55 protein-coding genes (1 of these 55 only partly in view) are annotated in these 57,671 nt (G+C 39.6%); 14 read left to right on the top strand and 41 right to left on the bottom strand.

Annotated features, from left to right (window positions below; translation table 11 throughout):
* Window positions 1-49 precede the first annotated feature (49 nt).
* The 8 genes from SATMO3_RS09345 to SATMO3_RS09310 form a co-directional block, all read right to left on the bottom strand.
* Window positions 50-181 (bottom strand): flagellin, encoded by a 132-nt coding sequence (locus SATMO3_RS09345; protein ID WP_371381696.1) that lies wholly within the window; start codon window positions 179-181, stop codon window positions 50-52.
* Between the two features lie 263 nt (window positions 182-444).
* Complete coding sequence (locus tag SATMO3_RS09340) at window positions 445-1,131, bottom strand: response regulator transcription factor (RefSeq protein ID WP_371380321.1); 687 nt, start codon at window positions 1,129-1,131, stop codon at window positions 445-447.
* Window positions 1,132-1,859: 728 nt separating this feature from the next.
* Entirely contained in the window at window positions 1,860-2,129 is a 270-nt protein-coding gene (locus SATMO3_RS09335; protein WP_371380320.1) for a hypothetical protein, read from the bottom strand.
* A gap of 455 nt (window positions 2,130-2,584) precedes the next feature.
* Window positions 2,585-3,028: a GNAT family N-acetyltransferase gene (locus tag SATMO3_RS09330; RefSeq protein ID WP_371380319.1), complete on the bottom strand. Its 444-nt coding sequence runs from the start codon at window positions 3,026-3,028 to the stop codon at window positions 2,585-2,587.
* Between the two features lie 367 nt (window positions 3,029-3,395).
* Window positions 3,396-3,971, bottom strand: a complete 576-nt coding sequence (locus SATMO3_RS09325) for a GrpB family protein (protein WP_371380318.1) — start codon at window positions 3,969-3,971, stop codon at window positions 3,396-3,398.
* A gap of 189 nt (window positions 3,972-4,160) precedes the next feature.
* Window positions 4,161-5,720, bottom strand: coding sequence for an ASKHA domain-containing protein (locus tag SATMO3_RS09320; protein ID WP_371380316.1), 1,560 nt, complete (start codon window positions 5,718-5,720; stop codon window positions 4,161-4,163).
* Window positions 5,721-6,049: 329 nt separating this feature from the next.
* Entirely contained in the window at window positions 6,050-6,157 is a 108-nt protein-coding gene (locus SATMO3_RS09315) for a nitroreductase family protein (protein ID WP_371381695.1), read from the bottom strand.
* A gap of 198 nt (window positions 6,158-6,355) precedes the next feature.
* Window positions 6,356-7,555 carry an acyltransferase gene (locus tag SATMO3_RS09310; RefSeq protein WP_371380314.1) on the bottom strand — a complete coding sequence of 400 codons (1,200 nt, stop codon included), beginning with the start codon at window positions 7,553-7,555 and terminating at the stop codon, window positions 6,356-6,358.
* A gap of 1,367 nt (window positions 7,556-8,922) precedes the next feature.
* On the opposite strand from SATMO3_RS09310, the gene fdhF reads away from it, so the two are divergent.
* Window positions 8,923-11,619 carry a formate dehydrogenase subunit alpha gene (gene fdhF / locus SATMO3_RS09305; RefSeq protein ID WP_371380312.1) on the top strand — a complete coding sequence of 899 codons (2,697 nt, stop codon included), beginning with the start codon at window positions 8,923-8,925 and terminating at the stop codon, window positions 11,617-11,619.
* Between the two features lie 188 nt (window positions 11,620-11,807).
* On the opposite strand, the gene SATMO3_RS09300 is transcribed toward fdhF, so the two are convergent.
* The 13 genes from SATMO3_RS09300 to SATMO3_RS09240 all read right to left on the bottom strand — a co-directional run bounded on the left by SATMO3_RS09300 (window position 11,808) and on the right by SATMO3_RS09240 (window position 25,235).
* Window positions 11,808-12,284, bottom strand: a complete 477-nt coding sequence (locus SATMO3_RS09300; protein WP_371380311.1) for an SAM-dependent methyltransferase — start codon at window positions 12,282-12,284, stop codon at window positions 11,808-11,810.
* Window positions 12,285-12,979: 695 nt separating this feature from the next.
* On the bottom strand, window positions 12,980-13,765 hold the full coding sequence (locus SATMO3_RS09295; RefSeq protein ID WP_371380309.1) for an amidohydrolase family protein: 786 nt from the start codon (window positions 13,763-13,765) through the stop codon (window positions 12,980-12,982).
* Window positions 13,766-13,778: 13 nt separating this feature from the next.
* Window positions 13,779-14,156, bottom strand: coding sequence for a MerR family transcriptional regulator (locus SATMO3_RS09290; RefSeq protein WP_371380308.1), 378 nt, complete (start codon window positions 14,154-14,156; stop codon window positions 13,779-13,781).
* 392 nt (window positions 14,157-14,548) lie between these two features.
* Complete coding sequence (locus tag SATMO3_RS09285; protein WP_371380307.1) at window positions 14,549-15,214, bottom strand: amino acid ABC transporter permease; 666 nt, start codon at window positions 15,212-15,214, stop codon at window positions 14,549-14,551.
* A gap of 28 nt (window positions 15,215-15,242) precedes the next feature.
* On the bottom strand, window positions 15,243-15,983 hold the full coding sequence (locus SATMO3_RS09280) for an amino acid ABC transporter ATP-binding protein (protein WP_371380305.1): 741 nt from the start codon (window positions 15,981-15,983) through the stop codon (window positions 15,243-15,245).
* Between the two features lie 167 nt (window positions 15,984-16,150).
* Window positions 16,151-16,981, bottom strand: coding sequence for a transporter substrate-binding domain-containing protein (locus tag SATMO3_RS09275; RefSeq protein WP_371380303.1), 831 nt, complete (start codon window positions 16,979-16,981; stop codon window positions 16,151-16,153).
* Window positions 16,982-17,127: 146 nt separating this feature from the next.
* A complete protein-coding gene (locus tag SATMO3_RS09270) occupies window positions 17,128-18,300 on the bottom strand; it encodes a M20 family metallopeptidase (RefSeq protein ID WP_371380301.1) in 1,173 nt (390 codons plus the stop codon).
* Window positions 18,301-18,813: 513 nt separating this feature from the next.
* Window positions 18,814-19,956, bottom strand: coding sequence for a hypothetical protein (locus SATMO3_RS09265; protein ID WP_371380300.1), 1,143 nt, complete (start codon window positions 19,954-19,956; stop codon window positions 18,814-18,816).
* Window positions 19,944-21,260: a F390 synthetase-related protein gene (locus SATMO3_RS09260; RefSeq protein ID WP_371380298.1), complete on the bottom strand. Its 1,317-nt coding sequence runs from the start codon at window positions 21,258-21,260 to the stop codon at window positions 19,944-19,946. The genes SATMO3_RS09265 and SATMO3_RS09260 overlap by 13 nt, the downstream gene beginning before the upstream one ends.
* Entirely contained in the window at window positions 21,247-22,089 is an 843-nt protein-coding gene (locus SATMO3_RS09255) for an MBL fold metallo-hydrolase (RefSeq protein WP_371381694.1), read from the bottom strand. The genes SATMO3_RS09260 and SATMO3_RS09255 overlap by 14 nt, the downstream gene beginning before the upstream one ends.
* Window positions 22,089-23,072: an NAD-dependent epimerase/dehydratase family protein gene (locus SATMO3_RS09250; protein WP_371380296.1), complete on the bottom strand. Its 984-nt coding sequence runs from the start codon at window positions 23,070-23,072 to the stop codon at window positions 22,089-22,091. Before SATMO3_RS09250 ends, SATMO3_RS09255 begins: the two co-directional genes overlap by 1 nt.
* Window positions 23,069-24,250, bottom strand: a complete 1,182-nt coding sequence (locus SATMO3_RS09245; protein ID WP_371380294.1) for an ATP-grasp domain-containing protein — start codon at window positions 24,248-24,250, stop codon at window positions 23,069-23,071. Before SATMO3_RS09245 ends, SATMO3_RS09250 begins: the two co-directional genes overlap by 4 nt.
* Window positions 24,240-25,235: a beta-ketoacyl-ACP synthase III gene (locus SATMO3_RS09240; RefSeq protein WP_371380292.1), complete on the bottom strand. Its 996-nt coding sequence runs from the start codon at window positions 25,233-25,235 to the stop codon at window positions 24,240-24,242. The genes SATMO3_RS09245 and SATMO3_RS09240 overlap by 11 nt, the downstream gene beginning before the upstream one ends.
* Window positions 25,236-25,967: 732 nt before the next feature.
* Between SATMO3_RS09240 and SATMO3_RS09235 the strand changes: the two genes are divergently transcribed.
* The 3 genes from SATMO3_RS09235 to SATMO3_RS09225 are packed head-to-tail and all read left to right on the top strand — an operon-like array spanning window position 25,968 to window position 28,107.
* Window positions 25,968-26,423: a MarR family winged helix-turn-helix transcriptional regulator gene (locus tag SATMO3_RS09235; RefSeq protein WP_371380290.1), complete on the top strand. Its 456-nt coding sequence runs from the start codon at window positions 25,968-25,970 to the stop codon at window positions 26,421-26,423.
* A complete protein-coding gene (locus SATMO3_RS09230) occupies window positions 26,424-27,629 on the top strand; it encodes an MFS transporter (protein WP_371380288.1) in 1,206 nt (401 codons plus the stop codon).
* A 40-nt stretch (window positions 27,630-27,669) separates the two neighbouring features.
* Window positions 27,670-28,107: a universal stress protein gene (locus SATMO3_RS09225; RefSeq protein WP_371380286.1), complete on the top strand. Its 438-nt coding sequence runs from the start codon at window positions 27,670-27,672 to the stop codon at window positions 28,105-28,107.
* Between the two features lie 249 nt (window positions 28,108-28,356).
* Here SATMO3_RS09225 and SATMO3_RS09220 read toward each other — a convergent pair whose 3' ends face one another.
* From SATMO3_RS09220 to SATMO3_RS09205, 4 genes are all read right to left on the bottom strand, one after another.
* Window positions 28,357-29,511, bottom strand: coding sequence for an MFS transporter (locus SATMO3_RS09220; RefSeq protein ID WP_371380284.1), 1,155 nt, complete (start codon window positions 29,509-29,511; stop codon window positions 28,357-28,359).
* Between the two features lie 542 nt (window positions 29,512-30,053).
* Window positions 30,054-31,235, bottom strand: coding sequence for a M20 family metallopeptidase (locus tag SATMO3_RS09215; protein WP_371380282.1), 1,182 nt, complete (start codon window positions 31,233-31,235; stop codon window positions 30,054-30,056).
* 27 nt (window positions 31,236-31,262) lie between these two features.
* On the bottom strand, window positions 31,263-32,567 hold the full coding sequence (locus SATMO3_RS09210) for a CitMHS family transporter (RefSeq protein ID WP_371380280.1): 1,305 nt from the start codon (window positions 32,565-32,567) through the stop codon (window positions 31,263-31,265).
* 89 nt (window positions 32,568-32,656) lie between these two features.
* Window positions 32,657-33,442 carry a creatininase family protein gene (locus SATMO3_RS09205; protein ID WP_371380278.1) on the bottom strand — a complete coding sequence of 262 codons (786 nt, stop codon included), beginning with the start codon at window positions 33,440-33,442 and terminating at the stop codon, window positions 32,657-32,659.
* 189 nt (window positions 33,443-33,631) lie between these two features.
* Here SATMO3_RS09205 and SATMO3_RS09200 point away from each other — a divergent pair, with 189 nt between their 5' ends.
* Entirely contained in the window at window positions 33,632-34,375 is a 744-nt protein-coding gene (locus tag SATMO3_RS09200) for a GntR family transcriptional regulator (RefSeq protein ID WP_371380276.1), read from the top strand.
* Window positions 34,376-34,521: 146 nt separating this feature from the next.
* On the opposite strand, the gene SATMO3_RS09195 is transcribed toward SATMO3_RS09200, so the two are convergent.
* The gene (locus tag SATMO3_RS09195) at window positions 34,522-34,983 is read right to left on the bottom strand and encodes a hypothetical protein (protein ID WP_371380274.1); all 462 of its coding nucleotides are present in this window, start codon (window positions 34,981-34,983) and stop codon (window positions 34,522-34,524) included.
* 342 nt (window positions 34,984-35,325) lie between these two features.
* Here SATMO3_RS09195 and SATMO3_RS09190 point away from each other — a divergent pair, with 342 nt between their 5' ends.
* Window positions 35,326-35,667 carry a winged helix-turn-helix transcriptional regulator gene (locus SATMO3_RS09190; RefSeq protein WP_371380272.1) on the top strand — a complete coding sequence of 114 codons (342 nt, stop codon included), beginning with the start codon at window positions 35,326-35,328 and terminating at the stop codon, window positions 35,665-35,667.
* A gap of 38 nt (window positions 35,668-35,705) precedes the next feature.
* On the opposite strand, the gene SATMO3_RS09185 is transcribed toward SATMO3_RS09190, so the two are convergent.
* Both SATMO3_RS09185 and SATMO3_RS09180 read right to left on the bottom strand, forming a co-directional pair.
* Window positions 35,706-36,332 (bottom strand): NAD(P)-dependent oxidoreductase, encoded by a 627-nt coding sequence (locus SATMO3_RS09185; RefSeq protein ID WP_371380270.1) that lies wholly within the window; start codon window positions 36,330-36,332, stop codon window positions 35,706-35,708.
* Window positions 36,333-36,368: 36 nt separating this feature from the next.
* Window positions 36,369-36,833: an ester cyclase gene (locus SATMO3_RS09180; protein ID WP_371380268.1), complete on the bottom strand. Its 465-nt coding sequence runs from the start codon at window positions 36,831-36,833 to the stop codon at window positions 36,369-36,371.
* 399 nt (window positions 36,834-37,232) lie between these two features.
* Here SATMO3_RS09180 and SATMO3_RS09175 point away from each other — a divergent pair, with 399 nt between their 5' ends.
* Complete coding sequence (locus tag SATMO3_RS09175) at window positions 37,233-38,471, top strand: Bcr/CflA family efflux MFS transporter (protein WP_371380266.1); 1,239 nt, start codon at window positions 37,233-37,235, stop codon at window positions 38,469-38,471.
* A 114-nt stretch (window positions 38,472-38,585) separates the two neighbouring features.
* On the opposite strand, the gene SATMO3_RS09170 is transcribed toward SATMO3_RS09175, so the two are convergent.
* The 3 genes from SATMO3_RS09170 to SATMO3_RS09160 all read right to left on the bottom strand — a co-directional run bounded on the left by SATMO3_RS09170 (window position 38,586) and on the right by SATMO3_RS09160 (window position 41,357).
* Window positions 38,586-39,149, bottom strand: a complete 564-nt coding sequence (locus tag SATMO3_RS09170) for a GNAT family N-acetyltransferase (protein WP_371380264.1) — start codon at window positions 39,147-39,149, stop codon at window positions 38,586-38,588.
* A 324-nt stretch (window positions 39,150-39,473) separates the two neighbouring features.
* Window positions 39,474-40,220, bottom strand: a complete 747-nt coding sequence (locus tag SATMO3_RS09165; protein WP_371380263.1) for a glycosyltransferase — start codon at window positions 40,218-40,220, stop codon at window positions 39,474-39,476.
* A gap of 777 nt (window positions 40,221-40,997) precedes the next feature.
* Complete coding sequence (locus SATMO3_RS09160) at window positions 40,998-41,357, bottom strand: winged helix-turn-helix transcriptional regulator (RefSeq protein ID WP_371380262.1); 360 nt, start codon at window positions 41,355-41,357, stop codon at window positions 40,998-41,000.
* Between the two features lie 105 nt (window positions 41,358-41,462).
* Here SATMO3_RS09160 and SATMO3_RS09155 point away from each other — a divergent pair, with 105 nt between their 5' ends.
* On the top strand, window positions 41,463-41,999 hold the full coding sequence (locus SATMO3_RS09155; protein ID WP_371381693.1) for a flavin reductase family protein: 537 nt from the start codon (window positions 41,463-41,465) through the stop codon (window positions 41,997-41,999).
* Window positions 42,000-42,345: 346 nt separating this feature from the next.
* Here the strand turns inward: SATMO3_RS09155 and SATMO3_RS09150 are convergent, their stop codons facing one another.
* Both SATMO3_RS09150 and SATMO3_RS09145 read right to left on the bottom strand, forming a co-directional pair.
* Window positions 42,346-42,768 carry a flavodoxin family protein gene (locus tag SATMO3_RS09150; protein WP_371380261.1) on the bottom strand — a complete coding sequence of 141 codons (423 nt, stop codon included), beginning with the start codon at window positions 42,766-42,768 and terminating at the stop codon, window positions 42,346-42,348.
* Between the two features lie 133 nt (window positions 42,769-42,901).
* Window positions 42,902-43,699 (bottom strand): nitroreductase family protein, encoded by a 798-nt coding sequence (locus SATMO3_RS09145; protein WP_371380260.1) that lies wholly within the window; start codon window positions 43,697-43,699, stop codon window positions 42,902-42,904.
* A 174-nt stretch (window positions 43,700-43,873) separates the two neighbouring features.
* Here SATMO3_RS09145 and SATMO3_RS09140 point away from each other — a divergent pair, with 174 nt between their 5' ends.
* Window positions 43,874-44,431, top strand: coding sequence for a TetR/AcrR family transcriptional regulator (locus SATMO3_RS09140; protein WP_371380259.1), 558 nt, complete (start codon window positions 43,874-43,876; stop codon window positions 44,429-44,431).
* 235 nt (window positions 44,432-44,666) lie between these two features.
* On the opposite strand, the gene SATMO3_RS09135 is transcribed toward SATMO3_RS09140, so the two are convergent.
* The 3 genes from SATMO3_RS09135 to SATMO3_RS09125 all read right to left on the bottom strand — a co-directional run bounded on the left by SATMO3_RS09135 (window position 44,667) and on the right by SATMO3_RS09125 (window position 48,005).
* Window positions 44,667-46,100: a diguanylate cyclase gene (locus SATMO3_RS09135; protein WP_371380258.1), complete on the bottom strand. Its 1,434-nt coding sequence runs from the start codon at window positions 46,098-46,100 to the stop codon at window positions 44,667-44,669.
* Between the two features lie 531 nt (window positions 46,101-46,631).
* The gene (locus SATMO3_RS09130; RefSeq protein WP_371380256.1) at window positions 46,632-47,384 is read right to left on the bottom strand and encodes an AAA family ATPase; all 753 of its coding nucleotides are present in this window, start codon (window positions 47,382-47,384) and stop codon (window positions 46,632-46,634) included.
* A 66-nt stretch (window positions 47,385-47,450) separates the two neighbouring features.
* Entirely contained in the window at window positions 47,451-48,005 is a 555-nt protein-coding gene (locus SATMO3_RS09125) for a bifunctional transcriptional activator/DNA repair enzyme AdaA (protein ID WP_371380254.1), read from the bottom strand.
* A gap of 475 nt (window positions 48,006-48,480) precedes the next feature.
* Between SATMO3_RS09125 and SATMO3_RS09120 the strand changes: the two genes are divergently transcribed.
* Entirely contained in the window at window positions 48,481-50,298 is a 1,818-nt protein-coding gene (locus SATMO3_RS09120) for a YcaO-like family protein (RefSeq protein ID WP_371380252.1), read from the top strand.
* A gap of 161 nt (window positions 50,299-50,459) precedes the next feature.
* Here SATMO3_RS09120 and SATMO3_RS09115 read toward each other — a convergent pair whose 3' ends face one another.
* The gene (locus SATMO3_RS09115; protein ID WP_371380250.1) at window positions 50,460-50,729 is read right to left on the bottom strand and encodes a hypothetical protein; all 270 of its coding nucleotides are present in this window, start codon (window positions 50,727-50,729) and stop codon (window positions 50,460-50,462) included.
* 377 nt (window positions 50,730-51,106) lie between these two features.
* Window positions 51,107-51,610, bottom strand: a complete 504-nt coding sequence (locus SATMO3_RS09110; protein WP_371380248.1) for a GNAT family N-acetyltransferase — start codon at window positions 51,608-51,610, stop codon at window positions 51,107-51,109.
* Between the two features lie 365 nt (window positions 51,611-51,975).
* Here SATMO3_RS09110 and SATMO3_RS09105 point away from each other — a divergent pair, with 365 nt between their 5' ends.
* Both SATMO3_RS09105 and murI read left to right on the top strand, forming a co-directional pair.
* The gene (locus SATMO3_RS09105) at window positions 51,976-52,446 is read left to right on the top strand and encodes a QueT transporter family protein (RefSeq protein WP_371380245.1); all 471 of its coding nucleotides are present in this window, start codon (window positions 51,976-51,978) and stop codon (window positions 52,444-52,446) included.
* A gap of 256 nt (window positions 52,447-52,702) precedes the next feature.
* On the top strand, window positions 52,703-53,476 hold the full coding sequence (gene murI, locus SATMO3_RS09100) for a glutamate racemase (protein ID WP_371380243.1): 774 nt from the start codon (window positions 52,703-52,705) through the stop codon (window positions 53,474-53,476).
* A gap of 344 nt (window positions 53,477-53,820) precedes the next feature.
* Here murI and SATMO3_RS09095 read toward each other — a convergent pair whose 3' ends face one another.
* Entirely contained in the window at window positions 53,821-54,621 is an 801-nt protein-coding gene (locus tag SATMO3_RS09095) for an EFR1 family ferrodoxin (RefSeq protein ID WP_371380241.1), read from the bottom strand.
* A 201-nt stretch (window positions 54,622-54,822) separates the two neighbouring features.
* Between SATMO3_RS09095 and SATMO3_RS09090 the strand changes: the two genes are divergently transcribed.
* Window positions 54,823-55,149: a DUF1648 domain-containing protein gene (locus SATMO3_RS09090; RefSeq protein WP_371380239.1), complete on the top strand. Its 327-nt coding sequence runs from the start codon at window positions 54,823-54,825 to the stop codon at window positions 55,147-55,149.
* A 334-nt stretch (window positions 55,150-55,483) separates the two neighbouring features.
* On the opposite strand, the gene SATMO3_RS09085 is transcribed toward SATMO3_RS09090, so the two are convergent.
* Window positions 55,484-56,404, bottom strand: a complete 921-nt coding sequence (locus SATMO3_RS09085) for a DUF6612 family protein (RefSeq protein WP_371380237.1) — start codon at window positions 56,402-56,404, stop codon at window positions 55,484-55,486.
* A 277-nt stretch (window positions 56,405-56,681) separates the two neighbouring features.
* On the opposite strand from SATMO3_RS09085, the gene SATMO3_RS09080 reads away from it, so the two are divergent.
* Window positions 56,682-57,260: a DJ-1/PfpI family protein gene (locus SATMO3_RS09080; RefSeq protein WP_371380235.1), complete on the top strand. Its 579-nt coding sequence runs from the start codon at window positions 56,682-56,684 to the stop codon at window positions 57,258-57,260.
* 107 nt (window positions 57,261-57,367) lie between these two features.
* Here SATMO3_RS09080 and ileS read toward each other — a convergent pair whose 3' ends face one another.
* Window positions 57,368-57,671, bottom strand: partial view of an isoleucine--tRNA ligase gene (gene ileS, locus SATMO3_RS09075; protein ID WP_371380234.1) — the end only. The gene runs 2,798 nt beyond the window's last position; 304 of the gene's 3,102 nt are visible here — the last part of the coding sequence; its start codon lies beyond the right edge, outside the window — the gene reads right to left on this strand; its stop codon occupies window positions 57,368-57,370.

The raw sequence follows: 57,671 nt of genomic DNA, 5'->3' as shown, positions 1-57,671 counted from the left end.
TTTCAACTAAGGTTATCGCCCTTGGTTTGTTTATTCAGTTATGACGCGATTACGACAGGAGTTTCAGTACTTGCTGCGGCTGTTGGTTGGCCTGCGTCAACATCGCCTGCACCGCCTGTTGCAGCACAAAAGTCTTTTTCTGATAGCTGGCCATTTCCGCTACCGTATCCACGTGGCGGATACGCGATTCAAATAAATATCAGCCTTGGGTTAACGTAACCCGAGGCTGACTCACCCGTAATCAAGGGACTGCTGCACTAGAAATTTAGTGTAGCAGCTTTTTTGTTTGTAAACACAAAACAATCTGAAAAATTTTCTTACCGCAGACAGAAGAAACCGTGCTGCCGCCAACGACTATTAGTATCGTTAATGCGACAGCCCCTCTTCGTCTAAAATCCAAACAGCTATTGAGCCTACGCGTTCACTGACTGTTAGTTAATCGGTTCAATTATTAGCAGATTCCATCGTAGAATTTGCCTCTAACGAATAACCGATTCCTCGTATCGTTCTTAAATTAAAATTTTTAATCTTCTTACGTAAATAATGCACATAAAGGTTAACCGCAGCAATATCAGTATCAGCAAAAAAGCCCCATAATTTCTCAGCGATCTGTTCTTTCGTCACTACTTTTTCTGAATTAGACATGAATAATTCGAGTAATAATGCTTCTTTTAAAGTCAGTCTCGTAACACTGTTCCCCTCAGTAATTTGAAGCTTCCGAGGATTGAATTTCAGATTGCCTACCACCAATTCATTTTTAACCATTTCTGTGTTCTTACGGCGAACCAAGGCTTGTACCCTGGCAAGCAGCTCCTCAATAGCAAAAGGTATGCCCAAATAATCGTCCGCGCCAAGATTTAGTCCTTCTGCCCGTGCCTGCGGAGAGTCCTTCCCCGAAAGAATAAGAACCGGAGTATTGTATCCCGAACCACGGAATTCTTTAAGAAAGGATAATCCATCCATCTCGGGAAGCGTACGATTCAGTATTATAATGTCATAGGTGCCTGTACAAGCCATTTCAAATCCATTTTTACCATTTAGTGCACTATCCACCAAATATCCGTTCTTTCTCAGTAATCCTGAGAGTGCACTCATCAGTCTGGTTTCTCTCTCTACTAGTAGCAGTTTCAATTAATTCCATCCCTCAAGCTCCACCTCCATGTGTATAATTTTCCTTCCGTGTTATCTCTTCTGTTGGACTACGCAGTTAAACCTCCGATCCTTAGCCACATACAGTAACAGCAAATCCTTATTTCAAAATAAATAATTGCCAAAATTCATTTTAGTCCATATACGCTCAATATGTAGATTTTTTAATCATTTGCCTCAGATACTTATATAACCGGAAATAATAGTAGGACAGTTTCTAATATTATGATCAGCCCTTTTATTAGGGTTCATAAAAGATATAATATCATAATTTTCTAGTCCTCCTTAATAAAATATATTCTTCTTTGTTTTTCTATTTATAATATCGTAATCCAAGTTCAGATGACGCTTTATTAAATTATTTGAAATTTATTTAGTTTTGTAATGCTATTGTTTTTTATTAAAAACGCTTATATCACTAAATTCAACCAAAGCACAACATACTCACCAGTCAGTATAGAATAAGTTGCCACACAAATCCAAACACAGGAAGTGAGTATGTTGCCAATATCAGGTTCACCCAGATGCCTCAACAATCCATTATTCATTACAACCTTACCTGCAGCGATACCACCCTAATTTTGAAAATATGCCCTACCCTACAAATAGTATCATATAATTTCACTAACGGCATTATTATCCATTTACAAATATTATTCTAATAAACCTTTATGCAAAGTCATTAAACAACACTGACTTTTGCGGCTTGTTCATTCTCGCACAATACAAAAATCCTCGTATACAGCTACCGCTTTATTAAGATTATCTATAGCAGTTTGCATATTTCCTTCATACTCAGCTGTTTGTGCCCCTGCATATTTTACGAAATATTTTTTCTCGCCAGCTTGCACACCGGGCGAGATATTCCCGGAATCTTGCTGATCAAACACACAGAAAACATTTCCGATTTCTTTCAGCCATAAGCAACTCTGTGTCCTTCTTAACGCAAAGGACACATTATCCATATTAATTGTTACCATAGATTGTTACCCTCCATAGATTATTTGATGACTAACCCGTTCTATATTATGACTAGAGCCTTAGCTATATTATTGATAGCTAAGGCTCCATTTTGATAATTTACTTATTTTTCCTTTAAGCTTGTTACTTTAACGAACATGGCACCTTTGCCATATCAAAATGGAACTCCTTGATTTTACTGGCTTCATAGGTGTTTTCATCCCTTTGACTATTATTCAGGCTGTTACTGCCAGGAGGAAAGTCTCTTCTAAATAGTGCCCTAAAATTATCCTTATCGTTTAGTCTTATCAGAACTGGATTTTCACACCTTGATGCCTTTCCGAAAAATACTGCATGGCGTTCCTGGACGTGTCACGGGGACGGGGTTGTTGACATCCTATTAATGCTTCTCTAACACTCTAACTGGAATATGGGGAAAGAAAATAAATTGTTGGGCTTTAATAATCTTCATATTTTATAATTCTTTTTTAAGATAAATCATATCCACAAGCTGGACGCCGCATTCGAAAATAGGGTGATCATAATTGTCCGTAAAGAAATTCTTGACCCGGTGAGATTGTATAAATCCGCAAGACATATAAAACGAAATAGTGACAGGGCTTTCCCCAGTGCCAACAAACATAACCTGATATTTTCCTTTATAATAGTCAGAAATATAGTTTACAAGATATTTACCGTAACCTTGACCCTGATATTGTCTATAAGTGGCTATATTTTTTAGTTCGCAAATACCATTAGGTTCACATACTACCACACAGATACTCTTTAAGTCACCATCATATAGAGCAAACATATCCCCGTGGTCTAAGTACCTATCAATCATGTCTTCTTGTTCATCTGCCAATAATAGTAAATCAAGAACTTGTTTCTTATCAATTTCAATCTTTTTAATTTCCATTCTAACCTCACCCATGTAATTCACCAATTACCTGGGACACAGGGACAGGTTCATCGTCTCTATTATATCCGGCCAATTACGCTTTTTGATCTTCCCCCATGTCCCGCAGACGGCATTATTGACACTATTTTTCCCTGTTTTTTATTTTCCGGCTGAAACTACGAAACTCCTGCCAAATTCATACAAAATTTAGCAGGAGTTTCTCTTTTATAAAAGTCAATCCTATTCCTCATTTTCGTGCGCTACACTTTACGGCAAAACTGGCTCCACTGGCGCGGCGGTTATCGGAAGTTTTGCGGGCTGCGCGCCCCGCACCCCCGACCTCCTCCAAAGAACGGATTAGGGCGTCTACTGCTTGAAAGGCGAATTAGTGTTCAGGTGGCAAATAACGTCCTGCAAATTCCAATTTAGCCTTTTGAGATTGTTCCATGACAAAATCCGACTTTGCATAGGTATAGGCATCACGGTCATGTTCGAATCGCTCTTTAAGCCCCAGCTTCAACGCCTCGTATTGCCGTGCAACATTAGGGTATTGTCGCAGATAGTCTCTAAAATAAAGTTCGTTCCAATCTCCCAACGGTTTCACATGAAGATGGTATACCTTTTCTGCAAAGCCGTTGGGCGTATATCCTTTTCCCAGATCAAGCGTTCTTTGTTTATCATCTTTTTGCATTAGAATCCAATCATCGTTCTGCAACAGCTGAGCAATGTCATTCACAGCATAGTCTTTAGGTAATTCCAATAGAATATCAATGGTTGGTTTCGCAATAAGTCCTTCAACTGACGTGCTTCCTATATGATTGATACGACAAATATCGTAGTCATGCAGGATGTGAAGTAGCCGCTGCTTTTCCTCGGCGTACCACGATTGATAATTTGGGTTATGGTCTTTAAGAATAATAGGATAAAGCTGCCACAATTCTTCTAAACTCATTTCTTTCATGCCATCGCCTCTTAATTTGTCTTTTATCCCAAAAACCTATTAATTAAAGGGACACGGGGACAGGTTCATTGTCCCATTCGTTTGCGTCTATACTCTATCTATTACACTTTTTGATATTCCTGTAACCCTTGCTAATTATAAAGATCTATTAGTTGCCAGTTAGGGATTGTCCTGTCGATGGAAAGACGATTAACGGGAACTACTTTCCAAGTATTTACGGCTCTTGATCTTTTCAATGACCGTGGGATATAATGAAAAATCCGTGTGGGGCAAAAATTTGGCCGCTAACATTTTATTCAGAAAATCCGGTGCCTCAGCTAAGGAAAGATAGATTATACTGCTAATTAGATCTTCTACAACCAATAATTGATCTGCATCTTTTAACAACTTGCAGGCTCCTTTTATAGAGCCATTTCCTAGCTGAACAAACCTTTCTCTGGGCAGGTCGGGATATAACCCAATGGTAATTCCTGACTCAATACTTATGTAGGTCCCAAAGGCTCCGGCCAGATATACCCGTTGAATCTTATCCGGTGTAATACCCAATGTATCCACTAAAAACGCTACCATGGTGTTCGCTGCCGCTTTTGTATCCATAAATCTTAAAATATCAGCCTGACTGAATATTAAATCTTCATTTAAGGCTGACTCGTACTCCCATGCGTAAACAATGACATATTCTCCGTCCCGCATAAGGATTCTCTCTGATCTGCCGGGAATAAACCGACCCGAGTAATCAATCCAGCCTTCCAGCAACATTTCAGCAAGAAGGTCAACAATCCCTGAACCGCATATACCCACTGGCTTTGCATTCTCTATTGTAGTAATCTTCAACTGATTTTGAACAATCTGCACCGAATCTACCGCCCCTGCTTTCGCCCGCATTCCCTGCTTGCTGATACCGCCTTCCAAGGCAGGTCCTGCCGCACCCGCAGCTGAAATCAGAAATTCATTGTTGCCCAAAAGCATTTCGCCGTTTGTTCCAATATCCATATAGAGAGCCAGTTCACTTTGTTCATACATCTTGGACGCCAACAGCCCGCTGATAATATCGCCACCTAAATAATTAGCTGTAGAAGGAAAACAGTATACTAATCCATTAAAGGGTAAGCCTATTTCACGGCCAAAAAAGAAACCGCTCCGGTTAAAAGCTGGCGTATAAGGAGTATAGAAAATAAACCAAGGATCAATCCCCAACAGAAAATGAATCATGGTAGTATTGCCGCCGATAATGAATGTACCGCATTTGTCCGGAGAAATGCCTGTCGCAGTTTGAATTTTATCCATGAGTTCAATAAAATTCAGCAGCGTACATTGCTGGATTTCCCTTAAATGAGCATCATTATCCTTAACGTAAACGATTCGACTAAGGATGTCCTCACCAAAGCGGACTTGATGATTGACCCCGCTTTCTTCACACAAAATATTTCCAGTATTCAGATCGATCAGCTGCATGACAACCGTTGTGCTCCCAAGATCAGCTGCATAAGCAAAATTCTTATCTGAAGTATTTCCCCTCTCAAGGTTTACAATTTCCCAGGCAAAACCTTTTTGTACTAAGGTAACTGTGAGCTTCCAGTCAAAATCCCGCAGCAGCTTATAGGACAATTTAATGGTTTCAATAGAAATTTGAACCTCTCCATACTCCGGTTTTAAAGCTTGAAGGATTCTGTCAATGTCGGCCACAAAATCTCCGTTACCCGGCGTTCTCAATTCAAGGTATATTTTTTTACAAATTACATTCTTCATAAGTCTTCCTCTGTATGTGTATTATGTAACATACTACCACCACCTAGAGGCGGGGGCTTCTTGGGACCTTCATTTTTGCAGCGTTTATGTTCCTGTCCAATTCCTCACTACAATGACTACAGCTTAAGCTGCAAAAGAAATTACGTCCAGAACGTATCTGCAACGAGTTTCCTTATCCTCTTTTTCGAATTCTTTCCCAAAAGGATTATAAATTAATTTACAATTCTATAATCTCAGTAAAATATCCTGTCACAATCCATAAATTAAAGAACAGGGAAAAATCCATTAAAAACAACCTCTGACCAATCCTTGTCAAAGGTTGAGTTCGTTTATATATTTTTCAAGTTAAGACTATTTTTTAATATTTCTCCAATCCAGCAAGTTCCTAAACCGAGTTCGGGCGCTGTGAGAAGTATGTTTGGGATTGCTGCTCCAATTGCCTGAACATGCTTTAAGTAATATTTTATCCCAAAAGCCTATTAATTAAAGGGACGCGGGGACAGGTTCATTGTCCATTCGTCTGCGTCTATACTCTATCTATTACACTTTTTGATATTCCTGTAACCCTTCAAATCATTGACAAAGGTTTAACATAATTATTTAGTTGCATCTATCAACAGCTTAGTTTATTCCCTTTACATAGCTTTGTGAAGTAACACACATCCAAGAGGTTTCATTCCAAATAATATACGTAAGCAATTAAACTTTATTATCATTAAATAATAGATTGCAATGATAACAATAAATGCAGAGGAACTGATCGCGATATATTTGAACCATGCATTAGTATTCCATTGTATGATCTGAAAACCTATCAGCAAAATAATCGTCTGATGTAGCATATAAAACGGCATCACCGCTTCATTAATTCTACTTAACCATGTAGTTTCAAAGTCCAGGAACGCTTTACCTGCTCCCAAGAAAAACATCAGCCATGACCATGTTGTAATAGCCCACATTACATGAAAAAATATGCAACCTAATGAATAGTCCGGATGATCCCACCAGCTTTTCAAATAATCCAAAAAAGAGGTAAAGAGCACTAACAATATTACAAGAAATAGCATACCAATTCCTAATGAAATGTATTTATGTCGTTCAACACTTTCAATAAACTTCTTGTCACAAAACAATAGGTAACCAAAAATAAAAATTAAGAACCAAAATGTAAAATCTGCCCATGATGAATATTTCGGATAAATAGGCTGTAATAATATTTTAGTGCAGGCAAGCGGTACCACAAAAAGATATATGCCTCCTATTTTTTCACAAGCAGTCCCAAGAGGTTTCATAAGGTTCACGCCGCTTTCGCTTCTCAGATAACGTACAATAGGCAAAGCAAGTACCGAAAAAATAAATAAAAAGGCCAAAAACCATAAATGAGTCCCAGGTTCTCCAAACCAAACCGGACTAAAGCCGAAATTTCCGATAAGCAACTTATGCTCTGGATACCACGACAAAAAATTTAAAAATGTTCCGGAAAACTTACCTTTGCTCAAACACTCCACATATCTCTGCGGCGGTATAAGAATAAATATGCCAAATATATAAGGAATAACAAGTCTCCAATATCTGTCTCGAATGTACTGCTTTGTCGTTTTGACCTTTAATGCCAAATTAGTCCCTACACCAGCCAAGCTAAAGAACAGTGGCATTATCCAGAAATTAACGAACATAACAAAGACTGTAGGTTCTAAAAAAGTCTCTTTATTTTTCAGTTCCCAATCCATAAGGTCAAAGAATCTAGTATTATGAAAAAAGAATACGCAAATCATTCCTAGTATCCTCAACCAATCAATATAATAGTACCGCTCTCGGTTAATGCATTTCTCCATACCTCTCACAACCTTATATTGTAATACTACCTCTAGATACAGTGTAGGTTTAACAAACTATAATAAAAGTATATACCCTAAGGAATAATATGTAAAAAATTAAATTTAGAAATAAATAGAACTCAGGAGTTACCATTCTAGCGGTATCCTGAGTTCTTTATCACTGTCTTAACATACTTCAGTATTCTTCTGGTAATAACATCATGCAATACTCTTCGCTATTCATGGCCCAGATCGTCATATTGACTGGTGCTTCAACCATTCATAAATCTTGTGCAAACTTCCATTTTGGATGGTTTTGCCCAATCGCCAATAGTAAAGTAATAAGTTCTTCTATATTGTCATCGGCTAATCCACCAAGAGTTGTTAAGGGAACGGGGTTGTTGACATCTCGTGTTCATTGTCATTACCCAGTCCCCTTAACCTTAGCTTATTTATAAAGATGTCCTTTCGTATCTTTCCGTCTCTATTACCGTTTTACATCATAGTAAAATTCATCAGAACACTTTCGATTTCTACCATTACGATAAGCAAAAAGTATTTGTGGCTTTTTTATGAAGACCCAATCACCAAACATATCAAATTTTCTACTAGAGGTCGTGATATGTGCTTTGGTAATCGTACCATAAAATTTCCCCAATGCCTTGCCATGTTCCTTTAAACGAAGTGCGAAATCCGTCAAAATCGAAATCATCCATCCAACACCACCAAATAAGGAAAAAAACGGGAGATTTGCATATATATCCTGTTTTTAATAGACTTTTTTCTTTTAAATTCAGAAAAATCATTCCTTTCGGCAGCAAATTTTTACCATTGAGAAATAACTAATTTGATTTATTTATCAATTATAATTAAAATAAATTTATGATGTACTGAAATTTGAAAATATTCCAGTTTTAAAAAGAAAACATCCTAATATTTTAGACTGATCTCGAAAAGGTAGTGTAAGAAGGAAGAAAACATGGCAGACCAGACGAAAGCCAACGCTTTTTCATTAACCAAAACAAGAGTGATAGAACCCCATTTCAGATAATGTAGCTGCAATTGCTGCTTAACGAAGTCTGAAAGTCCAAGGCTAAAAACCTTGAACCATAAATGCTTTCGAGTTTCCCGAGAGCGTATTATAGCAATAAGGAGGGACATGATTTTTTTTGTCTAGTTAAACTTTCGTAAAGGAGCGTGAATAACCAAGGAAAATTATTATGAAAACTTTGAGTTATAAATCTGAATTTTTTTTATTATCAGCTATAGAAAATATCAACTATTGTAATAAGTATTATCTATCGCAATAATTATGTATCATTGCATTAAAACAATCCACAAAAGTCTTTTATCTAACGACTTTTTTAAGGAGCGTGAATATTGTCATGGAAAAGGTCAACTCTATAATTGATAACCTACCTATGCAAACTTACAAAGGAACCTCTGTACTTGATGCCGCCCGTAGTGTTGGTATTAACATCCCAACTTTATGCCATCTTGCTGATTTAACACCTGAAGGGTCATGCCGAGTTTGTGTTGTTGAGGTTGAAGGTGTACGGGGATTAGTTACGGCCTGTACTTATCCTGTGTCAGAAGGAATGATTGTGCACACTAATTCTGCTGCTATTCGTGAAGCAAGAAAAAGCGTCGTCGAACTAATGCTGGCAAATCACCCACAGGAATGTCTTTCCTGTCAGCGTAATCTAGATTGTGAATTGCAAGCCTTGGCAAGCACACTTGGTGTTAGAGAAATTAAATACGGGGGCGAACGCCGCCAATTTGCCATAGATGATAGCAATCCTTTCATAATTAGGGACAACAATAAGTGTATCCTTTGTGGGCGTTGTGTACGTGTTTGTAAGGAAGTTCAGTGTTGCAATACTCTAGATTGGACTGAACGTGGTTTCAATACCAAAGTAACGCCGGCTTTTGATGAGGATATGGTCAACACCTCCAGTTGTGTATTCTGCGGTACCTGTGTGTCCGCTTGTCCTGTCGGTGCTTTAACTGAAAAAGCAATGAACGGTGTAGGGAGACCCGATAAAAAGGTTAAAACAACCTGTCCTTTCTGTGGTGCTGGTTGCAACTACGACCTAAATGTCAAAGACGGTAAATTAATTGGCGTGACTTCTAATCTAACTAGTGTGGTCAATGGCCGGCTTACCTGTGTAAAAGGGCGCTTTGGTACCGACTACGTTCATAGCCCTGAGCGTTTGACGACACCGTTAATTAAGAAAAATGGCGAATTTGTGGAAGCCTCTTGGGATGAAGCGCTTGATTTAATTTCTACTAGATTTACTGAAATTAAAAATAAATATGGTAGTGACGCACTGGCAGCAGTCAGTTCAGCTCGTTGTGTAAATGAAGAAAACTACATAATGCAAAAATTCATGCGCGCAGTTATTGGCACGAACAATGTTGATCATTGCGCCCGTATATGTCATGCTCCTACTGTGGCCGGACTAGCAGCTTCCTTTGGTTCTGGCGCAATGACCAACTCAATTAATGAAATATCTCAATGTAAAGTGATATTTTTAATCGGCGGCAACCCTACCGAAGCACATCCTGCGATTGGTGCTAAAATGCGTCAAGCTCTCCGTAACGGTGCAAAACTGATTGTTGCCGACCCGCGCAGGATCGAACTGGCGGCTAAATCTCACGTGTGGATGCAGCTAACGCCAGGCACGGATATTGCTCTTATTAATGGTATGATGCGTATTATACTGAAAAACGGCTGGCACGATCAGGAATTTATCAATCAGAATACCACTGATTTTGCCAAAATGGCTGAGGTCGTTGAAAAATATACCCCTGAATATGTTGAGGAAATAACTGGTGTGCCTAAGCATTTATTATTTGAGGCATCTAAAATGTATGCCACCTCTGAACGTGCTGCCATATTCTATACTCTGGGCATCACAGAACATATATGCGGCACCGATAACGTTATGAGTTTGGCCAACTTAGCCATGCTGACCGGCAACGTGGGAAAACTTTATTCAGGTGTAAACCCGATGCGTGGACAAAATAATGTCCAGGGCTCCTGCGATATGGGCGCTTTACCTAATGTTTATTCCGGCTATCAAAAGGTAAATGACCCTCAGATACACGCAAAATTCGAAAAGGCCTGGGGTGCAAAACTATCCGATAAAATCGGCTATATGTTGCCGGACATGATTGATGCCTCCATTGCGGGCAAACTAAAAGCCATGTATGTTATGGGAGAAGACCCCATACGTTCTGATGGCGATGCCCACCATGTGCGTAAAGGTTTTGAGCATCTGGAGTTTCTGGTGGTACAAAATATTTTTATGACCGAGACTGGTAAATTGGCTGATGTTATACTGCCCGCCGCTTCATTTGCTGAAAAAGACGGTACTTTTACCAACTGCGAACGCCGTGTGCAGCGAGTGCGTCAGGCGATTGACCCTATCGGCAACAGTCGCCCTGACTGGCAAATCATAAGAGACTTGTCAAATAAAATGGGCTATCAAATGTCTTACAACGACCCCAGTGAAATCATGGATGAAATGGCTTCATTAAGTCCGATGTTTGCCGGCCTATCCTTTAAGCGAATTGATAAAAACGGATTACAATGGCCAGTACCGGATAAAGAGCATCCCGGCACCCAGTATCTCCATGTCGACGGCAAATTCACCTGTGGCTTGGGCGTGTTTAAAGCCATCGAACATCAGCCACCCGCTGAATTACCAGATGCCGAATATCCTTTCTTGCTTACTACTGGACGTATTCTCTATCATTATTGTATAACTACGGCTGGTTATTCTAAGCAATTGACGGATTACCGTCCCGAAGAACGTGCCATGATTCATCCTGATGATGCTAAACGTCTAAATATCGTTAATCAAGATTTTATCACCGTCACATCGCGCCGAGGTGCAGTACAAGCCAAAGCTTGGGTAACTGATGACGTATTGCCTGGTGGAATCTGGATGTCTTTCCATTACCCAGAATGCCCAACAAATGAAATCACAAGTGGATGCGGTGACAAAGTTACTAAAACTTATGAATATAAAGTTTGTGCGGTAAAAGTTGCGAAAGTCACCGGGGAATACTTCTAAATACATTACTTTAAACGAGAAAATTTTATAGCAAAATAAACTTATCCCTGAGTATCGGGCAATAACCAAATCAGTATCGCTGCGGCAAACAACAGAATAAGGTCAGCGCAGAAGGGACATGGGGCAGGTTCGCTGCCCCTTCTCAATCTATCATAATCCTGGACTCGCAGGGACGGAACTATTATAAGTTAGAAGGTAAAGACTGAACTCCAATCAAAATCTTCAGACTCTTCCAGATTTTTAGGCCAGTTAGAGCACCAGTCTGGCATTAATGGCACTTCTACTCTATCCAGACTGGGTGTGTATGGTTTGATATCCAAGACAGGTGTCCCATTATCGGCATCTATATAGGCTAAGCCGATAATCCCATTCTGATAATCAACATATGTAACATAACTGCATGTAATCCCAATAGGGTTTGGCCGCTCTGGGGCGCGTGTTGCAAAAGTTCCTAATACCTCCGGTGCATTTTTGTAAGGATTCTTTTCAATAAGTTTTGCTCTGGATTCGGTATTATCATATTTGTCAAACCACCATAACACATTGATATACTTAAAATCCTCAAGCTTCGTAATAGCAGGAATATATTTCTTATCCAATACTACTTTCATGTCATTATCATCGACTTGAACTTTCCCAATTGCTCTTAATTCAAATTGTCCCATAAATAAACCTCTCCTATGCTATTTATTTACGGCGACGTTACTATCAGTATACTAGGATCGCGTAACACTACAAGCCCTTTTCTAATTCCTACTTTTTTTCTCCCTTTCCATACGTTTTCAATTGCAAGACAATGAGGGCACTTCTCCTTTTTCGCATAAAAAAAGCTCTCACTCCCTGCAAATACAGGTCTTGAGGCAAAATAAACAGCACCGTTACCAGTGATACGGTCTCCCGACTAATCTTAAGCGAATATGTTACTTTAATGAACATGGCACCTATGTCATATTAAATGGGAAACACCTTGTATTTCAAGGCTTCGTAAGCATCCTCTTCTTCCATAGCATGCCAATACTTCGTTCCATTACATGACATTGGATATCCCTAAAAAACACTTACAACTACTGGGGTCGCGAGCTTTTAAATGACGTTCAGTAACATGATAAAACACGTAAAAATAGACATAAGGAAATTATTTGTCCTACGTCTATTTTTACAATCACCCCGAACCTCCAGAAACACCTAAATTACAAGATAATAGGTTAAACTTAAAAATATAATCTAGACGACACACTGTACCCAACTAGGCCTATATTCGTTACGAAGCGTTGTATAACATATAAAGGTCAAATTTGAGAAAAAAGCTTAACGGTACCTTCCTATTTATCGAATGAATTAAATAAATTGCATACTGGAATTATATTTGTAGAAGTCTCGCAATATTCTCTCCCAAAACCTGATCTAAAACATATCGGTCTGCTACCAATTTTTCTATAATAATTTTTGCTATTGATGGCGAAGCATACGGAGCATCTGAACTAAAAAAGGTCCTTTCAGGCAATTCCCGAATGGCAAAGGAGGGAGCTATTGTCGTATTTGTAGCGGATAAATCTAAATAAGCATTGGGAATTTCTTTGACTGCTTTTAAAGTATCTAGCCAATGCATACCGCCCATATGTCCCAATATTGTCGGTACTTGAGGATAACGTTTTGCTAACGTTAGTAAATCCTTGATATCACTGCCGTTTAATGGAAAAAAAGTATGCACCCATAACGGCAAATTATCAAACTCTTGAGCGGCGTGAAATAATACCTCCAGCTTCTCTACCTGGCCCGATCCAGGTGTTAATTCCCCTATCCCCCTGAACTTATTGGCTATTATATATCGCTCGATCCACTCCAGGTTTTCTGAATAAGATAAGCCAAAAGGGATTGGTCCGAAGCCAATATATCGCTCAGGATTTGCTTGGATTACTCCGGCAAGTTCTTCAATAGCCTGAATTCTTTCCGGCAAGGGATTTTTCACTCCGTTTAAGATGTCATATAGAATATTCAATTCTGTTTCAAACGCCTGTAACGTGGTCGCTGTCTCTGGATGTATCGTAGTGGTAAAAAGAACTGTCTGATCAATCCCAGCCTCGGCCATCCATTGTATTTGCCTCTCTGGCGGCAGCACGACATGAGCATGACTGTCAATAATCATCGGTAAAGGCCTCCTAATGCCCTGAATCTTGAGACTCCATCGACTGTTCAAAGGCTTCTATTCTTTGCTGTAAACGCACTCTGATAAAATGCAGCAGATTTACTTGCTCATCAATTTCGTGTAATTTGATTTTATACAATTGATAAGCTTCCTTACATAGTGGACGATCACTTTGTTGCAGAGTCGGACAAGCAATGATTCCTGCAATGTTGTCAGCCGTGAGCCCCAAGCTAAGATAAAACTGAATTGTTTTTACCCGCGAAATTGCATCATCATCATATTCACGGTAGCCATTCGGCAAACGTCCAGCAGCCAGCAGACCTTTTGCTTCGTAGTACCTTATTGAGCGTATACTCGCACCCGTTTTACGTGATAATTCTCTAATTAACACAGGATAAGCTCCTTTCCGTCTCCTATGGCTTCATTATAAACTATGACACTTATGTTACGGTCAAGAGTTATTATATTGCTTTAGAATCAATTGATTATTCTCTAAAAGTAAGCCTTCACTCATAATCTGATATGATATGCTCTCTTTGAGGTAGACCATGAGAATCCCTCTTTCTTCCTTAAACATACAAAAGCTCCCGTCAAGCGTCTATACTTGACGGGAGCTCTTTCTTCCTGCACCGTTACCAATGATACGGTTCTCCGTATCGGGTATAACGGCGAAGCTTTTTAGGCATATACTACACTGAACAGACTTGTGATAAGGCACGGCCCTGAAAATCCACCCACATGACTTCACAGGGCGAAACACGACGCCACAAATCACGCAGGCCTTTAATAAAAATTCTGCAACCGTCTTTCCAGTATCCCTTGCATTTTTTCAACACAAACCACAATCACAAGATAAATCAGCGTGACACATAAATAGGCTTCGAAGAAACGAAGATCCAGCGCCGCTGCGATTTTTGCTTTGGCCATGATATCCGCAAGTCCAACGGTAAATCCCAAAGCGGTGCCTTTAATGATTCCGATAAATTGGTTGCCAAGCGATGGCAACGCAACAACAAAGGCCTGTGGCAGCACCACACGCACCATCGTCTGGTATCGTGTCATTCCCATGGAATAACAGGCTTCGAGCTGCCCCCCGTCAACCGATTCAATAGCGGCCCTGAGTGTTTCGGCCATAAACGCCGATGTGTTTAACGTAAGAGCAAGTACGGTTGTCTGAAATGCGCTCATCGACTTCATGGCCGGGATGATTGAGGGAAGACCGAAATACAGTATAAACAACTGTGCCACCAACGGTGTTGCTCTAAAAAGGGTAATATAGACACCAAAAAATTCCGATAGTCCCCGTATCCGAAAGTGCCTGATAATCGAAATGAAAACAGACAGTAAGACGGTAAGCACCAGAGACATCAGCGACATATTAATCGTTAATTCCAGCGCGGGTAAAACAATGGGAAACAGATTAACAAACCATAAGACATCAAAATTCATGGATTCATCCTCGTATCAATATTGTTATTTAATTAGAATTAATCGTATTGATAAATCTTTTAATTCTTTCATTTGAGCAGTTTTCAAATATTTCTTGCGGTGTTCCCATAGCTGTAATACCACCGTCTTCTAAAAAGAGAATCCGATCTGCCACTTCCCGGGCAAATTTCATTTCATGCGTCACAATCAACATCGTTTTATTATGTTCTGCTACCAATTGCTTGATGACCCCTAGGACCTCTCCTACCAATTCAGGATCCAGAGATGATGTTGGTTCATCAAATAAAATTACATTGGCATTTACAGCCAAGGCTCTTGCTATTCCGACTCTCTGTTGCTGTCCTCCCGACATTTCCTTGGGGTATGCATCTCTTTTATGTAAAAGCCCCACTTTCTCCAGTAAGCTGACAGCCACTGCTTCGGCTTCTTTTTTGTTCATTTTTTGCACCGTCACCATAGGTTCCATAATGTTTTGTATCGCCGTCTTATTTTTAAGCAAATTATAATTTTGAAAGACCATTGCCGTTTTCAGCCTCATGCGGTCAATCTCCCGCTTCGAAACCGTTTTGGCATCAACCACAGCTCCATCAAGTGTAATTTTACCTTCTACAGGTCTAACCAAAAAATTCAGACACCGGAGAAATGTAGATTTTCCGCTGCCTGACGGGCCAATTAATACAACTACCTCGCCATTAGCAATTTGAATATCTACATTTTTCAAGACCACGGTTTCGCCAAATTGCACTTTTAAATGCTCTATTGTAATCATTTACCCTCTCACCTGACTATGCTTTTGCATGAAAGTACTATATCTTCATTATGCAATAAACACGATATTTTTCCATGCCGGCACCCATAACATTAAATTAAATCAAAAAACAAGTTGCCTGCCCTAGCCATAACCACAGTATAAGGCAGGCAACTTGTTTCGCATAATTACTCTGCTATTTTGCCATTAGCCGGTTTTTTGCTGAAATCCATTCCATACCACTTAGTATATATTTTTTCCAGCGTTCCATCTTGTTGCATTTCTTTAATAGCTTTTGTAACAATTTTATTCAGTTCTTCGGACTTGGCATTGCCTTTTGCAAACGGATAAGCTTTAGCACCAACAGCAATATTTTCTTCTACCATTCTGGCATCAAGAGCTTTATTGCTAATTTTATAAGCTGCCTCAGCGCCCGCAAAAATCATGACATCCACTTTGCCTTGGCGAAAAGCTTGATCCAGCAATTCAGAGCTGTCAAAGGCGACTAGGTTGATTTGTATATTCTGCTCCTTAGCAATTTGTTGAAACAAATTGCCGCCATTGGACCCTGACGAAAACCCGCAATTCATCCCGGTAATATCTTTTAAGTTTTTAATGTCTGTTCTATCAGAATGAACCACCAGCTTCTCGGGAATGTACGCGTATGGCTCCGAAAAATCATACTTTTCTTTTCTCTTCGCATTAAGCGTGATGGTATTGCCCACGGTATCGGCTTTACCTGAATCCAGGTAGCCAAACAGAGTATTAAATTCCCCTGTTACAAATGTAACTTTTAATCCGGTTTTCGCCGAAATAGCATTCCAAATATCGACCTCATGCCCCTTATGTACTCCATTTTCGATATAGGTATTCGGAATAGACGACGAACCGGATGCTACAATAATTTCGGTTGGTACTTTTGCTTTTTCCTGTGTTGCCGCAGGCTTTTCCGAATTGCCGCAGGCGGCCGTTCCTAACATGATACAAACGGATAATAATGCTAAAACAATTTTTTTCATAAGTTTCTCTCCTCATTTTCTAAATATATTTACAATCTTTTAAACAAGATCACTAACATATCCAAAATCGTTTAATTATATTAGCAATGTATGCTGTTATGCCTCTCAAGTCATCACTGGCAATATGAGTCATAAAGATGTTGTACTCACTCATTGTCATACTTTTTAATCTCAAATAAAATACTAGGATCAACCAAGATATCCACCGCCGTCATCGCCATTACTTTTGCCGCTGTAAGTATGGCTTTATCGCCCTCCGGTGATACCGCCTTTTCAGCAAATTCTTTAGTATGAAGCACAAGTCCTTCCCCTAAGCCTATATTACCATGTATCGCAGGTATTTCATGAGTGACATTGCCCATATCGGTAGCGCCGATACCTTGTGAAAAATCTCTTTCAACGATAGGTTCACCAAGCTGAGCAAAATTAGTTTGCAGCAATTCTACCAATATTCTGTTGTTTCGAACTTCGCGGCAACCAGAACCTAACACTCTATATTCGAAGGTTGTCCCGGTGCCGATTGCCGCACCTTGCGCACAACGGCTGACTATTGCAACAAGTTCCTCTAAATAATCGTTATTAAGAGCCCTGATGCTAAAAACAGCCTGTGCAGTTTCTGGAATAATGTTGGTTACCACCCCGCCGTCAGTAATAATGCCATGAATTCGAGCATAGTCCTTGACATGCAACCGCATGGAATCAACCAAATTAAACATTTGAATAACCCCGTTCAAGGCATTTGTACCAGCCCAGGGAGACACCGCCGCGTGGGCTGCCTTTCCCTGAAACGTAAACTCTACTTTCCGCGTTGCATAAGAAATATCATCAGCCATGGAGCTACTGTTAGGGTGCAGCATCATTGCGACATCCACCCCAACAAAAGCACCTTTTTGTAGCATAATAATTTTTCCGCTCCCATTCTCTTCCGCAGGGGTTCCGATAACCTTCACCGTCCCGCAAGTATTGCCACCCATTACTTTACTTAAACCAATTGCTGCCCCTAGCGACGCACTGGCAATTATATTATGTCCGCAGGCATGACCTATCACCGGTAAAGCATCATATTCTGCCACAAAAGCAATCGTGGGCATTCCCTGTCCATATGTTCCGATAAAGGCCGTCTCAAGACAACAAACTCCGGTCTCTACTTCAAAGTTCGCGTTCCTTAATGAATTAGTCAGTGCTTGAGCCGCTTTGTATTCTTGAAACCCCACTTCCGGATTACTGCATAGGTAATGAGAGATTGTCAGAAGTTCAGCTTTGATTTTATCGATATCTTTGCAAACTTCTTCTTTTAATAAATTGCTATTTCCCATCATATAACTACCCACCCCATAAAATTCTCCCCTTTCGTATCCCCCAAAAACTCTTCACTATACTCTTAAATATTAATATTTTATTGTTAAGTTATAGGTTCTCTCTATGTAAATATAAACTGCAATTTTAAAAAAATCAACACAATTAACGAAAGGGTTAGCCAAACAAAAGATACATGGTGACGGTTCTTTCGTATCCTCTACTTTATCCATCAAATTAGCATGATTTCCGGCGCAATCCAACCAATCTATTTTTATACGCCACACTTATTTACCATAAAATTACAAAATCCTGCAAACTTATATAAATTCGCAGGATTAATACCCATCATTTCATCTTTTATTCTTAGAATCCCATACAACTCATTTTTCGCCACTACCAATGATACGGTTCGCCGTATCATGTATAACGGCGAATTAATCTAATTTTATTCATTCACCCGATTGAATCCATTAAGAAAACCATCCATGAATTACCTATTGAGTAATTTATGAAATACTCGGACGGACTATACGTTACAGTCGATAGGTCTTCATTAACGGAATTCCTATCTTATTAATTACAGTTGCTAAAACCAACCACGGAAACTTCCGCCACCATGCTAGATGCTTATAATAGACCACACTATATTCAATATGTCCAGTTGATCCTCGGTTTCTTTTAAACTGCGCAGCACCTGAACTGTTATTCAAATATACACGTCTTGCTGAGGCTTCAAGGATAATCTTTGTTGAAAGTAATCGATATAATCCTGCCTTTTTCGGCTGAGTTACATCATATCCAACAAACGGTGTCGTCATGACCCCATTTCGCTTAAAAAAGCCCATTATGCCATCTATGCGATTTCCCTTTCGTAGCCCAAACAGAGTCAATATTTCTGTACGTATTGCACATTCTACAAACGCCTCAGTAAAACAAGGATTATGCTCCGAATATTTGTCTAAATATAGCATCTTATATAACTGGATCATTCGCGGAATATCAGACGCAGATAACCGGTCAGCTCCGATGACTTCGTATGAGGAACTGGCAAGCAATTTCATATCCTTTTTAAAATCATATAAAAGAGGTAGCTTACCCTCTTCTAGGTTTAACCCGTATACTTGTCGACTGGCTATGAAATGAGCTCCTAAATTCTTTAGAAATTGCAAAATACTTTCGTTCGTAACTTCATTTAATGAGCGAAAAACAATAGCATGCTCAGGAAACCGTTCTCTTATAAAAAGTATAATCTCATTAATGACTTCCTCTGTTAAATCGGGATACAAATTGGTGGACAACAGCCAATTGTTCACGTGTACAACCTGGTTAACCCTCATTTTCTTAAGAATGACTCCAATCACTCTAATAATCCCAGATAGAATCTTCTTCAGACCTGGCCTCTTTAGTTCGCGAAGCTCCTCAACTGCGTAGGAAACATAATGGGTGTAAGGCGAACAGACATATGAATTTTCGTATTCCGCATAATTTAAGGTAATAGGAAGAATATATTCTCCTATTTTTAGAACCATCATCTCGGTATCCACATTTTGTATATATAGCTTTACGCCATCGCGAATCAATGGAACCAGATATTTTTGTGCATACTTTCCATCCTCTGTATCAGGCCAGACCAAGCATTCTATATTTTGTTTATTGTACAGTTCTACTTTTCCCATCGTACTACAAATTGCCTTTCCACTCTTCTTAGTTTCCGCCCAGCTATCTTGTGAGGAATCTCAATAAATTCAATGTGCGGGGCCACGGTATTCATAATATCCCACAGCTTATCCAGACTATTTTGGACACGTTCTTTGGTTCCAGCCTGATGGCCTCGGAGCCCGATCTGGATATGGCTTTCAGCTTTTTGAATAGCTACATATTCGATAATGCATTCATCGGCTGTGATAATAGCCCGGCGAATAAAATCAGGAAATACTGGGACGAGCCGCCTCGTTGTCTTCGCTTCAATATAAAAGATATCATCACAACGTCCCTCAATCTGTTCAATTGCAGTAAAAGGTGATCCACATGGACAGCCGTCTGTCCTCTCTGTTATTATATCATCCAACCGATATCGAATAATTGGTTGTGATGTACGACTAAAGTCGGTGATGATCGGACTAAAGCGCCTACACTCATCATCTAGATAGTCCTTCTGAATTACTACCAAATCTTCATTTAAATGAAGTGTACCGTATCGGCAAGTCACTCCCAAAAAGCCTTCCGTACATTGATAGATTTGATGAATGGTTTGCTGAAACTGCGCCTCTAAGCATTGTTTGTCAAGGGGATCTAATACTTCTGCCACTGAGACAACTTTTGCCGGAGTTATATATAACTTATTATGCAACGCATCGGCCAGAAGCCGTAACATCGATGGCGGCCCCGCCAATATCGTCGGCTGAAATTTGTTTAAACGGTCTATATGTTCATCAATAGGCTTAAGCATATCGAAAAACTCAAATTGTATCTGCCTTTTCCCCACTGTTTGATATAAATTACTATTTGCCCGCAAGAAAAATGCGATCCGATGAGTACGCAGCAACGATCCAGGCAACACTTTAGCCAATATCGCCCCCGCCCACTTTGCTTGCTCGTCTTTGCTCGCTAAAAAAAGGCCTCGATTACCTGATGTTCCTGAAGACAAACCAACCGTAACCCCACGAACAGTGGGCGTGAAATCACGAGACTCCTCTGCTGCCATCGCGACCGCGAAAGCCTCCTCTTTGGTAAGACCAACGGTATTCAGGGCAGTAAAGTTATCCATCATGATCTTCTTATTGATTATCGGCCAGGTAGGCCAATCATTAATAGCCCAACCCGTATAGTATTGCCGATAAAAATTAGACATCGGCAAAATTTTCTTTAAGAATTCCTGCACTTTCTTCTCTTGCCATCCTTGAAGTTCAGCTCGACTTTTGCAGCCATTACCATATTTTCTTTTCAAGTATTGCATCAGTATTTTACTATTTTGAAACACTAGCCATTCCCTCCAAGGTTTCAGTACAATGGGACGGAATGACTGCGATGTTTGGATGAGATTTTGCGTATTCGTGAATTTTTTTTAACGTACCTATATATTCTGTCCAATTAGCCATAATTAGTTTGGTTAACCAATGTGGAAGCATCAACTGAGTATATGAGCACTTCTGCCAACAAGCATCGGCAATTAAGAAATACCCTCCCGTTGTGCTATTAGGAATCATAATACCCAATTGCCCCTTGGCATGTCCCGCTAACACAACCAAAAATAACGACCCATCCTCAAAAATATCAAACCCATATTCGAAAGGCCGATGTTCCAGCGGCAAGTGTACAGCATCCCCATCAGAAAGCAGTCGTAACCGATCAGTAAAATCTTCAGGAAGTAGATTTTTAATAAACCCTGCCCGTAATGCTTTTATCCCCTCTAAGTTCTGTACAGCGTTATATGCGTCTTCATGAACGATGAAAGTGGCCTGAGAAAAGTCCCTGCATCCGCCAATATGATCCGCATGAAAATGCGACAAAATCGCATAACGGACTTGATGGGCTTGTATTCCTTGGGAGTGAAGTTGCTCTACTATACTCTCGCCTTTTTGCAAATAGACTGGGGTTATATAGCGATATACCGCAAGAGGCCATGTTAAAGTTTCTGAAAAAAAACGCATTGTATGTCCTGTATCAAAAAGGATATACCCTTTCGCTGGATGTTTAATGACAGCTGCCATAGCAGGAAATTTCTTCTTATGAAATGCCCGATCACGGGCAGTCATTTTTTCGGGGTGTACGCAATACCCAGCTGTTAACAGATCGACTTCTAATCCCATCAAAATTTCTTCCTCCACCAATCGGCAAATTGCCCAATACCTTCCGAAATACTGATACGTGGATCATACCCCAGCTCACGTCGCGCCGCAGTAATATCCAGTGTTTGCGAATAATATAAGACGCCTAATCCATAACGAGTGATTTCAGGCTCGCCCCCCCAAGGAAGCACTGCATATAACTCGGCTAGGGCTGCCGCACAGTATGCCAAAGAAAATGGCACTCGCCTAAAGCGCAAAGGGTATCTAAATTTTTCAAATAGCTCTTCGAGTAGTGTTTGGAGCCGTATAGGCTCACCATTAGTGATATTGTATTTTTTTCCTACCGAAGTCTCTGGAGCAGCTATACAGAGCAGTAACGCATCTACAACATTATCAATATATGTAATGTCCGTTATAACGGACTTTCCAAAGTCCGGAATACCCTTGGAATCATTGGCTCGTATCAGTCGTGGAAAGATAGTATGATCTCCAGGACCAAATATCCCCCGTGGTCTAATTGTAATAACAGGTAGCCCTTTTCGCCAAGCATCATCCACTATATTTTCAGCAAGGCGTTTGGTTTTCGCATATGTATTGATGCTTTTTTCTGGTAATACTTCATTTTCTTTGATTTGCTGTCGATCTCGCCATTCCATATATATACTAGGGGTGGAAACATGAACCATGCGACGGACATTGTAGCACTGACATCCTAGAACAACGTGCTTGGTTCCTAAAACATTGCTGTTATAAAATTCTTGATATCTCCCCCAAGGAGATGCTAAGGCTGCACAGTGAAAAACATAGTCTTGACCCCGGCAAGTTTCTACTATTGCAAGTTCATCGGCTAAATCTGCTTTTATGAAGCGTATACCTAATCTACCTAATTCCTTGCCGACAACTTCATTGCGCCCGACTGTCGTCACTTGGTGTCCCTCTAGTAATAGCCTAAGAGCCAAAGCTTTACCCAAAAATCCAGTTCCGCCAGTCACAAGGACTTTCATATGTCCTCTCCATTCCATTCAATGTCATATGTCGTAGCTTCGAGCATGGATGTGCCACCATTAGAACCGATAAAATACAGCGTCTTCAGCATCACGAATTGTTGAAAAAAAGGCACTGGATCATCAACAGAAAATAAAACATCATTAGCATGCCAAAAGATTTTCAGCCAATCTTTCAAGCTGGTAAATCCTTTACACTGACGGACACCATATAGTATCATGGCCAATGCTACCATTTTAGATTTTGCTCCACTGATCTGTACAGCAGCGGCGGGAATCATCATTGCCTCTACTATTTCTTGTGAGTTTAGCAAATGAATTCCACTCGTGGCTCGGGGATTACATTCTAAGGGATATAAAATTCCGTCAGTAGTTTGAATAAAATCAAATGCAATTTGACCTGTAAACTTTAAATCTTTTACAACATCCTGCACCCATTGATAGATCTCAGGATGGTCCGTATACTCAAAACAGATACAAGCGCCCCTGCCGGCAGTGAATGTTGCAGCGTAGGCCGTATGGGCAAAAACAGTACCGCTGTGACAAATTGAATATGAACAATACTGCTTTCCGTTAATAAATTCCTGAACAACCCACGGATGCTCTATGGAAACATCTAGCGGTGGAATATTCTTGCCATTTTCCAGTTCAAAAATTTTTGTAGCAAAGCGAGAATATGCCGCTTTTATAATGATACGCTGCGAAAATTGGGTTCTTGTAAAAAAATTAGCGACATCTTCAGACGATCTTAAAAGCCAGGTACGAGGAACCGCCTTACCTAAACTGCTTATGTACTCAATGAAAGCACTTTTATTATGAAGCATTCTTAATTTTTCAAAACTGTCTACAAACACATTAACCCTGGGAAGAGCCAAAGTAAGCATTTCCTTGTAACGCGCGATATAAAAAACTTCCTCACAGGTTGGAATCACCAAGTCAATCTTTTTATGTACAATGATGGCTTTAAGTTCTTCTATATATCTCTCTGGATCCAGCTTAGGCGCTGGGAGTTCAAAACTCTCTTTGACTGCTCTACTATATGTACACAAATGATTTGGCAAGCTTTCCGCAACGTACACTGTAATTCCATATGAATTAAATTTTCTTGCCAAATCAAGAGTCGCTGGCGCCCGCCCTCCTGTTAATAACAAATTTTTAGTCTGGCTCTTAATATTCAAGAACCATACCCCCGATCGATAGTCCTGCCGATGTTCCAAATAGAACGATACGATCACCACGTTTTACTCGGCCTTGGGAAATAGCATCATGAAGGGCCAAGGGAATTGAAGCGGCAATGGTATTACCATATTCCTGAATGGTTAGCATAAAATTCTCGTCCGGAATACCTAATTTTCGCTGGATTAATTTCATCGCTGTTAAGCTTGCTTGATGGGGAATAAGCATAGTTATGTCGTCCATCTTACAGTTTGCTGACTTTAGCAAGTCCGTAAGAAAATCAGGAATATACTTCATAGAAAGTCGGAACATTTTTTCCCCTTCCATATAAAACAGATAATCCGTTTTGTTTGTTTCTCGATATTCTCTAGGGTGGAGTTTCGTACCTCCACCTTTTACCTCCGCCAGATGAGCCCCTTCAATGTATGTAGCCAATTTTGACGCTACTATTTTCGGCCCTCTTGGATTATCCTCTCGCTCAATCACAACCGCAGCAGCCCCGTCGCCAAACAAGATGCAGCTTTCTTTATGTTCCCAATTTAGAGCATTTGAAGCGATATCACTCGAGAAGATAACAACTCGTCGATATTGGCCAGCAGCCACCATATGCGAAACTAAATCCATTGCCACAACAAAACTCAAGCAGGTCGAATTGATATCAAAGGCAGGTATAACCTTTTCTAGGCCCAGTGCCTTTTTCGTTAGAGCAGCATTGCTGGGTATGGCTTGTTCCATAGCTCCATTAGCGCCTACCAAACAGTCAATATCCTCCATTGTCATATTTACACTCTGCAGTGCATCACGAATTGCCTTTGCTGCCATTTCGGATTGTGTTTCTCCTATAGCATAATGTCGTATAAATACCCCAATTTTCTTTTCAATCCACCCCGACGGCAAATTAAGTTTCTGTTCCAAATCAACATTAGTTACCACGGTAGGGGGAATATATTTACCTGTTGCTATAATCCTTACTGATCTATGAAACATGTTGCTTCGGCTCCTTTTAATTACATGTAATCACGTATTCCCCATAAAGCAAACACCTCCTGCCAAAATTCTACAAATTTTAGCAGGAGTGTTTAGCTATTACCAATGATATGGTTCTCCCCGACCAATCTCAAATAATATGTTACTTTCACGAACATGGCACCACTGTCATGTCAAAAGTGGAACTCCTTGATTTTACTGGCTTTAAAATGTTTTTTTATCTCCCACTTACCTACCTAATCTCTTAATAACTTCAAATAAACAATAAATTACCATTCTTTAATCATTATCGCGAATATTCATCTTCTTATTAAAGCTAAAAGAAAATCCTGCATTATTTGAATGCAGGATCTAGACCTGTTACTTTAATGAACATGGCACCACTGTCATTAAAAAACTGTTTACAATCAAAAGAATACCTTCAAAGCCACGGCCTGCGGGGCTTCATCACCCCTTCCAGTACATGTCGCTACAATTACTCCATTACATGCCATAGCCAACATCCTACGAATTTATACGTTTCTGGCTTCTTGCAACTTCGAAGCCCCTTCCATAACATGCCACTGGATTTAAATAGGACTTAAGCCAAAATTTTCCAAATGTCCATTCTAGCAACCGACCAGCTGAGTTATTAAATACTTGACTACAAATCTAACCATATAATATACTAGTTAATAATAAACTAGTATATTATATATTGGTTGATTATTAACTAGTATAAGGGGTGTAAACATGACTGCAGCTAAATTAATTCATTTGCTATACCAAACCACGAGGGCTATTTCCCAAGGAGTAAACCAAACACTGGCGGAATATGGGCTATATAGTTCTGAATGGTCAATTATTGTAGCCTTAAAAGAAACTGGACCTATCTCTCAGATCGCTTTGGCGAAATATCTTAATATCGAACCAGCAGCAATCTCAAAAACCGTAATAAAACTTGAGGAGAAGGGCTTTGTCGAAAGAAATTATAAAAATGATAAGCGTGAAAAAGAAGTCTTGCTCACTGAGAAAGCACTAAATCAATATGCTATTTGGGAAAAAGCTATCAATAATCACAGACAATCTATTCTAACCGACTTGCCAGAAGAGAAACAGCATGAATTATATGTAATGCTCAAATCCATATATTCAAATACACAAAGTATAAAAAGTAATGGTACTGTCTTACTTAGAAAGGATAATTAAATGGCAACCAATATTTCAAAACTATGGACAAAAGATTTCATTTTATTTACAATTTCAAATACTTTTTTATTTAGTGGCTTTCATATCTTTTTGCCAACACTGCCGATTTATGTTTTAAATCAAGGCGGAACTAGTACTGATGTCGGATTATTGTCGGCAATTTTTGTATTCTGTGCCATTCTGATTCGTTTTTTCACAGATTATGGAATAAAAAAATGGGGGAAAAAATATTATTTATACATTGGCTGTACATTATGTTTTGTTGCGGCCATAAGTTATATTTTAGCTACTACCGTACCACGGTTACTTTCCTTACGGGTAGTTCATGGACTGGGGTTTGGCATAGCCACTACATTATATGCTACCATTGTCTCCGACCTAATCCCTAAGTCACGACGCGGCGAAGGAATAGGTTATTTTGGACTGGGCACCACATTGGCAATGGCAATTGCACCAGGCCTGGGGGTATGGATTGTTGATAATTTTTCTTTTAATAATCTATTTGTAGTGGCAACAATCAGTCAGATTTTTGCACTCTTTTGCTTAAGTCTTTGTTCCCTTCCTGCAGACCGCTCTATACATACTGTGAAACAAGAAAAATCCTCATTTATGGATAAACTTGTTGAAAAAAGCCTGCTATATCAAGCCTTTCTTGCCTTATTGTTCGGGGTATGCATCGGCGGTATTCTAAATTTCATCGCGTTACTAGCCAAAGAAGCGCATATTGCCAATTCAGGGGCTTTTTTTCTAATGTGTACCATCTGTATCTTTTTATCCCGGCTAGTAACAGGCCGGATATTTGATAGAAAAGGTCCAGCCTGGGTCATTTTACCTGGTGCAATATTATTTTTATTAGGCTTTGTGGTCTTGGCACAAAGCAAAAGCATGACTGCTTTTTTAGCAGCCTCTGCTCTGTACGGCTTTGGCTACGGCACCATTTTTCCAGCATTACAAACCTGGATGTTTAATCTTGTGACATCAGACAAACGCAGCGCAGCCAGTGCAACCTTTTATAATATGATTGACATCGGCAATGGTGTTGGTTCGGTTGCCTTAGGAATGCTCGCAGGAAAACTCGGTTACGCATCGATTTATTGGTGCTCTGCTGTCATCATGGGGGTTTTTCTCTTAAGTTACATATGGTTCTTAGTTCAGGAAAAATACTCTTCAGCGAACAATCTGGACGATATAGATGCAAAAAGCTAACACTAGATCTCTTTAGAAAAAACGATATGGGGTGAGAACTTTGTTTAGAAAAATTTTAGTACCTATAGATGGTTCAGATGCTGCATTAAGAGCTGCTAATTATGCAAAAGGAGTTGCTGAAAAATTTGACAGTGCAGTTACTTTGCTGCACATTATTGAGCATCCGGGATATTTGTTAACAGATACCAAGGATTTACCGCTAAATTTAATTGAAGACATGGATAAAAATGGAGAGCAGGTTATAGCTGAGGCTTTAGCGATATTTGCTGATTTTGCTGGCCGGATTTCTACCAAACTGGAATATGGGCATGCCGGAAAAAAAATTACCGAGCTTAGCAAAGAAAACGGTTACTCGTTAATTGTTATGGGACGCAGAGGCCTAAGCGGCGTTAAGCAGCTACTAATGGGCAGCGTCAGCAATTATGTTCTCCACTACTCGCAATGTCCTACATTAATTATTAAAGGCGAAAAACAGTAATAATTTGATCGCAAAGGCGATACACTTGCTTGGAATTAATAAAGAATGTCAATAGGCAGGTTAGCGACGCAGATGCTAAACTTGGTCCGGACGTTGTTGTTACTTTAATGAACATGGCACCAATGTCATGTTAAAAATGGAACGTATTATATGATATCTTTACTTCTCCACCTCATAGAATGACAGTACGTAAAAAAGGCGTCTATTCCCAGATAGACGCCCCAGAACATCATTATTTCGAATTCTCAATTAGCATTTATTATTCTTCATTAGGCCAACGGCGACCAAAACAATTAAAAATGAATATATAACAAAAGCCGTTTGAAAGCTGAAGGCATCTGAAACTCGGCTCATTATTGGAGGACCAAAAAACATACCGATGCCCCAAAATAGGTAATAAGCCCCTGAAATTGTTCCTTTTAAATCGTTAGGTACAATTTCATTCAAATAACTCATTGAAGCCAAATAGAAGACTCCCATTCCTAAACTTGCAACTGTCAAAGCCAATAAGATAAATGGAGTATTTAGTACCGGGGTAATCGCTATCGCACCAGCAGTAATAAACAATCCAACGATCATGAATAAGCTTCGTCCGAATTTGTCCGATAACGGGCCTGTAATGAATTGCGCCAAGCTTATTGCTGCATAAAATAAAGTGAAAAATATGCCGATCTCAATTGCATTCAAAGACTTTTCTTTTAACAGAAATACCGGGAGAGTCGTAAGAAAAATCCCATAACCTGCCCCGTACAAAGCTATCCCTGTTAAAGAAACGCGTACTTTTCGTTGATTGAACATATTAATCAAGTTTTTTAAATCAAACAAACTGCTGCTATTCTCTGCTTTTCCCCCTTGGCGGGGCTCAACTAGAATACCAACCGTCAATGCACCTAATAAACAACAACCGGAATACACGAGGAATATCTCTTGCTCATTTAGTACTCTTGCTACTGCTATTCCTAAGACGGGTCCAAAAGTCAGCCCTAAATGAATGACAGCATTATAGATTCCTATTACTTTTCCTTTGTCCATTGGATACTTTATCGAAAACAACGCCGGGGCAAGTGCCCAAGCTGGTGCTTCACCCACTCCTTGAAATAACCGAGCCAAAAATATCCAATTCGAGTTTGTTGCAAAGAAAAAGATTAAACCAGTAAGAAAACACTGTAAATATCCAATTATTAGAAATGGTTTAAATCCCAATTTATCAGCTAAGCCACCAATAGGAATTTGGAATAGTATATAAGAAAAAGCAAAGGCTGAAGCCAAATAACCTACTGACTGTCCATCTCCATCTAGATGCATAACACGCTGTGGCAGTACAGCAACGATCATGCCTACTCCAATCATCATGAATAGCACTGCTGAATTTAATCCCCAAAGGGTTTTGTCCCGGAACATCATTGGTATATCCTCCCTTTTTGTTCCCTTTCAGCAAGGAGGATGCTAGTGATATACTTGTAAGCAAGCAATCCTTTCTTAACTGAAAGAGATATACTGAAAATTAGCGATGCTTACATCCGGGGGAGGCGGAAGCCTTTTTATCATTCGAGCAGATATAATTATAAATTCAAATCCTTGGTCTTTCATCATAAATTCCTCCTTTCTTTGGTCATAATTTACTTTGATAAAAATAGCCCAAAAGGTTTCCCTTTGGGCTTCATTGCTATTTTCATAATAAATATATTAAAGTGATTTGTCAAACTTTTACTGGTAAAAGATCCATCTACCTTTATACTGAATTATTACTTTTATGAATATGGCACCAATGTCATAAAAAAACTGTTTACAAAGACATTAGTCAATAATTTGACCAATGTCTTTGTTGGAATCAAAATTTCCAGAAATTGCAATAAATTAAACCACCGTTAATAGGAATCTATTACCAAAGTCAACATGCAAAAAAACATAAAATAGACAAAGATTTAATATTGACTTGAAGAGCTTTACTGGTTTAGTTGCAGATATTGTAATGCGGCGGCACTCATTACTTTAATGCCAGTCGGAATTGCTTTTTCATCAAAGGTCAATTTGGGATTATGGAGTGATAAATGGGATGCAGGATCCTCGGAAGCTGTTCCCAATCGAAACATTACTCCTGGTACTTTTCCCAGGTAAAAGGAAAAATCTTCTCCTCCCATGGAAGCATTCTCTAAATAAATAACTTTATCTGACCCGAGAGTTTCACTAGCTGCGCGTTCAATCAATGACACCATGAAGGGGTCGTTAATAACAGGTGGCGTTCCAGCCACATAATCTACTCTTGCAAATCCTCGCATGCCTTGAGCCGTGTGATTGACGATGCGCTCAATCATTTTCGGCATTTCAGCACGCAATGCTGGATTAAGCGTGCGCACCGTTCCCGCCAGCTCTACTGACGGGGCAATGACGTTAGGTGCCGTCCCACCTGTTATTTTTCCAATTGTGATGACGGCCGATTCTAGCGGCGCTACTTCTCGCGAGACAATTGACTGCAACGCTGTTACTATATGGGCAGCTATGACAATGGGATCGATACTTTTATGAGGGTGGGCGGCGTGCCCGGCTTGTCCCGTAACCGTAATCCGCAGGCTGTCAGAAGCGGCCATAAAAGCGCCTTTCTTCAAGCCTACTGTGCCGGACGCCAATTCCGGCCAGCAATGCAACGCAAAAATAGCCTTTACAGCCGGATCTTCCAATACGGCCGCTTGAATCATTTGCTGTGCGCCAACTAATAATTCCTCTGCAGGCTGAAAAATAAACTTGACATTGCCATAGATGGCGCTCCTCATTGCACTCAACACTTTAGCACAGCCCAGAAGCACTGTGGTATGGATGTCGTGCCCACAGGAATGAGCAATGCCATCGTTCACTGAAGCGAAACTAGAATCTGTGTCCTCTTGTATTTTTAGGGCATCGATATCGGCACGAATGGCCAGAGTCGGACCGGGATACTCCCCTCTTAGCAGACCAACTACTCCAGATTTTGTTTCCCACTGCCGAACTTCTATGCCCAGCTCAGTTAGTTTTTGTCCAATCAGTTGACTAGTCAAAAACTCCTGCCCGGATAATTCAGGATGTTGATGAAGATGTCGCCTAATAATAATCATTTCATCCTGGATACGTTCAACCTGTTGGCAAATATCCATCTGATATATTCTCTCCTTTTATTGGAATTAAAAAGACAAAGCACCAGTCAAATAAGCAACCATAGTCATCACTATGGTTGTGCCAAAAGCCCATAAAAACATAAATTTCTGATGCTCTACAAGATTGACCTTTGCTACGCTGATCAACACTAGTGTAGCCGCAGCCAAGGGACTGAGCGGAAAACCAACAGTCATTTGCCCTAATATAGCTGCCCGGCCAATCTGAACCGGCTCTATCCCGATGGAAGCAGCCATTTCATAGATAACCGGCAATACGCCAAAATAATAGGCATCCGTCGGGAAAACCAAGCTTAACGGCATACTTGTAATGGCGACTACTAGCGGCAAAAGTGAACCCATACCTTGCGGAATCAGGGAAACTAAAGCACGGGCCATTTCCGTAACCATTTTAGTACCGGATAAAATGCCTGTAAAACAGCCCGCAGAAAAGATTAGTGTGACAATCGTCACCACTTCAGTAGAATAATTCTTCATCCGTTCCTGTTGGTCTTTTAGATTGGGATAATTGACGGTTATTACAATGGCAAAACCAATAACGAATAGCGTTGCCATCGGCATTATTTCGGCCAGTAACCCTGCAATAATCAGCACGGTCATAATCACATTGAACCAAAAGAGATGAGGTCTCTTAATGCTAGGATTTTGGCCGCCTCCGTCAAACTCTGGTTCTGCTAGAATGTTCCCGCCAAAGTCTGCCACGCCTAAACGCGAACGCTCTTTTTTACCAACATAATAGCAGGCAAAAAGTACCCAGGCAATACCCGCGATCATAGCGGGTATAATTGGATTAAATACAATAGAAGCATCACTTTGCAATGTAGCCATAACGCGGGTTGTTGGGCCGCTCCAAGGAAGAGGATTCATGACGCCGGCAGCCATGCCGACTGCAAAGGGCAATATCAGCGGATTCATATTAATTTTGCGTGTTATAGGATACATAGCAGTGACAGATATTATGAATGTAGTTGTTCCATCCCCATCAAGAGAAACAAGCATCGCCAGTACGGCTGCGCCGATTGTAATTTTAACCGGATCACCCTTTACTAATTTCAAAATTTTATTTACCATCGGATCAAACATACCAGCATCAATCATGAGGCCAAAATATATTACGGCAAAGATAGGAATCATCGCAGATGGCGTGACTTTCACAATGCCGCTAATCATCATTTTTCCTATTTCAGTGCCAAATCCACCAATCAAGCCAAAAACAACCGGAATAATTATTAAGGCCACCGGAATCGACAATCTTTTCGTCATAGTTGTATAAAGAAATACAGCTATTATTCCAAAACCCAATAAAGCTAACATAGTCAACACCTCTCCATCACATGTTTGACTCGCAGGACAACGCCAGCCTGTGCATGCGGCCATTCCCCCTAGTATTGATTGGTTTCGTCTTAACGCGTTGTCGACGTTTTCTCCAGTTTTTCGACCACAGTTGCACAAAAATTCACCAAATGGTTGATGATAGCCTCGCCCCTTTGTGCTGAAGCCTGGAAAGGATCTCCCATAACGCCTTGCTGGGAAATGTCCTCCATATCAATATAGAGATTCACGGGAATGCCCTCGACATTGCCTTGCCTAATGGTCTTAATTTCGAACTCGCCCCATTCGCAGTTGTTATTCGCACGTTCTAGGAGATCCATGCGCATCATTTCCGGGTAAAGGTACGACATAACGGAAGTTAATGGCTCTGCACCATGACCTGATGGGTCGTTTTCTTGCTTGTACACTTCTTTCTTAAATGCGGGCATTAAGGATTGCCACAAGTCAATAGAAATACAAACAATTTTTTTCTCACGTCTTATTTTGCGCGCCACTTGATCAATGGTTGGCACATTGCCGGCATGCCCGTTGACAAAAAATATTTTTGTGATACCATGTTCGATTAAACTTTCACAGACATCATTAATCAAGGCAAATACGGTTTGCGGTTGCAGAGAGATCGTTCCGGGAAAACCACGGAAATATTCCGAACATCCAAATGGGATGACGGGAAGATAATACGCGCCTGTTTTTTCAGCAACGCGTTCGGCAATCGCCTCCGCAGCCAGATAGTCGCCAGTGATTGATTGAGGACCATGCTGTTCCATGGAACCCATGGGAATAAGAACGACAGGGTCCTTTTGAAATGCATCTTTGATCTCTCTCCATGTCATTAAGTGTAAAGCATGTTTTTTCATTGTTGAAAATACCTCCTATGTATGTATAGTTGAATATATGGTCATAATATTATAACATTATTACTTTGTCAATAAAATTTGACTTTGTATATTGTATCATTGCTAAGCTATTCGAGGCTTATTTTTTATGTTAAAATGGAAATGACTTTACCTGGAAGACAACTAAACAATTAATTAAGGTGGATGTGGATGAAGGAATCATTAAGCTTACAAATATATAAGGATTTATATAAAAAAATACAGTGCCATTTTTATAAGCAGGGGGAACAACTGCCAACTGAAAAAGAGTTTGAAGAACAATATCAAGTAAGTCGAGCCCCCGTGCGTCAGGCAATGGCTAAACTGGAATCAGATGGCCTTATTCTTCGGCAAGCCGGGAAAGGAACATTTGTTTCCGGGCAAGGTAAAAAAGATCGGCAAACCATGTTGGGAGGGTTCGGTATCCACTTTGTGAAACATGCCGATCGATTATTTTGCAAAACTTTAAAAGTAGAAGCAATGCTAACTGACAACTCCCAAGGAACGAATATCGAATTTCCTAATAAAACACCGCTGGTTCTTGTCTCACGCGTGCGATTGTTGGGAAATGAACCAATTTTTTTCTTGAATCATTATATAGCTAATTTTGATATTGCAATGGTTAAATCCGCCGGTGACATACAAAATATGCGTCAGTTTTTGCAGCAACACGGGGTAGATATCGAGTATGTATCAGAAAAAATCAGAGCTGTCATTACAGATGAACAGCTAAGTAACATTTTTAAAGTGCCGCTTGGCTATCCTCTTCTGAAAATTAATCGAACATCTTTTAATAAAGACTATGAACAACTTGTTTATGAAATTTACTATGTCAAATCAGATACATGGGATTACCAAGCTCATTTCAATGCGGCACAGGAAAGTAAACACTATCAACCTTTTATCGACAAATAACGTCCATGTTCATGATCAGTGCATAAAAAAGAGGACGTGTTGAAACGAATCAACACGTCCTCTAGTCCTTTTCCTGACAAGTGTGTGAGATTTCCTGCTAGCCATACTAACCAGTGTTATGGTTCTCCATACACTTTATCGTCAAACTATCTTATGCCAAATTGAATTTCAATGATGTTATCTTGAGATTTAGGCGAAACCCATTTATGATAAACCTCTCGACTTTCTCCCGTGAAGTTTTTCCCTGATTTTATTATTGAGTCAACCAAGGGTCCATATCCCTTTCCACCAAAGTTCTCTTCCGAAAGATCTCCTTGATAAATTATAAAAGCACATTCTGCTTCCTGCAATGTCTTTATTTGAAAAATACCTTTATAGTTTTCTATATTCTCGACCGGAACGCAATACTCGTGCTTAAAGCGAGTATCATAATTCCCATCACGTCCATAAGAAACGAAAGTCCAAGGCCCAACAATACTGAGCCTGCACTTATCTATTTCTTCAATAATATTAGTACATAGTTTTTCACCCCGTTCCCCAATTTCTTGGATCGTCAGATACTCAGTAGCACATAGAACTTGAATAGGCTTAATTATTTTTGTCTCCATATGTATACCCTCCCCCAGCTATTGAATAAGGCCAAAATGAAAAGCCACTAGCTCTTCAAAATTGAATTTGCCTCGTATGATAAAACACCCACAACTTACTTTCCAGGTAAAAAATCATGGGGTGATTCCTCCTGCGACAATTATGTTTCCTGCTATATTCTTACATAATATATTGAAAGATTCAACGTTAGAGGTAGTATGAGCAAAAAAATTTCCCTATTAAACTTAAATAAAGTGTTACCTTTATGAACATATATCTTACATTGAAGCACTTTGCAACTCAATAATTGACAGAATTTATTAAGTGCTGATAGAATATGAGAATAGAAGGGAGGATTTGCTTTGTTCCTATTTAATTCCAAGTATTATCAATGCCCTTTTGATTGCTTTATTTCCATATTGAAGGGAAAATGGAGAACGACAATTCTCCTATTACTGGCGAAAGGCCCTAAACGGTTTGCACAATTGCAAAAGGGTATCGACGGGATTAGTGCCAAAGTGTTGTCGGAAAACTTGCAGATACTTGAAGAAAGCAATATTTTGCATCGCGAGGTATATCCGACTGTACCGCCAACCGTGGAATACAATCTTACGGAAAAAGGCATGGTGCTAGTTGGTATTATGAACAATATTAACGATTGGTCAAATTTATTTTTGCAAAAAGAAAAAATCTCTGCAAAATGAAAGGCTCCCTTCCACGAGGACAAGGAGCCTTTCACATTTTAGTAGCCAACGGTAAAGCGTTGTTTTATATGCTGCGATTTCTCTATTTCATCAACAAGGGCAATCGAATAATCTTCCATACTTATGGAACTATTGCCGTTTTTATCAATAAGCAAGTGATCCTTTCCCAACCGAAATTGTCCTGTACGTTCCCCAGGGGCGAAATCCGCCGATGGACTAAGAAATGTCCAGTTGACATCCTGGACAGTACGTAAAAATGCCAATTCGTCACGCATAGCGGTAGCCGTAATTTTATATGCATCCGGGAAATCCGGTGTAGAATGAAGCTCTGTTCCGTTATCGTCCACAAATAAACTACCGGCGCCACCGACAATGATCAGCCGAGGCTTATCCTGATTCTTGAGCAGTGCAGTTAAGTGCTTGGCAGTTTCTACATGTAAATGCTTAAGCTCTTTGGGAGCGCCGAAAGCATTTACAACGATATCATATCCTTGTAAATCGCCTGTATTTAGTGCCAGAATATCTTTCTCAACAACTTTAATGGCCGGATTGGTTATTTTAGCGGTGTTTCGAACTATGGCAGTCACTTCATGATTACGGCTGAGTGCTTCAGAGACGATACGGGAACCGGCACGGCCTGTAGCGCCAATTATAGCGATTTTCATTTATGAACACTCCTTTGTTTTTACTTTTCTTTGCACTTAGAACATAGCATTACCGTTTTCGCTTTTTTCAGGAATATCCTGGATTACATCCCAATGTTCCACGATTTTACCGTTTTCAACCCGGAAAATATCTACTGCCGCTTGTCCGCGGTCCTGTGGATTCAATTTGATATGATTGTGGATAGAGACATAATTTTTTTCAGCAACAATATGTTTAATTTCAGCACCGCTTTCCGGGAATTCTTTCAGAAATCCGGCAACTGCAATTTTGAAAGCTTCCTTGCCATCTGGAAACGTGGGATTATGCTGAATATATGTACTGCCAACAGCATTGTCAAGCACACTTACATTATGTTTGTTGAAAAGTTCATTCCAAAACGATTCGACTAATTGTTTATTGGCTTGGGCTGTATCCTTACTGGCGGCCTGTACTGAAACGGTTGGCAGAACGATACTGCAAAATGACAAAGCTAGTAAACATACGAACAGAATTTTTTTCATCAAGGAATCTCCCCTTTGTTAATTTTGAGTTCATTATAATATCCACAAAATAAAAATGGAAGAACGCACTTTATGCTTAGCTGCTTACCTTGAGGTAACCTGCATAAGTGAGTAAGGCTTATCTGCTTAAAATTTTGTAAGTCCGAGGCGGATTTGATTTATCTTGATTATATCAAAGTCTCTGTTTATCATCCTGCATTATTTACACTAATCGGTATTTATACCAATTTACACCAATTGGGTATTGACATAGATGGGATTACCTATTATAATTTGGGCTTGACGGAGGGTATACTCGCGTATGCTGGATAAGTTATCAACATAAGTTGATCGCTTATCCTTTTTTTTCGTCGATTTTATATTAAAAAACAAAGTCTTGCGATTGGAGTTGAAAGTGAAATGATTAGGAATGACCAACAAAGCCACAGTCTGTTATTAAAGCCTCAGCAATATTTAGGAACCAAGGGAATGGTCTTATTTATTTCTTTAATGGGAATGTTCATTCCGTTGTCTATTGACATGTATTTGCCTGCCATGCCTTCTATGGCTCAATACTTTGATACAACGGCAGCTATGATTAATCTAACCTTAATCGCGTTCTTTATCTTTTTTGCTGTAGGAATCATTGTGTTTGGTCCGCTCAGTGATAAATACGGACGAAAATCAATCCTTGTCCTGGGGCTGCTTTTGTATATTTCAGGCAGTATTGCCTGCGCCCTCGCCTTAACAGTTAATCAGTTAATTTTATTCCGTATTGTGCAAGGAATTGGCGCGGGAAATATTACGGCCGTTGCCACCGCTCTGGTTAAAGACTGCTTTTCCGGGAAGATAAAAAGCAAAGTTCTTGCAGCCGTTCAAGTTATGGGGGTTCTTGCGCCTATGGTGGCCCCCCTTGCGGGAGCGGCAATTTTGCAGGTTGGCGGGGATTGGCGCGATACTTTTTGGGCGCTTGCACTTACCGGTATTATAAGCTTATTCATTGCATTGCTGTTTCAGGAAACCTTACCTGTTGAAGAACGATACCGTGGAAGTTTGTCAGGCTCGCTGCAACGTCTGTTCGTAGTGGGAAAAAACGCAGGCTTCAGCGGATTTCTATTTATTGTCGCCATCTTATCCGCACCTTATATGGCATATATTGCAACATCTTCCTATATCTACGAGAATATTTTTGCTTTGGATGAACAGGCCTATAGTTACTTTTTTGCAGCTAATTCGGCCTTTGCGATTTTAGGACCAATTATTTATATTCGTTCCATCGGACATTTCACACCTCGTTTTTTTTCATGGTGCTGCTTTGGAATCGCCCTCGTCAGTGGCTTGAGTCTATTTCTTATGGGTAATCGCTCACCATGGTTCTTTTTGCTAACCTTTTTACCCTTTACACTCGTAGAGGGAGCTATCCGGCCATTCAGTACTGATATTTTATTAGATCAGCAAAAAGAAGATGTTGGATCAGCGTCTTCTTTAATCAATGCGGTTCATACGATTCTTGGAAGTATTGGCATGGCTATGGGGACTTGGAGCTGGAATAATATGATAGACGGACTTGGCATTATTATTATTTCATCAGTGTCTCTGTCTGTTATCATGTGGATATTTTTAATGCGGAGCAGGGTGAGAGTAATTGGGTTAAAGTGAACTTGGAATTGCGGTTTATATTAATGAACGGGGGACTCTGAAAATGAGCGACGGTATGCAAATATGATACTTTAAGGGGACTACACCACCATCTGACATTAAAGTTATCCTACCTCACACTGGCATATCATCTTTCAATATGGACATCATGAATGTATCTCTAAACTCGTTTCCATAATTATATTGCCGAAATAATCCTTCCTGAGAAAACCCTGCTTTGCATAAAACCTTAACTGATGCAATATTTTCAGGAACTACGGTAGCCTGTATCCTATGTAATCCCATCTTTTGAAATCCGAATTTTACAGTTCCCTGCAAAGCCTCTGTCATATACCCGTTATTCCAATGCTCTTGGGAGAGCGAATAGGCAACCTCTGCCATTGACTGACGAACAAATCTACATAGTTCAATTCTTCCTACTAATTCATCGCTTTCTTTCAAAGCAATACCCCAACAAATGGTAAGCTTACTTTTAAAATATCTTCCGTTCATATTTTCTATAAACCGTCTGGCCTCTTCTATATCTTTTGGACATGCCAGTCCGCTTAAAAACTGCTGCACTTCTTTCGCTGAAAACCATCCTAAATATCTTTCTGCATCACTTGGATACATGGATCGTAATCTCAACCTTTTCAGTTCAATAAGTGGGAAAGATTTAAATACCTCTTTAAATGACATTAAAATTGCCTCCATACTCTTAAGTTCACTACATTGCAAAAGCCGACAATCTAGAACCTATAAATAAACAGGCTAAATCTATCCATTCAACTCTCATCATCATTTATATGTGATAAGGTATAAATTTCCAGCAAAGCACTGACACCACTGTCATCTCAAAAACTGTTTACACGCTATAAAATCCAGATAAAACTAGCTTCTTAGCCGTTGATTTTAGCTCTATTACATGACATTCCCATACTTAGCCATATTAGCAACTATGTTTAAAGCATCCGGGGCAACCTTAGTCAATTTGTTAACTAAGGTTGCCCCCTTTACTTCTGCTTATCTTTTTACGTCATAATACAGTTTATCTGCATATTTCTGTTTATTTAGATTAAGATAATCCAGAATTATATGCGGATTCTTAATTACATACCAATCTCCGAAGATATCAAATTTTCTACAGGAGGTCATTAAACGCGGCTTTGAAATATTCGTAACTTTTTTACCGCATTTTTTTCCCCATTGCCTTAAGCGTATTGCAAAATCAATATCCTCTGCAATACGAAGGTTTTCATCAAACCCATTTATTGCGTCAAAATCTTTTTTTAAGCACCAGAAAAGACCTCCACAAATCAATCCATGCTTTATGAAGATTGCGCTAAATAGAATTATCGCAGATATCATTATTCCCAGCGACATTCTTTCAGTTTTTAGCACAACACCACCGCCGATATATTCTCCAGTGATTAACTTGCTTTCTATTTCTGCCAGCATATTATCGGCTATCCAGCTATCGGCATCTATAGTGACTAAAATTGTCCCTTGAGCAACCTTTGCTCCAGCATTTCTAATTTTAGAGAGATTTTTACTGTCTTCTTTTACGATGATGCAACCATACAATAATGCTATTTCTTCAGTTCGGTCAGTGCATCGATTTAATACTACTATTATTTCAACCTGGTCTTTATAAGGTACTGACGCCTTTAAAATTGAATCCAAGCATTTTGTTATATATTTTTCTTCATTATAGGCTGGTATTACAATAGAAAACTTTACTTTCTTTGCTTTTACTCCTTGCATTGTCATAGTGTTCCTCCTCTTTCATTTGAGCATTTTGAGTATCATTTGAGGTAAAATGCCCAATGAAACAAGGAAAACATCTTGATTTACAAGTCTGAGTCTTGATTAGAAGAATTAAAAATATTAGTAAATATAACGACAATATTGCGTCGGATATCACATAATGCCCCGATAATGAAAACAAATTGTCAGTTATAGATTGAAAGCTATCATCAATACTTTGTTGAATGAATATCGTTATTAGTGCAATCGAAAAAAACAGACCTAATAGTTTTCGTAAATCAGCAAGCCTCATAGAACCTGCTTCAAATAAGAAAATATCAAACACATATCCTGTAATTGTAATTGGAACTATGATATATATTGCCATTAAGAGGCTTAGAACAAAAGTCATGTAACTCTCCCACCTACATAAATACTATTTGACACCATTATCATAATGGCGTTGCCCCTGGAATACACTCCCTTACTGAAATATTTGCCACCACAACTTTAAACTCCTGCCAAATTAATACACAATTAGCAGGAGCTTCTCTTTTTTGTTATATCACTCAATTATAACAGTATTACTTGGATACAAAGGAGTATCTCCTGTTTCTGGCTCCCATTTGAACAGAAATTAAATCGGACGTTTTAAATCTTAAAATTGTACGCACCACATGGCAAACAACGCATAATTCTTTCTAATTAACTATTACCACATCGTTATTTTAACTATTAAAAGTGCAAAAACTGTTTAGCCAACGGAGTACTAGCAGAATTTGTGCATTTAAAAACTCAGCACTAAAGCAGGGAACATTTCCTTTTGGAATCAAGATGTTCTCCCAACTCATCCATATGTTGATTGCCCCATTCGCATAAACATTGCAAAACAGGCATAATGGATAAACCTCTTTCGGATAGATAATATTCTACTTTGGGAGGAACTTGGAAGTGTTCTTTACGAACAATTAAATTATCCGTTTCTAAATCTTTGAGTTGTGTACTGAGCATTTTATGGGTAATCGTTCCAAGTGCGCGTTTTAACTCACCATATCGCAAAACTTGTTTTTTCCATAGCCAAAATAATATATGCATTTTCCATTTTCCATCAATTAAAGACATTGCATAAGCAAAAGGCTTAATGTTTATCTCGCTATCCATCCATGCTCTCCTTTTGTATAGTATCTATCAAAAAAGTGCATACTTGCTATAAATTATACGTTAGCTTATCATAAAAACAGTATGATTTCAAGGAGGATAAACATTATAAAAAAAGAAATTGAGGTATTCGAATATTCCAATGAAATTATGAAGGCGCTCCAAACAGGCGTTTTGTTAACCACAAAGGCAGATGACAAAGTAAACTCTATGACTATTTCTTGGGGTACTCTCGGAATCGAATGGTCAAAACCAATTTTTACAGTTTTCGTTAGAGAAAATCGCTTTACAAAACATCAACTCGATAAAAAACCTGAATTTACAGTAAACATACCATATGGCTCTTTTGACAAGAAGATATTAGGAATTTGCGGGACAAAATCAGGTCGTACAGTTGACAAAATTAAAGAACTAAACTTAACACTTGAAACACCCAATAAAGTTTCTGTTCCTGCTATTAAAGAACTTCCGCTAACACTTGAGTGTAAAATTATATACAAGCAAAAACAAGCTGAGCACGAGATTACAGAAGAAAACAAAAAAACATTTTACCCACAGGATGTTGACAGCTTATTTCACGGCGCAAACAAGGATTTTCATACCGCCTATTATGGCGAGATCGTTAGTGCGTATATCATAGAATAGTTGTCTTACAGTTCTAATGCCGTCCAGTAATTACCGTTTTTTGTCCGGCTACACTTAAATTGCATCCGTCTATCGCATTGGGGAAGAAGCACCCGTGACGTACACTTTGCTTCTATCGTGCCAGACATTTTTTCAGGATAAAAGCTCAGGCAATTAAACGCCTGAGCTTTTATTCATCGTATATGAGTCTCGTGGAAACCACTCAAATTTTTATTTACTAGCCAGTATTCGAGGCGACAAGCGATATCAAGCTCCAGTTTGTTCACATGCTTCAGCACAAAGATCGACAATACCTTGGTAAAAATTCTCTCTTGGTTACTTCGCAAAGCGTACCATCGCATATCGGCTAAATTGCTTTTCCTGCTTCATAAGCTTTTAATAAAAGTTTTTGATTATTCGCCGCGGTATTGGGGTCTCCGCCGCCCGTTAGTAAAATGGTATCAACTACATTTAAGCCAAAAATCTTAAGCACTTCTTCATTGGTTTTGAAGGATGTCTGAAAAGCCTGAGCGTTTGGATTTCCTTGAGTATAGACCATGATCAAACATTTAGCGTCATACCTAATCTTGTAGTTTTCATCGAACAATCCGCAGAGTCTATCCCATAGCAGCTTCATTTGAGCTGTTACCTGCCAAATGTATACGGGCGAGCCGAAAACCACAACATCGGCATCGACAATATGTTTAAACATGTTCTGAAAATCATCTTGCATGTCGCAGTGTCCGGTCTTACGACAAACAAAGCAGCCTTGACAGGGTTTGATGTTCATATCATAAAGATGGTATTTCCACCTTCGAGCGGGTTATTATATGTTTCCAATAATGAAATGATTTCCTTATTTTATTAATCGCGCTCATCGCATTAATTACGAACCCAGAGTATTGCTTCAGGAAAAAACTGCGTTAAATTATGTATGTAGCATCTAGTGAATTTCTATCTACTAATCTCATATATTTATACTTAGGATAACCAACCATAACCGCACCAACTACAGTTTTTTCTTCTGAAATATTGAATAAATTAGTTAGCGGTGAATTTTCAATGGATGCAAAATGCTCAAAAATTCCAGCCCAACAGGTTCCAAGTCCTAATGAAGGAGCAAATAACTCCAGATAGGTTAAGCATGAAACAGCGTTATTTTTAGCAAATGGAAAATTCTTGTCGGCAACAGCTATAATTAAATTTGGTGCGCCGCGGAAAACTGGATCAAGTCCTTTTTCCCTATAACCGATAATCGCTGCTTCTAATAAATGCCTTACAGGAGAATTTTCTATCATCTGAATAGTGATTTCAGCAGCTTTTTCAAGCAGTTGTTTATTTTCTATTATAACATAGGATATACCTTGACTATTAGACGCAGTGGGAGCTAGTCTGGCTATATTAACTAATTCTGCTAAAATTTCTCTTGGTACAGATTTGTCATGATAATTTCTTATGGAACGACGAGATCTTAAAAAATACTCCGCCTGGTGCGGATTTAATTTAGGAAAATCATTAGCATCAACTTGTAGTGCTAGTGGTGCTTTTTCGTTATCTATTGCAGAATTAGGACATATTGCAACACAATGTCCACAGGCGTTGCAATTGGTGCTCGCCACTTCTTCTGGCCCTTTTTCTCCCATCTTTAGAACATATACTGGGCATTCTTCAATACAAAGCCCACATTTAATACACCTTTCGTTAACCGTTATTAAGCTCATTGTATTCATCTCCTTAATAAAAATAACCAACAAGTGTTGAGTTTTCAACGTTTGTTTAATACAATAGTAGCAACGCTGTTAACTGAAATCAATGAGTAAAACGGCCACATATGTTGATTAATAAACAAAACAGCTAAAAATGTTCATTTATACAATACTAAGGAGAAATCTCTTATGGACAGGCGTATTGAAAAATCCAAGCAAGCCATTATGGATGCTTTTACTAAGCTGATGCTGGAAAAAGATTTTGAAAAAATTACAATTAACGAAATTGCAGAACTGGCAAATGTAAATCGGGGAACTATATATTCGCATTATGTAGACATATTTGATTTATTAAATCAATGCATAGAGAATCACTTAAATAAATTATTTGAAAATTGTCAGCCAAGAGGAAATGATAACAACATTTCTGGTAAGGATTCGCTTTGTAAAACATTTAAATATTTAGAGCAAAATGCTTTTTTCTATTCAAAAATGCTAATGAGTAAAAGCATCACTGCTTTTAGAAACCGATTACATGCTTTGATGGTGAAGAGTATCGAAGAACAAATTGATATGAGTGGCATCAATAAAGATGTGAATAAGGAAATTATGGTACAATATTTTGCTTCGGCAACCATCGGTGTAGTTGAATGGTGGATTACAAATTCAATGCCCTATTCAGCAGAATTTATGGCAGAGCAATTATTGTCGCTGATGGAGAGATATCAAAATGTGCGTAGTACTTAAATCAAAAGTAAATTATACCAAGATCGCCGAGCTAGGCGAAGACAGAATCTCCTACCTCGTCAAACTTCCAGGGCAATCAGGGCAGCAACCTTACCAACCCCCAGGAACGCACAATAAAAGCAGACCTCAATCACTGAACTTACAGGATTGAGGTCATTCCAGCACCGTTACCTTGGTACGCTTCTCCGCATCATCCATAACAGCGCGAAGCTTCCCTGTGATTCTTTGACTCGTTCTAGCTGCAGTATATCCGATTACGGCCCAATGCTTTCGCTTTATACAAAGCATAATCGGCTCTGGCCAAAATCTCCTCAAAGGTCCTGTCGGTATCGATGACCTCACTAATTCCAAAGCTGGCGGTAACCGTCAGTGTACTTGAATTCTCCAGTGAATACTGGTACTTTTCTATAGCCTGTCGCAATCGTTCTGCAACTTTAGCCGCTTCTCTTAACGTTATTTCCGGGAAAACGATAGCAAATTCCTCCCCACCGTACCGTCCAAAGATATCTCTCCCCCTTAACTCATTGGTTACTACTTTGGCAGTCCCTTCTAAAACCCGGTCGCCAATATTGTGTCCATACTTGTCATTCACTAGTTTAAAATGATCAAGATCAAAAATTATGACACTCATATGGGTCTTATAACGCAAGCAACGTTCAAATTCTTTATTACCCAGATCCATAATGTAGCGACGATTCCAAATTCCTGTCAAATAATCTACCGTCGCTAACTGTCTCAGTGTTTCTTCCATATTTTTGCGGTCAGTAATATCATTAATCGTGATCATCAGGGCTTCACTACCAAACCAGATGACCTTTACGGCAAAAAGCAGTACCCAACATGCCTTGCCGCTAACATCGTAAAATTGCATTTCTTTATCCAGCGCACATCCGTTTTTCTCAATTTCGTCCAGAATTGCTATCCATTCTTCCCGTTTTTGATTATAATCGGCAACAGCACTTCCGATCAATGCTTCCTGTGAGACCTTAAAAAGTTCTGCCGCCCTTAGATTTCCGTACAAAATAGTGCTATTCACCTCTCTTCTAGCAACAAGCATAGGAAAAGGCGCCATCTCTACCATTGAGCGGAATTGCTCCTCACTTCGCCGCAACTCGCTTTCTTGCTGTCGATTGTGCAATACTATTGCGTATACTTCCCCCAAGCGCTTTATTTCCTTAAGGTCATCTTCCGTATATTCACGTACTGAATTGGCAAGTGCAATTTGTCCTAAGATTTCATCGCCAAATATTATAGGTACCGACAGGAAATTTTTCAGTGGAACATGACCGGACGGCAATCCTGCTGCTGCCGCATGAGACGAAGGATTGTTAGTAAAAAAACTCTCCCGGACGTTGAGAGAATGACCCCATAGGCTGTTATAAAGCTTATGGGGTCCTTCGGGCAAAGAATATAATGCCGCACTAACGGCACAGCCTTCATCCCGCATTTTAGTCAGTGTATTACTGACATGGGCACCGGTCTTTTTTTCAATCGAAGAAACAAAACCATGCTGACTTTCCGTCAGCCACCGCGCTTTATCTAAAACAATCTGATACATCTCGTCAAAGGAAACCGTTGAACCAATTATAGCTGACACCACCTCAGCAATAACGACATGCAGCCTGCTCGCGCGCTCCGATTTATCGTCTGGCCTGGTTGTGACCTTCATTTTAAATCCTCCTCCGTCGGTAAGTGCACAAATACTAGCGTAAATACTCATTCTGCCGCACATCTTTTGTAGCAGAAATAACTAATTACTACGCCATCATATCTCACAACTAACATTAGTTTTATTGTTCCAAATAATATCTATTAATCCAGATAATACTTAATAAACGCTATTCAACAATCACCAATCAAAACCTTTTATTAAACAATTATTATTTAACAAAAGTTTTAAGGTCACCCAAAACCGTAAATTTCCTACATTCCGCACCAAAACTTTGGACCGCTCCATGCCCAGTAGTGCGAAAAAATAAATACGGACTCTTCTCATTCGCCAGGTGGTTAACCTGCTTCTCAGACATCCGCCTCACCTCGTTTTCATAGCTATTGGTAATTCAAGAGTAAGTTTTTCATGCCAAATGAGGAAATAAATAACAGCGAGATCTCCTGCCTAATCAGGAGATCTCGCTGTTATTTTTAAAGCTGAATATTTATTTTAATTCTACGATGGTGACTCTTCATTTCACTATCCAAATTAAACACTTGTTTTTTCCATAATAGACTTAACTGCTGTTACCGAAAGCGAATCGTCCGGCAAATCAATCAATGGCTTCCCTTCAAAATCAAATGTAACAGCTTGTACATCATAAGGGATAGTGCCGACTAAATCCAGACCGGTTTTATCGATTTCCGCTTTAAGACCGTCAATTCCTGCTTCACCTGTCTTGGTGATAATTAAGTAAACTTCGGGTATCGAGATCTTTAACACCTGAATAAGCTCAGATACTTTTGCTGCTGAACGAATACTGCGAACCGAAGTATCACTAATTATAAATAGCATGTCAATATCTGCAACAATCCGCCGGCTTAAATGCTCCATGCCAGCCTCGTTATCAATGACAACGTATTCATAATTTTTTTGTAACCGTTCCAGGTACATCCGTATCAAATTATTGGGATAACAGTAACAGCCATTTTGTTGGGGTAGTCCCATTTGGATAATATCCATACCCTTCGCTTCGCTTATAACTTGACTTAGCCGATATTCTGTAAATGAGTCCTTGCCCATTCCATTCGGAACAGCATCTCCCAGCCTAACTTCCTCCAGAATATTGGCGATAGAATCGTCTACTTCAACTCCTAAAGCTTCGTTTAAATTAGAATTTGGATCGGCATCTACGGCCAAAATAGCACCTTTTTCCCGCCTTATCAATTCTCTAATCAGCAAAGCGGTAAAAGTCGTTTTGCCAACGCCGCCTTTACCAGCTACAGCTATCTTCTTTGTCATTAGAACCCCTCCAAAAATAAATTTATATCTCTTCTCACAAAGATATTGTTACTGATATTATTTAATCTATTGTTCACCATTGTGTGTCTTTCTAAAACTCAAAGGAGAAATACCAACAATCTTTTTAAAGACTCTGGAAAAATGAGATGAAGTATGATAACCAACCGTATCGCTTATGTATGAAATGGATAATTTAGTTTCCGCTAGCAATTTGGCAGCGTGCTTTATGCGTGTTTGATGCTGATATTGTAGTAATGTACATCCTTTAAATTTCTTAAAGGTCCTATGAAGATAATGAGGATTAACATATAAGCTATTAGCAATTACCTGCAAAGTAAACTTATGAGTATAGTGGCAATCCATATATTCCAGTGCTTTTTTGGTTAATTCATCCTTGGCCCCTTGCCAATCCATACAATCCGGTCTACATCGGTTGCATGGACGAAATCCATGATTAGCAGCATCTTCAGCAGTATAAAAGATAACAACATTTTTGGGGTTAGGTGTTCTAGAGGTACAGGATGGACGACAAAATGTTTTTGTGCTTTTAAGTGCATAAAAGAAAACGCCATCGTATGTTTTATTGCAATTTTTAATTGCTTCCCATTCAATCTCGGTCATTCCTACAACTCCTACCCTGCATCCTTTACGTCTTTATGCAACTTTTTCAAAAAACTTGAAGCTATATCTTTCATTAAAATCATAGCAGGTTGAGTGTAAATTGTCATTCAAAGCAGCCTGGATTTAATTAGAAGTCAATAATGTGAAAAAAGTTTTTATTAACATTTACCTAAACCACATTTCCCAAATTCTGGTTTTGCTGAATCAGAATCATAAAAGAACATTTTACGCCTTTCATTATCTCGAAATAGCCTACCTAGTTGTTTGCCTTGTCCAAACGTGGGAGCTTCTTTTGAAACAAATTTTAGTATTCATGTGCTTGAGCATGGCAATAACATCTTTTTGTTGGTGCTTCAGCCATGGTTTCTTGCAATCACCAACCATGATACATGGTCATATATTAAAAAAAGAACTGGGAAATTCAACATGTTAATTTTCCTTCAGCGTAAAATGTTACGGGTGCGAGGTGTAATGCATGGACTCAACCGATATGAAATACAAAGATGAACTGCCTATCAAAACTATTAACAGAATAAGAGATATTCTTGGTGAGATGGGCCTTCTAACAGTAGAAACATCATGGAAAAATTCGGTGAACGGTTTTTACTCGGTGAGCGTGCAGATCGACAATACCGATCTGCTGACCAATGGAAAAGGAACTTCGGTCGAATTCGCCCTGGCCAGCGCCTACGGCGAGATGATGGAACGCCTGCAAAATCTCTGCAACTACAGACTAAGTTTGGATTTAAAGCCTCAGATCATGGACTACCTAGGCTTTTATTACGCCCCTGACGAGAAACCGATGAGTATCGATGAGTTCCTCGCCAGTGAAGAAGATTGGATTAAAACCCAATTATCCAAAGTCAACCCTTTGCTGGATAAACGGGAGCTCTTGGCAAATTGGCTGACAATGTCTTATGAGAAAGTATCCGCCGATTTTATCACTCTCCCTTATTGCAATCTTAACAGCAAGCGAATTTCCCATATCCCGGTAAAAATGGTCTCAATGATGTATATGTCGAATGGCATGTGCGCCGGCAATTCGCCTGAAGAGGCTTTGGTGCAGGGAATATCTGAAATCATGGAGCGCTACGCCAACAAGAAAATTCTCAGGGAAAGAATAGTACCGCCTACTATCCCGCGGCGTTATATCATGAAATTTCCCGAGATTGAGGCGATGATTGCCGAACTTGAAAAAAGCGGCAATTTTGAAGTTATCCTCAAAGACTGCTCGCTGGGACAAAAGTTGCCGGTTGTCGGGGTTATCCTGGTAAATAAGAATGATCAGAGTTATTTTGTGAAATTTGGCGCTCATCCTAAATTTGAAATTGCTGCAGAGCGGACATTGACCGAACTTCTTCAGGGACAGGATATAAAATGGATGATGGGGGTCAAGGAGTTTTGCTTCCGCAGCCCGACGGACGATCCAGAAAACTACATGGGTATACTGGTGACCGGCTCGGGGCTTTATCCTACGGAATTTTTCAGTCGTAATTTCAGTTATCAGTTCAAGGAATTTGAAGAAACCACGATAGCCACAAACAAAGAAATGTTGGCTTATATGGTCGCCCTGTTGGCTCAACTAGGCTGCGAGGTATATGTACGTGATGTTTCGTTCCTGGGCTTTCCGAGTTTTCATGTAATCGTTCCCGGCTTGAGTGAAATCGAGGAATTTGATGAGCTAAAGCCCATTACCAATTATGCTGCTTTCAACACCTTCAAAAGACTGGTCAGGAACATCGACTGCCTCGACGACGCCGGTGCCGCCACGCTCATCGGCTATTTGCAAAACATGAACTATTCGCCTGAAGCTTCGGTCATGGATCTAATCAATCTGCCGGTACGTAATAAAGCGTTTCCGTGGTATTACAGCAATGCCGACTTGTTTGTTACTGCCCTGAATTACTGGAAAGGCGATACCAATAAAGCCTATGAGAGCTTCACAAAATTTTGGGGTTATACCCAACACGCTAATCCGCAACGCCAAGTGATAACTTATTATAAGTGCGTACGGGATTTTCTGGCGACCAAGATTAAAGGGCTTGCGGAAAAGGACGCCGTGAGCACACTAAGCGTGTTCTATCCGATGGAGGTAATCCAGGGAGTTGTGGCTGAATTCAACTCGCCAGCGAAAATCATTAGTTACCAGGGACAATTAAACTGCTGGAATTGCGAGAACTGCCTATTTTCCAGTCAGTGTCTCTATCCGCCGATGGAGCGGGTCTACGAAATACTCAAGGAGCGGTACGCTGCCAGCGGAATAGATCAAAACGATCTTAAGAAGCTGATGTAAATAAACAAAAGCCAAAGCCGAATGCTTTGGCTTTTGTTTTTCCGTTAGTAAGGACCGACATTACATCTTGTCGGCACAACATCTTATTGGATTGACATTACTTCCCCCAATTCATAGAACGGCAGCAGTGGCAGGAATGACAGGAATAACAGGAATGGCAGCTATCGCAGGTCTTCATCGGGTAACAGGACTGACAGGTCTTCATCGGGAAGCAGGACCAGCAGCTCCCCATCGGGTAACAGGACCAGCAGCTCTCCATCGGGTAACAGGACCAGCAGCTCCCCATCGGGAAACAGGACTGGCAGCTCTTCATCGGGTAACAGGACTTGCAGGTCTTCATCGGGTAACAGGACTTGCAGCTCTTCATCGAGACACAGGACTGGCAACTGTTCATTGAGACACAGGACTGGCAACTGTTCATCGAGCAGCAACTAAACATTGAATCGTCATCATCGTCATTATAATACATTAACCAAACACCTCCATGTAAAATTCAGAGTAACCTATTAACATAATATGATAATGCTATGTCAGATGTGACATTGTTTAACTGTGGTATTTCGGCTGGAAGGTCAACCGCTGTAAACAAAACATATACCGATACTTCCCCTATGTCTATATTTATGATCACCTCGCCTCTTCAGAAAGACTATAACGTTAATAGAAATTTTAAAATAATACTTCGCTGTGGCGCTGGCAAGATAGCTCTTGTTCGTTAATGTCCGATAGAATTCAGTCCTGAAAGATATAAAAAAGTCAAGCCGCTGATCTCAGAAGCTTGACCTAAAAGTTTGTTATATTAAAAAAGCTAATCCTTACTTGCGACTCGAGCAATCTGTTTCTCCCCGTATTTCTCAAAATATTTATAAATTCGCATACCAAGCTTCTCAGCAACTTTTTGTGATGGAATATTCCGGACTGTGGTATATGAAAATACTTTTGGATAATGTAAGACTTTAAATGCATATTCCTTACAGGCGAGAGAAGCTTCCGTTGCAAACCCCCTATTGCAATATTCCTTGATAATATGAAAACCAATCTCCGGTACAGTTTCATCGCCAATATTTTGCATTGTTATGCCACAGTCTCCAATAAATACCTCACCTTCTTTTAATATTACAGCCCATAGCCCGTGTTTATACTTTTTATAATTCTCGATATTCCATCGAATCCACTTTTCTACCTCTCCTTCACTAAATGGATTTGGATAGAACTTCATAGATTCAGGATTAGACAGGACTTTCATTAATTCTTTTTTATCTTCAATTAACAGTTCCCTCAAGTATAATCTTTCTGTCTCAATGATTTTCATTACTAATGACCTCCATAGACAGCATCTGGCCCCTAATGATCATGTCGGGTGCAATCAGGTCACTTCCCGGATCTCCTGTTATTCTTTGCCAGTAAAAAGGATTTCTTGGCGACAGAGCTAATCCCTGCTATAATATGTTTAAAATTTCATAAGAGTGTCCGGAACCATCCTGCCGTAAACGCAGCAGGGAAAGACTTTATATTTCTGTATGTCAGGATTAAAAGGATTTGTAAATCCTTTTTTTATTTGGCACTTGCACCTGCCCCTCGTCAAGAATCCCGGTTGTCGATGGATGGTCCCGATATTTTTATTTCCCCGCCTGTGACAGTCGAAGAAGAAAGGATTATACCATGAAGCCCCTTCGCTTGAGAATCGTTCAATTTATTACCGAAGCCGCCGTAATTGCGGCCATGTATGCTATCCTGACTATTTTGCTTGTACCGCTAAGCTCCGGTCAACTGCAAGTAAGAGTTGCGGAAGCCCTGACGATATTGCCGTACTTTACGCCTGCCGCCATACCCGGCTTATTTGCCGGCTGCCTTATCGCCAATATTTTTACCGGTGAAGGAATCTTTGATATCCTGCTTGGACCACTGGTCACCCTCCTGGCGGCATTTCTTACCGCCAAGATGCCAAGCAAATATCTGGCGCCGCTGCCGCCTGTCATCCTAAATGCCGTTTATGTAGGCCTATTGCTGTACTACACGGCGGAACTTCCTATGGTGCTTACCATGGTCTTAGTAGCTGTCGGAGAAACCGTCGCCTGCTACGTAATAGGCTATCCGCTCCTATTGCTGTTGGAAAAGCATTACGAAAAAATATTTGTACGAAAATGACAAGTATGCGCCCCACCATGTCGGCAGCGGACAAAAAGTCCTAAAAAAGTATGATGAAACGCTATACAAAGCAGCAGCTATTTGAAAAGGAAAACAACCCGCTACGTTGTGCAAAGTAGAACAGCATCTTCCATACAAAATTCCTACAGCCGCTAGTTTATGGTATTATATAGACATCACCTTTTTAAACGGAGTCTCTATTTGACGAAGTTGTTCGTGATAATATAATACAATAATTAACTAGGAAGGGATTAGAATGAAGATCGGTTTTTTTGATTCTGGTATTGGCGGCTTAACTGTTCTTGGTCATGCTTTAAAAATGCTATCGTTTGCTGATTACACTTACTATGCTGATATTGAGCATTTGCCTTACGGTGAAAAGACGAAAAAAGAAGTAAGGCAATACGTCCAAAAAGCTATGGATTATATGGCGCAGATCAACGTAGATGCCGTGGTGATCGCTTGCAATACAGCAACAAGTGTTGCTGTCGGAGAACTGCGAAAGAATTATAGTTTCCCGATCATTGGAATGGAGCCTGCTGTAAAACCAGCTGTTGCTTATTGTCGGGAAAAAGGTAAAAAGGTATTGGTTTTGGCAACCAGTCTTACTTTGCGGGAGGAAAAATTTCACCAGTTAGTTCATAGACTTGATGCAACAGAAATGGTTGATACGCTGGCATTAGGCGGCTTGGTAAAATTCGCCGAGCAGTTTGAGTTTGACACTTCAGATGTCTACCAGTATTTGCAAAATAAATTTGCACCATTGGCAATACCTGATTATGGCGCCGTGGTTCTTGGCTGCACACATTTCCCATTATTTAATAAGGCTTTGCAACAATCGTTTACAAAGGAAACTGTTTTTTTCGACGGAAGTGCCGGAACCATTAATCATTTGGCAGATATATTAAAGCAAAAAGGTGTAGCTCCCAGTATAGATGATAAGATTAAATTTGTAATTACAAATGGCAAGCTCCCGCCAAATGATGTTGATTATAAAAAAATATTACAAACTTACGTGCATAGTATATAGAACAAGAGAATGTCTTATTCAGCCAATCCGGGTTGACCCATAGACGGTTCTCGATAATTCATTTCGTGTGCAAAATCCATTTTGCCGAAAGGCCAATAAAATAAAACCGGAGATCTATTCGAAAGAGCCTTGAAATCAAAAAAATTCAAGGCTCTTTCATCACTTTCAGTACTTGCCCCAGATTCGGATCAGCTGCGATTTACCGGTACAACAGTAACAGAAGTAAAGGCCTTACATTTCAGATCAGTCCAAGATGTAAGGCCTTTACTATTCTTTAAACTTAATACCAGTTAGCATTAAACCGGTTATACTTGAATTTCCGCAAAATATGGTTTAGACGCTCCCTATAGAAATAACTCTGGTTCAGCCCTTTTGGTTAGTTCTTCTTCTAACTCATGCTGATGATATAAGAACGCTGCATCTTCGTAGTATTTAGCATTAACCGGACATTTTTTGATGCATGCGCCGCATTTAACGCAGATGCCGGTAATTTCACTTACATTGTGCCGGTTGACTGATCCCATAGGACATACATCAGCACACACTCTGCAATTGATACAATCTACGCTTGTCAAAGGTTTTACCTTACGAATATCAACCGCACTTCCTTGGGGGTCACGGGGCTGATAATACCCTCTGTATGGACTTGGAACCCCTTTTACATGGATTGGAGGCAAAGCAGCAACATCAATAGCTTCTAGTTTGTCAACTATTTTCATAGCAAAGTTTTGTGCGACTGTCATATCGGCTTCATCAGGTCTATATCGGGCAAGAAGTTTTGAAAATGAATGTTCGCCAACGAACGCACCGGCCGCGACAGTATGGAATTCTCTTTTGTCCAGAATATCTTTTAATTCGATTAAAGCATCATCATAGTTCCGGTTGCCAAATAATACAACAGGAACACTAATAGCGCCATTACCTTGTATTGTCTCCAGGTATTTCAATAAGACATTGGGTACACGCCCTGCATATACCGGTGTGCCGAATATTACCAGATCATCTGCGGTAAAACTCAAAATACCGGTTCTCGCATCAGGCAAGGTGAAATCGAGACTGGCTTGTTCCACTTCTAGCTTTTTTCCAACTTGATTCGCAATTTTAGTAACAATCTTCCGAGTAGTTCCTGTCGGGCTGAAATACACAGCCCATACTCGCTTAATATTAATATCACATTCCTCCTATCAGTTATGTTTTCCTGTATTTCAGCAGCATCAGAGCCGTCTCCCAGTCTGCTTGCATTATACTTTCCCCCACACACCAATAAGCAGATTTTATAAAAATAAAGGAGTTGAATACCAGAAAATATAATTAATACTTACAAGGATTGTAAGGGGGTAAAATATATGGTTTCTTTTTTCAGGAAGAGTACCCGCCCAATCATAAAATTCCCATTTACAAATGCCGAGCTTATCTTAGAATTTATCACAGCAACTAGCTTAAGCCTCATGCTTGGAATGATATTTTTTTCATGGTCATCAATTCCGGATATAGTGCCAAGACATTTCAGTATTACAGGAGAAATTGATGCATGGGGCAATAAGAATTTTCTTCATCTTCCACTTACGCCTGCGGTTAATTATTTATATTCTTTTGTCTGTGTTAAGCAGGTTTCCGCATATTTACAACTACCCATTCAATATAACTGCGGAAAATGCAGAAAGCCAGTATAAAAATGCCCGTACGTTGCTGATAACGGTAAAAGCTGAAACTGTGTTGATACTTAATTACATACAATGGACTATAATATCTAAAAATAAAGCATTGTTTTTTCCTGCATTTATTTTTGTCTTATTGGGAACTATATTATATTTCATATATCGTGCCTATAAACTTAAATAACTTAGCTGGGCATCAACAGAACCATCACTTTGATTCGCTTCAAGAAAAATTTCTTTCAAAAACACGAAAAGGGAAGACCCAATAATTGGCCTTCTCTTTTCGCTATTCTTCCGTTATTACATTTAAGAAAAATCTTTGCATGAATATGAGTCATAACAATATTTATTAACTTTTTTTAGGAATTGCCTTACCTGCCGGTTTGACTTCCTTGGCATTGTCTCGCACATCTTGAGGAATCTCTATCGGACTTACCTGATTATATTGCGAATACGCTACCTGCATATTCAATGTCGATTTTTTCAAAAAATCTTCAATGGTAGTCCGGTCTTTGGGATTAGTTATATCCAAAAACAATCCTGCCCCTTTTCGAATTGGTTCTGTCAAATCTATATCTATTTCTTTAACCAGCTTAGTCGCTTTATCAACTTTAAGAGTATATTTTATATCGCCGGCAGCTAACAACCCAAGCCGTCCTAGAGCAAGCACGCTCGCCATGTCCTTATCCTGTGCATTATTTAGTTTGGCATCTGCATCTAAAGCATCACTTATTTGTATAGTATCCAAAGTTATTTCCAGATATTTGTAGGATGGTGTTTCCTTTTTCAGTTTTACCGATTTCATCATCTGCAGCATATTCATCCGCTCCGCGACCTTTTCATCTGCTGAAAGTTTTTTGCTCAAGGAAGGACCGACCGGCACAATCTGTTTAATCCAGGTACCGTTACTTGACAAATACATCACTAGATTGCCTTTGTTTTGTTCTATAAATTGCTTTAGCGTTACTGTATTTTCTTTGTTATGTATGTCACGAAAGTAAATGCTTATATCATGCTTGAGGCTCAGCGGCTTTTCCTGGACTTCCCCATTGATTTCAGCTTGCACTTCTCCCATTGGGGTTTCAACCTTGATCGCCATGTCATAATGCAAGTTTTTGACATCCATCATATTTTTATATACATCGTTCAAATACGCCTTTTCCGGTGGCAATTTTTCGCTGGCAAACGCAAACGAACTGTTCGCCGCCACAAACAATAATCCCCATACTAAAGCAACTCCCCAATTGATCTTTCGTAAAAACCCTATCATACCATCAAACTCCCCTTAATAGATTCCGTTACAACCATACGTTACCAGTATAAAATATTTAAAAACAATTTACCACCCTTTGAATCCTCTCCATAACCACATCTGCAGTACAAGCGGGACAGGTTTGACTTATTGTTTAAAATTAAAATACCAGCCTCAAAATAAGTCAATTCATTGGAGCTTCAGATTTAGCATTGGTTATACCTATACACCATTCTATCCGGAGTCATAAAGTACTTATATTGTATAATACAATCCAACCAAAGGAGTGTCTGCTATGATAACTATAGGAATTTTAATTTTCGATCAAGTCGAAGAATTGGATTTTGTTGGCCCGTTTGAAGTTCTCAGCTACGTTAACAAAATACAGCCAAACAGCACAAAAGTTCTGCTATTAGCTGAAGCTGCCGATCTAGTACACGCCTATAATGGGCTTAGGATAATTCCGGATACTACTATAAACGCTTGCCCAAAACTTGATGTATTAGTAGTTCCTGGCGGTAAGGGCAGGCTAAGCGCGATGAGGAATACCGATATAAAAGAGTTTATTCAAAACCAAACAGCCACTGCACAGTACATTGCCTCTGTCTGTACCGGAGCCTTTTTGCTGGCTGAAGCAGGCTTACTTACAGGAAGGAAAGCAACCACTTACCATACAGCTTTCCCTGAGCTTAAGGCCTATTCTGTCCAAGTCAGTCCAGCGAAGGTGGTCCAGGACGGTAACATCATTACCTCAGGCGGGGTTAGTTCGGGACTTGAACTTGGTTTTTATTTATTAAGGGAGTTATTTAATGCAAACTTAGCCCAGGAAGTCGCAAATAAAATAGAATACAAAGTTGATGTCAACAACCTGTAAAATTCCTTAAATAAGACACCGGACAGCATAGTATCCGGTGTCATTGAAGCACGGGGACAGGGATACCGTTTCCTAATGTTGCCTAGATGGTCCCCAGCGTATTCCCGCTACTGTCTTTCTAGTGCCAACTGCAATTTCTCGCCGTTAATATTTACCTCAGTATAGTCACATTTCGCATTAAATACTATATCCACGGCAAGTGTTTCACTCATAATATACTCTTTATATTGCTGTACAATTTTTTCGAGTAAATCATTACCAGCCATGTAGATTATAATTTTGTCAACAACTTCAAAAGAACTGCCTTTTCTCATGTTTTGCAGCTTACTAATAATTTCTCTCGCATAGCCTTCGGTTTTTAATTCTTCTGAAATATGGGTGTCCAGAACTACGCCCAGTTCACCCTCGCTG

This window comes from Sporomusa aerivorans, assembly GCF_041428895.1.
Taxonomy (GTDB): domain Bacteria; phylum Bacillota; class Negativicutes; order Sporomusales; family Sporomusaceae; genus Sporomusa; species Sporomusa aerivorans.
Note: the sequence above shows the minus strand (reverse complement) of the source record. Positions and strands in the feature narration are given on the sequence as shown.

Coding starts and splice junctions, on each gene's coding strand:
- SATMO3_RS09335 (WP_371380320.1), bottom strand. CDS start 2,129: ATGGTAACAATTAATATGGATAATGTGTCCTTTGCGTTAAGAAGGACA.
- SATMO3_RS09330 (WP_371380319.1), bottom strand. CDS start 3,028: ATGGAAATTAAAAAGATTGAAATTGATAAGAAACAAGTTCTTGATTTA.
- SATMO3_RS09325 (WP_371380318.1), bottom strand. CDS start 3,971: ATGAAAGAAATGAGTTTAGAAGAATTGTGGCAGCTTTATCCTATTATT.
- SATMO3_RS09320 (WP_371380316.1), bottom strand. CDS start 5,720: ATGAAGAATGTAATTTGTAAAAAAATATACCTTGAATTGAGAACGCCG.
- SATMO3_RS09310 (WP_371380314.1), bottom strand. CDS start 7,555: ATGGAGAAATGCATTAACCGAGAGCGGTACTATTATATTGATTGGTTG.
- fdhF (WP_371380312.1), top strand. CDS start 8,923: ATGGAAAAGGTCAACTCTATAATTGATAACCTACCTATGCAAACTTAC.
- SATMO3_RS09300 (WP_371380311.1), bottom strand. CDS start 12,284: ATGGGACAATTTGAATTAAGAGCAATTGGGAAAGTTCAAGTCGATGAT.
- SATMO3_RS09295 (WP_371380309.1), bottom strand. CDS start 13,765: ATGATTATTGACAGTCATGCTCATGTCGTGCTGCCGCCAGAGAGGCAA.
- SATMO3_RS09285 (WP_371380307.1), bottom strand. CDS start 15,214: ATGAATTTTGATGTCTTATGGTTTGTTAATCTGTTTCCCATTGTTTTA.
- SATMO3_RS09280 (WP_371380305.1), bottom strand. CDS start 15,983: ATGATTACAATAGAGCATTTAAAAGTGCAATTTGGCGAAACCGTGGTC.
- SATMO3_RS09275 (WP_371380303.1), bottom strand. CDS start 16,981: ATGAAAAAAATTGTTTTAGCATTATTATCCGTTTGTATCATGTTAGGA.
- SATMO3_RS09270 (WP_371380301.1), bottom strand. CDS start 18,300: ATGATGGGAAATAGCAATTTATTAAAAGAAGAAGTTTGCAAAGATATC.
- SATMO3_RS09265 (WP_371380300.1), bottom strand. CDS start 19,956: ATGGGAAAAGTAGAACTGTACAATAAACAAAATATAGAATGCTTGGTC.
- SATMO3_RS09255 (WP_371381694.1), bottom strand. CDS start 22,089: ATGGGATTAGAAGTCGATCTGTTAACAGCTGGGTATTGCGTACACCCC.
- SATMO3_RS09250 (WP_371380296.1), bottom strand. CDS start 23,072: ATGAAAGTCCTTGTGACTGGCGGAACTGGATTTTTGGGTAAAGCTTTG.
- SATMO3_RS09240 (WP_371380292.1), bottom strand. CDS start 25,235: ATGTTTCATAGATCAGTAAGGATTATAGCAACAGGTAAATATATTCCC.
- SATMO3_RS09235 (WP_371380290.1), top strand. CDS start 25,968: ATGACTGCAGCTAAATTAATTCATTTGCTATACCAAACCACGAGGGCT.
- SATMO3_RS09230 (WP_371380288.1), top strand. CDS start 26,424: ATGGCAACCAATATTTCAAAACTATGGACAAAAGATTTCATTTTATTT.
- SATMO3_RS09220 (WP_371380284.1), bottom strand. CDS start 29,511: ATGATGTTCCGGGACAAAACCCTTTGGGGATTAAATTCAGCAGTGCTA.
- SATMO3_RS09215 (WP_371380282.1), bottom strand. CDS start 31,235: ATGGATATTTGCCAACAGGTTGAACGTATCCAGGATGAAATGATTATT.
- SATMO3_RS09210 (WP_371380280.1), bottom strand. CDS start 32,567: ATGTTAGCTTTATTGGGTTTTGGAATAATAGCTGTATTTCTTTATACA.
- SATMO3_RS09205 (WP_371380278.1), bottom strand. CDS start 33,442: ATGAAAAAACATGCTTTACACTTAATGACATGGAGAGAGATCAAAGAT.
- SATMO3_RS09200 (WP_371380276.1), top strand. CDS start 33,632: ATGAAGGAATCATTAAGCTTACAAATATATAAGGATTTATATAAAAAA.
- SATMO3_RS09195 (WP_371380274.1), bottom strand. CDS start 34,983: ATGGAGACAAAAATAATTAAGCCTATTCAAGTTCTATGTGCTACTGAG.
- SATMO3_RS09185 (WP_371380270.1), bottom strand. CDS start 36,332: ATGAAAATCGCTATAATTGGCGCTACAGGCCGTGCCGGTTCCCGTATC.
- SATMO3_RS09180 (WP_371380268.1), bottom strand. CDS start 36,833: ATGAAAAAAATTCTGTTCGTATGTTTACTAGCTTTGTCATTTTGCAGT.
- SATMO3_RS09175 (WP_371380266.1), top strand. CDS start 37,233: ATGATTAGGAATGACCAACAAAGCCACAGTCTGTTATTAAAGCCTCAG.
- SATMO3_RS09170 (WP_371380264.1), bottom strand. CDS start 39,149: ATGTCATTTAAAGAGGTATTTAAATCTTTCCCACTTATTGAACTGAAA.
- SATMO3_RS09165 (WP_371380263.1), bottom strand. CDS start 40,220: ATGACAATGCAAGGAGTAAAAGCAAAGAAAGTAAAGTTTTCTATTGTA.
- SATMO3_RS09160 (WP_371380262.1), bottom strand. CDS start 41,357: ATGGATAGCGAGATAAACATTAAGCCTTTTGCTTATGCAATGTCTTTA.
- SATMO3_RS09150 (WP_371380261.1), bottom strand. CDS start 42,768: ATGAACATCAAACCCTGTCAAGGCTGCTTTGTTTGTCGTAAGACCGGA.
- SATMO3_RS09145 (WP_371380260.1), bottom strand. CDS start 43,699: ATGAGCTTAATAACGGTTAACGAAAGGTGTATTAAATGTGGGCTTTGT.
- SATMO3_RS09140 (WP_371380259.1), top strand. CDS start 43,874: ATGGACAGGCGTATTGAAAAATCCAAGCAAGCCATTATGGATGCTTTT.
- SATMO3_RS09135 (WP_371380258.1), bottom strand. CDS start 46,100: ATGAAGGTCACAACCAGGCCAGACGATAAATCGGAGCGCGCGAGCAGG.
- SATMO3_RS09130 (WP_371380256.1), bottom strand. CDS start 47,384: ATGACAAAGAAGATAGCTGTAGCTGGTAAAGGCGGCGTTGGCAAAACG.
- SATMO3_RS09125 (WP_371380254.1), bottom strand. CDS start 48,005: ATGACCGAGATTGAATGGGAAGCAATTAAAAATTGCAATAAAACATAC.
- SATMO3_RS09120 (WP_371380252.1), top strand. CDS start 48,481: ATGGACTCAACCGATATGAAATACAAAGATGAACTGCCTATCAAAACT.
- SATMO3_RS09110 (WP_371380248.1), bottom strand. CDS start 51,610: ATGAAAATCATTGAGACAGAAAGATTATACTTGAGGGAACTGTTAATT.
- murI (WP_371380243.1), top strand. CDS start 52,703: ATGAAGATCGGTTTTTTTGATTCTGGTATTGGCGGCTTAACTGTTCTT.
- SATMO3_RS09090 (WP_371380239.1), top strand. CDS start 54,823: ATGGTTTCTTTTTTCAGGAAGAGTACCCGCCCAATCATAAAATTCCCA.
- SATMO3_RS09085 (WP_371380237.1), bottom strand. CDS start 56,404: ATGATAGGGTTTTTACGAAAGATCAATTGGGGAGTTGCTTTAGTATGG.
- SATMO3_RS09080 (WP_371380235.1), top strand. CDS start 56,682: ATGATAACTATAGGAATTTTAATTTTCGATCAAGTCGAAGAATTGGAT.